This is a genomic window from Tamlana sp. I1, from assembly GCF_015355625.1.
GTDB lineage: Bacteria > Bacteroidota > Bacteroidia > Flavobacteriales > Flavobacteriaceae > Pseudotamlana.
On sequence record NZ_JACLAF010000009.1, the window covers coordinates 1 to 57,671 of the forward strand.

Genomic DNA, 57,671 nt, shown 5'->3' on the forward strand with positions numbered 1-57,671 from the left:
CTGAATTTTTTATAAAAAAACTAATAGAAAAGACAATATAAAAACGTTTTACAACACCGTATATAATTTATTGCTAGTTCTAGCCTACTTACGAAAATCCTCGCGGATTTTCTATTCGGTTTTTATTTGCTAAATTAGGTGCTTAAACCACGCAACAAACCATATACAAACACGTTAGCAGCAACCTAAAGAAACATTGAGATTGAAAGAAAAAACAGCCGAATATTACGTTTACGTCTATATTGATCCAAGAAATTTTGAGGAATTTTACTACGGTAAAGGAAAAGGAAACCGAAAAGATGCTCATCTGAAAGACAACTCGGATTCCGAAAAATCAAAACGGATTAAAGTAATCCAAAAAGCTGGTTTGAGACCGATAATAAAAGTGATTGCCAAAGAACTGACCGAAAGAGAGGCTTTTTTGATAGAAAAAACATTAATTTAGAAATTAGGAAAAAACTTGACCAATCAATCGTCAGGACATTTTGCTGAGAAATTTCGACCTCATGACACTATGCATCTTGATTTAGCTCATTTTGATTTTAAAAATGGACTTTATTACGTAAATGTCGGAGAAGGCGACCATAGACATTGGGACGATTGTAGAAAATATGGGTTTTTATCAGCAGGTCAAGACAGAAAATACAGCGACCCAATCCGAACATTAATGCAAGGTGACATTGTTGCTGCATATTTAAAAGGAAAAGGTTATGTTGGAATTGGACGAGTAAAAGAACAAGCAGTTAGAGTAAATGATTTTAAAATTGACGGAAAATTATTAAACACGCTTGATTTAAAAACTTTGGATATTTATAACAATTGTGACAACTAGAACTCGGAATTTCCAGTAAGAATTGAGTGGATTAAAAGTGTTGACAGAAAATACGGAAAATGGAAATCTAACAACGGACTTTTTTCCTCTCAATTAATCAAGGCTTCTTTGCAAGGTCAACCGAAAACAATAGAATATTTAGAACAAGAATTTGACATTAATTTTAACGAAATAATGTTGGCGGAATAAAGGAAAAGGCAGCTGCTAACAAGGTGTATAATTAATGGCTAGTTCGAGCTTACTTACGAATATTCCTGCGGAATATTCTATTCGGTTTTTATTTGTTAACTTCCATGCTAAATCACGCCACTAATCATACACGAGACCGTTGGCAACAAGCTGAAAAATGAACTTCCTAAACAAAAATCTAACAGAAAATTGGATAATCAAGCTATTCAAACTGACTGACCAAATTTCAGCAGAAACGTTTGAAATGGAATCTAATATTCTTTTGTGTATTGACCGAATTGAACAATTAACTGAACTTAAAGCAAAAGCTTTTGATATTAATTATCAATCATTTTATAAAACCAAAAGCGGATTCGAAAAAGTATTAAAATCTAATAAAGAAGTGGTTTATTGCTTTGTCGATTTCGATTCTGAAAATACAAAGACATATTTTTCTATCAGCAATCAAATGCTGAGTTTAAATGAAAAACCTGAAAAAGGAACAATTGACTTTTGTCTTCAAATAAGCACAAAATATTGTGATAAAGATTCAATTTTAGAATTGAATAGAGTTTTAATAAACGAATTAGATTTTGATTATGGATATACAACAAAATTAGACTCGAATTATGACTCTGGGACTGAAAGAAAAATTAAGAAAGGGTTATTTTCAACTTCAGTCAAAATTTTTGAAAAAGACCACATTTGGACTTCAACTAAAATCAATATTTTAAACGGAACAATAAAGAATTTATATCCAATAAACTATTTGAATAAATCACATTTATCAAATTCAGAACAAAAGAAAATTATATCAGAATTTGGAAATTTAAGTGAAGTCAATAATCGGATCTACAATTGGAATTTAACTGATTTAGAAATAGAGAAACTAAAAAAGACAAAACGAACTGAATTGAAATTAGTTGAATAAATAAAAGCCTGTTGCCAACAACGTGTATAATTCATGGCTAGTTCAAGCTTACTTACGAATATTCCTGCGGAATATTCTATTCGTTTTTATTTACTAAATTTGGTGCAGAATCACGCCACAAATCATACACGAAACCGTTGTGCTTCATTGCTGAGCTCACTCAGACGCGGAAAAAATGAATCCAAATATTATAAAAATTTTGACATTAAAATATCACAAAACAGCTTCTGACTTTTAGCAAGTTTGCGGATATTTTTAACAAGTTATATTGTTTATAGATTCAATTGAGAAATATTGAGGATTTTTCACTTTTGAGATTTATGGAAACGAAAAATGATGTTGCGGAAATAAAAGAAAGCTCAATTAAAACACAATTTTTCGGATTTTATTCAAAGTTTTCAAATGAAATATTATTTGACAAATATTGCGGACTTAAAAAGAAAGTAGAAGCGTGAAAAGGGGAGTGGGATTATAGCGAAACGCAAAAAGATAATTTGTGCATTTTAATATTATCAGATCTTAAATTTGAAATTTTCGGAAATTAATAATAGCTGAATATTGCGGATAAAAAAGCAACGAAAGCACAACAATGTGTATAATTAATGGCTAGTTCAAGCTTACTTACGAATATTCCTGCGGAATATTCTATTCGGTTTTTATTTATTAAATTCGTTGCTGAATCACGCCACAAATCATACACGAGACCGTTGCCATTAATTTAAAAAAAAATTCGTAAACCAGAAAAAAATTGAACAATAGAGAGGAAATTCTATTTCATATAAAACACTATCAAAGTCAATTAAACGAGGCTTATAGCTTATTAGATTTAATAGAAAAAGGAGGACTAAAAGGAAATACTCAAACCGCAGAAAATAGTATTGCGGAAATAAAAAAACATCTTAAAATTGTGTGTTTTTTTACTTCTTGTTTTTTAGATATTGCATCATCTTTAAGAGGTCTTATAGATTGTGAAACGAATTGGGAAAGAAAATTTTATCTGAAAAGTGGATTTGTAGTTATTTACGAATCGATAAAGACTTTTGGAAAACATCAAAAAAAGATAAGATATCTAATTAATTCAGATTTCCCTGAGTTAGAATCTGAATACTTAACAATAAATAAAAACTTACGAAAGTTAAAAAAAGAGCATAAATACGAAAATCTAATTTCTACTTTCCGAAATAAAGCTGGAGCTCATTATGATGAAGACTTTATAATATATTTTGAAAATTTAAAGAACATTGATAAACCTATAAGTGTGAAAACTATTTCAGATTTTTCGAACTTCCTAATGAAATTAATTATTTTTTGGAGTGATTTAATTGATGTTTTTAAGGCAAAAACCGAAAAAGAAATGAATATAACACCAAGAAAAAACTAATGGCAACACCGTATATAATTTATTGCTAGTTCTAGCCTACTTACGAAAATTTTCGCGGATTTTCTATTCGGTTTTTATTTGCTATATTTAGTGCTTAAACCACGCAACAAACCATATACAAACACGTTCTACGCAATTTGCCAAATCAATATTATTTGATGCTTCATTTAGAGTTTTTCGATTTTTAAGATTAATAAAACTGATTTTAAAAACAACTGATTTTCATAAAATTACGCGGAATTTATCACTCAAACGGATTTTCAAAACGTGCGGAAAATGTTGAATTTAAGGATTTGTCAAAATTCATTTTTTTACATCGAAAATTGAGCTTCACGAAAAGTTTTAGCTTAAAAACAGAACCGTTAAATGTTGCGGAAAAATTGCTTTAAAAAGTTTTCCAAAATTCAGTTTTTGACGATAACCATTTTTGAAATCCAAAGTTTTGGTTGAATAACTTTATGTCATAACGTTGCGGACGAATATTGCGGATTGAAAAGCAGATATTATTAAAAATTTAAGATAAACATCATTATTAATTACAACTGAAATTTAAATAATAAATAAAACTGCGTAGAACAACGTGTATAATTCATGGCTTGTTTTAGTTTGCTTACGAAAACCCTTGCGGATTTTCTATTCCGTTTTTATTAACTAAATTTGGTGCAGAATCACGCCACAAATCATACACGAAACCGTTGTAAAACATTTGAAGAAAGTACTGGACATATTATTAGTTATTCTCGGAATTGGGAGTTTAATATTAATCGGAGTTATGATTTTTATAGGAACTGCTATGGGCAAGAAAGCTGATAATTATGGCTCATCTGAAAAACCAGTTTTAATAAATGAATCAATTTGTTCTGTAAATGAGAATAATGTTGGAAAACAAATCTATGATTTAAACGAAGCAACTTGTTTTATCGCATTAAAACTGAACAAAAAAGCATCTGACTTGAATTTAATTCGTGACGCATTAATTGCGGAAGAAAACTATATGAATAATATTGGACTGATTTCCGAGAATCCGAATTCTGAAAACGAAACTGAACCAAATGTTGAATTAGATGTTAATGAACTTGCGGAATATGCTCTGAATCAAGAAAAAGTTGACTTAACAAAAGAAAACTTACTCGAAATCTATGATACCGAAATTGAATATTTAAAATTTATTGGAGTTGTAGATGAATAAAAAACGTTTTACAACAATGTATAACCGCAATTACGGCGGATTCGACTACGTCCGAATCCATTCGGAATTGCGAGCGTCAGTACTTAACCGAAAATTAACGCATATAAACCCGTAACTGACGGTTATACGAGACCGTTGCCAGTAATATTGACCCGTCCTGAATAAAGGCTACATAATTTTAAACATTATGTATAAAAACGACAAAGTAATCAGACGGTATTCAGAACCCTTTAAACTGAAAATTTTAGACGAACTTACTACTGGAAAACTAAACAAGTATCAATTAGGTAAGGCATACGGTATTGCCCCTACAACCATTAATGAATGGGTTAAAAAGTATAACCGTAAAGACCTTATGAACACAAGAGTAACTGTGAAAACTAAAGATGAAATTACACGTATTAAAGAGCTTCAAAAGGAAATTGAACAGCTTAAAAAACTACTTTTAAAAAAGGATATGGACGCCCTTGTGGATGAATCATACCTTGAGGTAGCTGCGGAACAGCTGGGCTACAAATCCATCCTTGAATTAAAAAAAAAGCTAAATATCAAGCCTTAATTAAAGCTAGAGATAAGTCTGAGGGATTTGCATCTTTAGACACCATTACAGAATCTTTCGGGGTTAAACGCGATGCCTACTACAAATTCAAACGTAGAGAGGAAAAGCGTTTACAGATTGAACAAAAGGTTGTCGAAATAGTAAAGCAAAGACGCAAATCCCTTCCTAGAGAAGGCGTTAGGAAACTTTTAAAATCATTAGACCTAGAGTTTACTAATGCTAACTTAAAAATAGGTAGAGACACTTTATTTAACATCCTTAGAAAACACAATATGCTCACACTTAGAAAAAAATACAGTACTAGAACCACCAATTCATTGCACAGATTCTACAAGTACAAAAACATCATTAAAGACCTAGAAGTTACAGAACCTAATCAAGTCTGGATAAGTGATATCACATACATCAGAACCATAAAAGGCTTCTGTTATTTAGCCCTTATAACGGATATGTATTCTCGTAAAATCGTTGGTTATGACCTCAGTGACAGCCTGGAGTTAAATGGCTGCGTAAGAGCACTTAATAAAGCGCTATACCAAGCTAAAAACGTTAAAGGACTCATACATCACTCAGACAGAGGAATTCAGTATTGCAGTAATGTGTACACACAAATACTTAAAAGAAAAAAAATAGGCATTAGCATGACTGAAGAAAATCATTGTTACGAAAACGCTATGGCTGAACGCGTTAACGGCATACTCAAAAATGAGTTTTATCTTGATCAAACCTTTGATAGTATGGCGCATGCTAAGAGAGCAACAAAAAATGCAATTAATTTATATAACGAAATAAGATTACACTTATCTTTAGACTTCAAAACACCTAATATGGTTTATAATTTAGCTGCTTAAATTCATTTTTTAACTGTAGCCATATTTTAGGACGAGACATATCCCACTGACACTTTTAACATTTTTTTGACATTTTGACAGTCAATAATAATTGGCATCTTTATTGGAAAAATGAATTCGAATCTGATTATAACATATTGAATATCAGAATTAATTTAATTTCATCAATAGCCTTAAGCCTTGAAGAAATATATAACTAAACTAAATGGCGACATCAGTAAATTCAGCTTTCAGCACCTTCAATAAAGATTATGTGAATTTATTGAAGGACAGAACAGATAAGGCAAGAGCCAGTAGAAATTGGTTATATGGGCAATTAAACGGACTTGAAAATAAAGACGACCTAAATTTCCCTTATAAATATGATGGTTGGCACATTAATTATGGCTCTTTTGAAAGAAGAACAAAAATCCGCGAATTAGACGATGTTGATTTAATGTTCTGTTTGGGTGCCAATGGAGCATATTATTCTAAATATGGAAATGAATACACCATTCATACACCAAATGCTGGTTACAGATTAAAATATTTATCCGATTCCGATGTTTTGAATTCAAGAAGAGTTGTCAATAAATTCAAAAATTCACTATCTACTATTGAACAATACAAGTCAGCCGAAATTAATAGTCGTGGAGAAGCAGCAACACTAAATTTATCATCTTACGAATGGGTGTTCGATATTGTTCCTTGCTTCAAAACAGATACTGACATTTATTTAATTCCTGATGGTAATGGCAATTGGAAACCAACTGACCCAAGAATTGACCAAAATAGAATTACAACTGCTAATCAAGACAATAAAACCCTTGTTTTACAACTTGTTAGAACATTGAAATATTGGAATAGGAGAAACTCAACCCATACTATCTCATCTTATCTTTTTGAAAATATTGTAATAAATTTTGTGAATTCAAGAGCAGAATTAAACGATTATAATGACATTAATGTAAGAGATTTTTTTTACTATTTAATTTCTGCAATCCTAAATTCTGTTTATGACCCAAAAGGATTTCAAGGAGATATGAACACATATTCATTTGCAGAAAAAGAAGCGATTTCAAGAAAAGCAGATTGGGCATATGAAAAAGCAAAACAGGCTGTCTATGCTGAAATAACAGAGAAAGACCAAAAAAAATCAATTAATCTTTGGGGAGAAATTTTCGGAGCAAACTTCCCAACATATGGCTAATAAAGGAAAAAAAATATTAAAAAAGCAAAACAAGGATATTCATATTAATGAATTGCTTGCTCAAAAAAGGGTCTATTCAATAGCCAAGAATTATCAAGGTTTATTAATTTTTATTTCAGTACCACTTCCAATTATTATTTCTTTGGTAATTAAAACAAATCCAACCTTCATTGATGAAGCAAGCTATATATTTGTTTTGTACACAATTATCGCAGCAGTTGGAGAAAAGATTTTAGAAAGTACTATTGATAGATTAAAAAAAATTGCAGCATCGATAAAGGAAACTTTTGATACTAAAGTGCTTGACATCCCAGTAAATGAGACATTAAATTTAGTTCTTATAGACAGAGAGATTATTAGACGATATTCTTTAAAGCATAAAGAAAATCAAAAGATTGTTGAAAAAGTTACTAATTGGTATTCTTTAGCTATAAAAAAAGTTGATACTAACGTTGCAAGTTTACTTTGTCAACGTACGAATATTACATATGACTTTTCAGTACGCAAACGCTATAAATATTTAGTTTACTTAATTAGCTCAATAACTTTTACTATTCTTTTAGTAATCGCTCTTATGAACGATTTAAGTTTACAAGGTTTTCTTATTGAGGTTATACTGCCATCAATTCCAGTTTTTATGTTTGCTTACAAAGAAATCAATTCAAATACAGAATCAATTGATAACCTAAATCATTTGAGAAACCTGATTGAATCGACATTATCAAAAACTAATATTAATGATAATATTGCTAAAGAACACTTGAGAAATATTCAAGATAGAATATATAATAACAGACTTTTAAGCCCTATGATTCCTGATTTTATTTATAATTCTTTAAGACCAAAACTTGAGGATGAAATGAATTATTCAATGGAAGAAAGGGTAAAAATACTGCGTACAACATAGTATATAAAACATAGCTTTTACAGGCTTTCCGAGAGGTTTTTGTGTATTTGTAAAAACCGCCAAATTTTTTAATTTGGCTTTTAGTAAATTAAAGATAAAAAGAAAATTAAAAAAATTTGGCTCGTGTATAATCCGAAACGATATCGTCTTTTTAAACGCTACGTTTCATATACAGGGACGTTGTAAGTAATTTAAGAAAAACGTAATCAATGAAACTTTTTAGTTGGAAAAAGAAACCTGAACCACCAAAAACTGATATGAATATCAATGTGTTTTTTAAAGCTTTCATATTGGATACTTTAAAAGAACTACCGACTGAAAAAAGCGAATTGATTAGAAATATTAATCTTGATAATGTTTTTTCGACTGACTTTAATGACTGGAAAAAAACAATAAAAAAAGTACTGAATTTATCAGATACCATTGAAATTGCAATTAAGGACTTATGGTTGCGGAATTCTGAAATCGCAAAAAATGACGGAACTGAATTAAATGCTGACCAATTTGCTGATTTATTCATTGAGAACTATTACGTGGAAAATAGCAAAGTGGATATTTGGGAAAGCGAATTCGATTTGAATAACGTAAAAAAAAGGATAGCAAAATCAAATCTTGCGGAATGAAAAAACTACAATAAAATGGCAGACGGAAGTTTATCACAGTTTAAAGCAACATTAGCAAGAAAAATAGAACGAAACCAAAAAAGGCAAGCAAGGAATGACAGAAATTTGTCAAGCTATAAAAGTTCTGATTCAAAACCTGAATATAATTTCCCAAAACTATCAGAAACTGAATTGGAGAAAGTAAAAAATGACATTCGAAAAAAAGCAAAATCGGAAAGAAAAAAGGAACTGATAACTATTGCAATCATCTTTATAATTTTGACTTTGATAATTTTATATCTAATTTGAATTTGAATAAAAAACTACTTACAACAACGGTAATCGTTGCACAAGCCCCAAATAAATAGTAGCACTATAATTAAAAACCGTCTTTAAAGGCGGTTTTTTTTTATACACTTAAAATTTTAGCTATTTTAAAAGGGCTAAAAAGGGTGTTTATAACTTTATATAAGGTGTTTTTGATACAAAAATAAAGAGCAAGTGCTCCAGCAACACTTTTAGTGCGTTTTTCTATAAATTTCATATATTTTTTGAGATTGTAAGCAATAGCAGAAAGTTGCATGCATTTATTAGCCTGTTTTATACCAATGGTATTTACCTTGTTTAAGCCCATAAACTGTGTCAGGGTTCCAAATACGGGTTCGACGGTGCTTTGCCGTTTTCCTTTCATATAACGCCCTTGACTACTATTTACTCGGGTTATATTACGCTGGTATTCTTCTCGATAATAGGTAACAGTAAACTTCTTTTCCTGTGCTGATTTACCTAGACATGCTGTGCGAATGGGACAATCTAAACACAACTGTTTTGAACCACGATATTCCTTCTTTTTCGTGTGATTCTTTTTTTCAATAAACACCTTCTTAAATGGGATTATCTTTCCTTGAGAGCAGGTATAATAATCCTCTTTTTCGTGATAGGTAAATCCATCAGGACCTCCTTTATAAGTTCCATGCGCGGGTATAAAACTTTTTAAACCTATAGCTTCTAGAAAAGCATAATTCTCTCCGCTACTATAACCCGTGTCGGCGACACAATTTTCCCAAACGAGTTCTGATTTCCAAAGCCGTTGTTTTACACGTCTCACGATATCGGGAAGATGTTGACTGTCTTTACCATCTGCATGGTATGCTTTTATATCGCTTATCACATGGTTTGCGGTATCTACTGTAAGCTGACTATGATAATTTAGTTTTCTTGCCTTACCTGGTTTTACACTAATACGCGCATCGGGATCGGTTGGACTGTAATGGGTTTTATTACTGGTGTAGCGACTGCCTTTAGCACCTGCTCCTGGACGAGCATCTTGATCCTTTGCCCATTTCGTATTACGGCTTGTAATTCATTGTTAGAAGCCGATAAGGTTTGTTGATCTTTGTCTGCTTTATTTTCTTTAGATTGTCTTAAAGGTTTATTCTTGTCTCGATTGCTAATGTTACGAACTTGGCGAAGGTGATTCTCTAAATCTTCTTCAGGAACTTTAAGTTCTAATGTATCCATGGAAGCATTGGCTTTTACAGGTGCAGAATCGATAGTTTGAGTATAACCTGCGACCATACCTACCGACACACATAGTTCAAAAACTTTGGTAAAAACAGATTCAAAAATGGCTTCTGGAAATAATTGCCGTGTACGGCTAATGGTAGAATGCCATGGCAATTCTTCGTCGATGTCATACCCTAAAAAATACAAGATATCTAAGCGCATACTACAATGGGCAATAAGTTTACGATCGCTTGTAATATTCTCTAAATAGCCCACCAAACAAAACTTAAAAAAAACGATAGGATCGATACTCTTTTGACCGCTCGACCCATAGAAATTCTGAGTTGTTTTGTATAGAAAATTAAGGTCTATAGCTGTGTGAAGACGACGATAGAAATTGGCTTCTGGCACCCGGTCGCTAAGCCTAAAATGATTGAATAGCTTCTCTTGATAAGTCTTTTTTCCCTGCATATATAAAGATAAGAAATCACGCTTTTTTATACAACCTCATTAAAGCTTTTTTCTTAACTTGTGCAACAGGCACAATGTATAACCGCAATTACGGCGGATTCGACTACATCCGAATCCACGCGGAATTGCTAACGCTTGTGTTTAACCGAAAATAATCGCTAATTTAACCCGTAACTGACGTAAAGATGTTGAATTAGATGAGGCCAAAATTCCTCGCTAACTATAGTTTTAATCTTGATTAGAAGTATAAATATTTATTCTGAAACCAAAAAAAGCAATAGAAACGAAAAACCTTATGTTGATAGGAGTGGGCATTTAATAGGAAACCCTTTAGATAATGGAAAAAGCCTATCTTATGGGTCTTCTATATCAACCAATACTCAGAATTATGCGACTTCTATGACAATGAATATATTCAATGATAAAGGGGTTAATATTTATAGTCAAGAGCATACGTCCTTTTGGAACACTCAAGATGCATATAAAATTACTTTAAAATATTTAGCTAAAAGAATTCCTTTATACAAGAAATAATTAAAGGTTATTGAAAAATTAGAGTAGAATTAAGATTGCAGAACAAATAAAAACCGTCTTACGTAATTTTAATCTGTCCTAAATAGATGTAATATAGCTCTTCATAAATAAAAAACATTTAGATCTTACAATTGCAATAGGCTTCAGGAAAAGAAAAGCCAATTAAAGTTTAGTGTTAATGGTTTCAACTTCTAATTTTTTGCTGTACATTTGTTATTCAATTTAGGTTTTGCATAGTATATGAGTCAGAAAGTTTTACTTAACGAAAAAGAGGTAAACATCATTCTTCACCGTTTGGCTTGTCAACTTATTGAAAAACATAACGATTTTTCTAACACCGTACTTATTGGTTTACAGCCACGTGGTGTATTTTTAGCTGATAGATTGGCTAAAATTTTGACAGACGATTACAAGGTTAAAAACATAAAATTAGGTCATTTAGACATCACTTTTTTTAGGGATGATTTTAGAAGAGGTGAGAAGCCCTTAGAAGCGAATACCACAAAAATTAATTTTTTAGTTGAAGATAAAAATATCGTTTTTGTCGATGATGTTTTATATACAGGAAGAAGCATTCGAGCAGCTTTAACAGCCATTCAATCCTTTGGAAGGCCTAACGAAATAGAACTCTTAACCCTTATAGACAGACGTTTTAGCAGGCATTTACCTATTCAACCAGATTATAGAGGGCGTCAGGTTGATGTGATTAACAATGAAAAAGTAAAAGTAAACTGGAAGGAACATGATCATGAAGATGCTGTTTACTTAATTGAAAAATAATATAAACAACAAAGGTTTTAGTTAATGTTGACTGCCTTAAGTCATTTTTAACTTTTAGCTTTTAACTTTTAACTAGTATAATGAGCGAATTAAGTGTCAATCACTTATTAGGAATTAAATATCTTAACAAACAAGATATCCAACTTATTTTTGAAACAGCCGATCATTTTAAAGAAGTGATTAACAGACCTATTAAAAAGGTGCCTTCTTTACGTGATATTACCATTGCCAATTTATTTTTTGAAAATTCTACAAGAACAAAATTATCTTTCGAGCTTGCCGAAAAACGTTTATCGGCCGATGTGATTAATTTTTCTTCAGGACAATCTTCGGTTAAAAAAGGTGAAACTTTAATAGATACAGTAAATAACATTTTGTCTATGAAAGTAGATATGGTGGTTATGCGTCATCCCAATCCTGGAGCCGGCGTATTTCTTTCCAAACACGTTAATGCAAGCATTGTAAATGCAGGAGACGGTGCTCATGAACATCCTACTCAAGCCTTATTAGATTCTTATTCAATACGTGAAAAATTAGGTGATGTTAAAGGAAAAAAAGTGGTTATTGTTGGTGATATTTTACACAGTCGTGTAGCGCTTTCAAACATATTTGCTTTACAATTACAAGGCGCTCAAGTTATGGTTTGTGGACCAAAAACATTAATTCCAAAATACATTGACAAACTTGGAGTAAAAGTTGAAACAAATTTACGTAAAGCCTTGAATTGGTGCGATGTAGCAAATATGCTCCGTGTTCAAAACGAACGAATGGATATTAGTTATTTTCCATCTACAAGAGAATATACCCAGCAATACGGCGTTGATAAAAACTTACTCGATTCTTTAGATAAAGAAATTACAATTATGCACCCTGGACCAATAAATAGAGGAGTAGAGATTACCAGTGATGTGGCCGACTCTAAACAGTCTATTATACTAGATCAGGTTCAGAATGGCGTTGCCGTTAGAATGGCCGTTATATATTTATTAGCATCAAAAATAAAACAGTAGATTATGATTTTAGACCAAAACGGAAATACTTCAATAATCACGCAAGAAAAAGCTACGATTATAGAATTAGTTAAAAAAATACAAGCGCTATACCCGAAATTTAAAAACAACAATATTATTGTTGCCTTAAATACATTAGGAGCTTTTGGTAAAGCAGATATTGTTGAGTTTTTAGAACTTTCAAAAACCCACAGAGGCACAAAACAATCCTTTGTAGTGGTTACTAATAAAATTGATTTAGATGTTGTTCCCGAAGAAATCGTTGTGGTTCCAACACTTCAAGAGGCATACGACCTAATTGAAATGGAAGATATGGAACGCGATTTAGGATTTTAAACATTTACATAACGTATTTGTCGTTTGAGTTTTATTTAAATCTCCTTAACGTTATGGCATGATACAAATTAACAGGGATTAAATGAAATTATCAATTTTAGGCTGTTATAGTGCAACACCACGAACTTTAAACAACACCACTTCACAAGTATTAGAAATAAATAACCACATGTTTTTAATCGATTGTGGTGAAGGTACACAGGTTGAGTTGCGCAAACATAAAATTAAATTCAATAGAATAAAGCATATTTTTATATCGCATTTACACGGCGATCATTTTTTTGGTTTGGTGGGGCTTATTTCAACATTTAGATTGCTTACCCGCGAAACTGATTTACACATTTATGGTCCCAAAGGCATTAAAGAGATTGTGGTGCTTCAAATGAAATTAGCCGATTCATGGACAAATTATAATCTGTATTTTCATGAATTAACCTCTAGCGAATCGGAATTAATTTTTGAAGACGATAAAGTAGAAGTACATACTATTCCATTAAATCATAGAATTTATACCAATGGCTATCTTTTTAAAGAAAAAGAAGGCGATAGGAAATTGAATGTTTATGCTGCTGAAGAAGCAAATATAAATGTGGCCTATTACCGTAAATTAACTCAAGGTTTCGATGTAGAAAATGAAGACGGTATTCTTATAAAAAACGAAAGTGTAACAAAAGCAGGACCTAAACCTAAAAGTTATGCCTTTTGTAGCGATACCATGTATAAAGAGGATATTGTACCTTTAATTAAACACGTAGATGTGTTATATCATGAATCTACTTTTTTAGATAAACATGCAAATTTAGCAACCAAAACCAAGCATTCTACAGCAAAACAAGCTGCTCATATAGCCCAACAAGCCCAGGTTGGTACATTAATTCTTGGGCATTATTCAACGCGATACGACAACATTCAAGTTTTTAAAAATGAAGCAAAAACTGTTTTCGAAAATGTTGAATTAGCGAAAGACGGAAAAACCTTCGAGTTTTAAAGAGCTATTTTTAAGTTGTTAACCCAATCAATAGCTTCTTCCAAAGAATAACAGGTATGCATATTTAAGGCTGTTGCAAATCGCTTTTCTAATTGCGCATTTAATTCAGTCATGTGGTTATAATAAACAATAGCAGTTCCGATTAATTGATTGCTATTGTTACTAATATTAGCCCAATCTTGAGGATCGACAGAATAAGAATTTACACGATTGGAAATATATCCAACTTTAGAGTCAAGACCATAATGGGCAATAATCTCTTTAGCGGCCATACCAATTTTTTGCCAATCGAAATGTACACCTGTGTGTATTTCGGCTATGATGAAGTTTTCACATAAAAAAAAATCGCCAAAAGGCATTTCAAGTTTATGATAGCTAAACGATTCGCTTAGAGGGGAATTTTCGAATTTCATAATAGTTACTTAGGGACTGCAAATTTAGTTATGTTTCGCTCAATATTTTAGTTAAAAAATATATTTTTTTGTTAATTTTAACTTATGGAAAAAGATTTAAGCAATTATAGGAAGTCCTACGAAAAAGGCGAGTTACTTTTAAGTCAAGTCCCAGAAAATCCTATTGAATTGTTTCAAAAATGGTTTCATGAAGTGGATACTTATTTTACACAGGATGAAACTAATGCGATGACGGTATCAACCTTAGGGCTAGATGGTTATCCTAAAAACCGTGTTGTGCTTCTAAAAAAATACACCTATGAAGGCTTTATATTTTACACCAATTATAATAGTGAAAAAGGTAAAGCTATAGAAGCGAACCCAAATGTTTGTCTTTCCTTTTTTTGGAATGGAGCAGAGCGCCAAGTTATAATAAAAGGTAAAGTTGAAAAGATTGCTGCTAATTTAAGCGATGGCTATTTTGAATCTCGACCAAGAGGTAGCCAAATAGGGGCGTTAGTGTCCAACCAAAGTGATGTGGTTAAAAACAGACAATTTCTTGAAGATAAACTTAAAGAGCTTGAAAATGTTTATGAAGGTAAAGAAATTATAAGACCTCAACATTGGGGCGGTTATATTGTTAAACCCGTTGAAATTGAATTTTGGCAAGGCCGACCTAATCGATTACATGACCGAATTCGCTATAAACTTCAAGAAGATTTCGATTGGAAAATCGACCGACTATCTCCTTAATTTATCGTTAAACGGATTAAATTTGTAGTTTTTACTTACCGTTTATCGATTAAAAACATAAAACACCGATAAAAAACACAAATTTAACATGAAATAACTTGGAACTTTAGGAAAGACTACTATTTTAGTAAAACTAAATTTACTAATCCATGAAGTTGCTTCCCAAATCGCTATTCATGGCGTTGTTAGTTTCTTTTTTATTATTTTCCTGTTCTACGGATAGTATTGAAAATGAATCAGATGCCATTGAAATTAATATAGTTCCTACTGAAACAAAAGTCATAGAAATTGAAGTCCTAGATTTAATTAATGCCCATAGAGCTTCTTTGGGATTAAATACTTTAGAAGTCATGGATTTAATAAAATCGGTTGCTTATACACATACTGATTATATGGTTGGAAACAATGTGGTATCTCACGATCATTTTTTTACACGTAGCAATTATTTAAAATCCTATGCCGGTGCTCAAAAAGTATCAGAAAATGTGGCTTATGGTTTTAGTACCGCTGAAGGTGTTGTAAATGCTTGGTTAAATAGTGAAGGACATAAAGCAAATCTTGAAGGTGATTTTACAAATTTCGATTTGTCTGCTGAAAAAAATGACCAAGGACGTTGGTTTTTCACAAATATCTTCATTAAAAAATAAATCTAATAGAAACTGTAAACCATCAAAAGTAACTTACAATTGATGGTTTTTTTATGCTTTTACTTTTTCACTATCAAACTAAAATTGGTGCGTCTATTTATTTGGTGTTCTTTTTCTGTACAATTTACACTTCCATCACATTGATTTAGTAAATTTTGTTCTCCAAATCCTTTGTGTTCTATGATTCTGTTAGCATCTATCCCTTTTGATATTAAACACTTATAACTCGCTGCAGCTCTTTTTTCAGATAAGAGTTGGTTGTAATTTGAAGCTCCTCTTGAATCACAATAGGAGGCAATTTTAATTTTAGCTTCAGGATATTTGTTCAGCATTAAATCAACAATTTCTGTTAATTCATGTGAATATTGTTCAGAAATCTTAGCACTATTAAGTTTGAAATATATTGGTGTCAACTCAATGGTGCTAACGTTTTTAGCTTCCGCTGAACTATCCATAGGTTGTAATGAAAAATCTGCAACGATATCATCGATTGTCTCGTCAATATCTTTTGAATTTATAGGGGTAGAGGAGCTGATGTATCCGTTTTTCGTAACAGTAACAATATATTCAGAATCTCTGTTGACGTTTATATTATAATGTCCTTCAGAATCTGAAGAAAAAGATGCAATTTCTTCACCTTGAGTATTCTTTAATGTTAAAAGTGCATCAGAGATAACAGTGTTGTCTATTTCATTATAAATTGTGCCTTGAAGAGTTACTTTTTTTATGCGACTAAAAGCGTAAATATCATCGCTACCTACACCATTTGTTCTATTTGAAGCAAAATAACCTGTCACGCCGTCCTTATTCATAAAAAATGAAAAATCATCGTTGCCAGAATTTATAGACTCTCCCAAATTTATAACGTTTGTAATTGTTTTATCCTGGTTTGAAACTGTTGAAAAAATATCTAAAATCCCGAAGCCTTCATGACCATTTGAAGAAAAATACAAAACCCCTTTATTATTGACAAAAGGAAAATTGTCTTCCTTTTTAGTATTTACTTTATCACCCAGGTTTATAGGCGCTCCAAAGGATCCTTCTTCATAGATATCAACATAATAAATATCAGATTCCCCATGTCCACCAGGTCTGTCCGATGAAAAATACAACTTAGAATCATCTTCATTTAAAGCGGGATGCGTGTTAGAAAAAGAGTTATTATTAAAAGGAAGTTCCTCAATATTTTTCCACTTATTTTTAATTAAAGATGCTTTATAAATTTTAAGATTGGAAATACCACTTTCGTCTTTGCCTAAACTGTTTTTAATAAAATCTGTTCGAGAAAAGTACATGGTTTTTCCATCTTTACTCAGTGTTAATGGACCATCATGAAAAAAAGAGTTAACATCACCTTTTATTTTATATTTATAATTTATGTTTAAACTGTCAAAGTTGTTTTTATCGATAACATAAATATCTAAAAATGGTTGGTTGCTAGGGGGATTCAAATGTTTTACCATAACACCTTTATCTCTAGAAGACGTGAAATAAATTTTACCATTGTATTCGTAAGCGCCAAAGTCACTAAATTTAGAGTTAAATGCAACTGGTTTTATTTGAAATTCTTGCTTTGTGCTAAAACCGTTGTTATGACCTTTAAAACTGTCTTTTTCTGAAAAGCTATTTTACCCCATAATACACAAACTAGCGAGTAATGTGGCACCTACTGTGATATAGTTTTTTAATGTCATGGGTTTTAATTTGAATAAACTTTTAAAATGAAGCTGTCTGAAAAGTTAATTAAATAAATTTATCAAGTTTACTTTTCAGACAGCCTCTTATTATTATTATTATTCCATTTTAACAACAATAAATTGAGTACGTCTGTTTAATTGATGATCTGCTTCTTCGCAATCTTCACCACTTTCACATCCGTTGGTTAATCTGCGTTCACCAAAGCCTTCATGCGCTGTAATTCTTGCAGGATCAATACCTTTTGATATTAAATAATCGTAAGTGGAATTTGCTCTGTCAATTGATAGTTTGTCGTTATAACTTAAGGCACCACGCGAATCGGTATGTGACTCAATTCTAATAATCATTTCAGGGTAATCATTAGTCATTAAATCCACAATTTTGTCTAATTCTAAAGCCGCATCTTCTCTAATATTATGCTTGTTGAAATCGAAATAAATGGTATTAAGTTCCGCAAGTTTTACAACATTATGTACCGGGTTTAGCAATAAGTTTGCTTTAATATTAACAAGTTCTGTTTGAATGTTTTTAGAGGTGAAATTGCGATAATCAATAATATATTTATCTTGACTGGCTACAATTTTATAATCGTTATTTCTGTCGATATTTATTTGATAATAACCGTTTTCATCGGTTTCCATAAAGGCAATTTCTTTACCGTTTGAATCAAACAAAGTAATTTTAGCATTAGGAATAGGGTTGGAGTTAATCGCATCTGAAACGACACCCTCTACATGCAGAACAGGTTCTCTATGAAAAGCATAAATATCATCACTACCACGACCACCACGTCTGTTAGATGCAAAATATCCTGTAATACCATTTGGGTTCATGGTAAAAGCAAAATCATCGGCATTTGAATTTACAGGAATCCCTAAATTAATAACATCGGCAATCGAGCCTTCTTCTTCACCTTTAATAGCGGCAAAAATATCCATTAAGCCCAAGCCAACATGACCATCGGAAGAGAAGAATAATACATCTTCTTTGTTGATAAACGGAAAGCCTTCAGCGTTTTCTGTATTAACAACATTTCCTAAGTTTTGAACATTAGTTAAACTTCCATCAGGGTTAATATCTACCACCCAAATATCTGAACCTCCATAAGTTCCTGGCCTGTCTGAAGTGAAATACAATTTAGTGTCATCGTTATTTAATGCAGCGTGTTGTGTTGAGTAATCATCACTATTAATTGATAAATCTTCAATATTAGTCCATAAACCATCAACCAAATGCGCTCTGTATAATTTCATGTTGGTCATCCCTTTATTATCTTTTCTTTCAACACCTTCAGTAAAGTTATTTCTAGAAAAGTACATGGTTTTACCATCTTTTGTAATGGTTACAGGGCCATCATGATAAATGGAATTAACATCTCCTGGAACTTTTGCAGAATAATCAACATTTTTTCTGGTTCCAGCATCGGCAACATAAACATCTAGAAAAGGTTGTTCGTTCCATCCATAAAGTCGTTTTGTAGCCACACCTTCATCTCTAGAAGAAGCGAAATAAACTTTCCCGTTAAACTCAAATGCACCAAAGTCGCTGTATTTTGAGTTAAACCTAACTTTATCTAAAAAGTATTGCTGTTTCGCACCAAATACACTGCTTATAAAGTTAGCTTCTTTAGTAAAATCGTTCTTATTTACTACACCGCCAGAGTCTTTATAACGTTGAAGCCATTGTTCGGATTCTTTATATTTTTTCATGCCTCGAAGCGATTGCGCGTATTTATAATAATACTCAATCGGAACATTTTTTTGTTCTACAACGCTTTTATAATACCTAGAAGCATTTCTAGGATCTCTTAAAAGCGCATAACAATCGGCCAATTTTCGAGTTGCATAATCTTTATTATAATTGTTCTTAATCAGGTCTTGATAAACTTTTGATGCTTTTACAAAAGAAAATTTATTGAATAAGGTATCCGCGCGTTTCTGTTTTCCTTGTTGAGCAAACACTGAAAAACTAATTGTTAAAGCGATAAAAACTAAGATGTAACTTTTATTTTTCATAAAAATAAGTGTTAGAAATAACGAGGTGATTTTAATTTAGTACTCATGAATTTAAATTCGTACATGAGTAAAAGTTCGTGTGTTCCTGTTGTGTATCGAGCAATTTCAGATATGGGTTTTTCATAAGCATATCCAATTCGTAATTGTCTTGATATTTGAAAATCTACAATTCCACCTATGGCTGCAGTTTCTCTATTAATTCTGTAGGAACCACCTATCCAAAACTTTTCGTTATATAAAAAATTTGCTGTTAAATCATATGAAACTGGCGCACCATTAGTGGCCTTAATTAAAAAGGCTGGCTTAAATTTAAATCTCTCACTTAAATCAAGTACCACACCACCAGTAAAATAGTAACTAATGCGCTCTAAAGCCTCATAACCATTTTCAGTATGTGAATCGTTATTTAAAATTCTAGGTGTTGATAAACCAAAGTAAAACCTATCGGTACTCCAATAAACACCTGCTCCTATATTTGGCGCCCATCGGTCTTCGGTACCATAAATAAGCGGGTCGTTGGGGTTATCGCCATCTAATCGGAAACTAGAATCGAAACTAAATTGAGTAAAACCAGCGGTAATACCAAAGGCTAGATTACCATTACGGCCTGTTGGAATAGAATATGAAAAATCGCCATACACATAGGTGAAATTCTGAGGCCCTAAATCGTCTTTAATGAATGATAAACCCAATCCAATTCTGTCATTTCTTAGAGGTGAATGAATAGAAAGTGTTTGTGTAATTGGTCCACCTTTAAATCCTACCCATTGGCTTCTGTGTAACCCAACAATACTTAAAGCATCTCGACTTCCTGCATAGGCAGGGTTAATAGAGATTGTATTGTACATATATTGTGTGAATTGCGGTGCTTGTTGTGCAAATCCGTATGCGCAACTTAACAACGCTATGGCTAATATGTTATGTTTAAAAAATTTCATAGGTTAGGTTTTATTTGGTTCCTATATAAACAGGGCCAGTCAATGGACTTAATCCGCTATTTTTTAAGTTAATGATGTAATAGTATGTTCCTGTTGGTAATTTACCCTTAGATCCTATAGATGAACTAGGAGCAGAGCCATCCCAGTCTCCTTTTGCTCCAGAAGTTTCTATACTACCAAGCGTATAATTGTTTGATTCGTAAACTAGTGCACCCCATCTGTTAAACACTTTAACCTCAGCAACAAACCCACATAAATCAATGCCTTTAATATCAAAAGTGTCGTTGTAACCATCACCGTTAGGTGTAATAGCTGTTGAAATTTGAATATCATTTTCACCACATGGAAGTACAATACAGTCTGCATGAAGGTTCATAACAATTTCTGAAACACTTATACAGCCATTATTTGTTGTAGTGTATCTGAATCGGTAATTAATCCCTCCGCTTCCAGGAAGGAATTCTTCACTCATTTTAATAATAGTTGGATCGAAAAGATTTCCGTTAAGTGTTGCAGCAGAAGTACCTTCAACAATTTCCCAGGTGCCTTTAGTGTTAAGGTCTTCTGAGATTAATGCTTGCAGATCTACAATACCATCTTGAAAACAAGTATCTGGTGCAACAATTTCTGTATATATTTCATCTAATGTCACATTAAGTGTTTGGGTATAGGTTTCTGAGTTATTACATTCATCGGTAACCAACCAAGTTCTTATAATTTCATAATCAACAAAATTGTTTTCATCAAAGGAATTGGTTTCATTAAAATCAACTGTAATATTTGAAGAGCAGTTATCAGCAAAGGTCATATTAGGTGCCTCAGGAATATCTGTACAACTTACATCTAAAACCGTTTCAAATGAAGTTGAAGGTACAGGAGCAGTTGTGTCTTCAACGGTAATTAATTGCGTATGAGTAGCTGTTAATCCACACTCATCTACAGCAGTCCAAGTTCTAGTAATGGTATAATTGTTAATACAAGTTCCGTTTGTTCTAACATCTACACTTGTAACTTTTGCATCTCCACAATTATCTGTAGCCGTTATAATTGCTGGAACCGGAATATTATCACATTCTACTGTAACGTCTCTTGGTAGTGTTTCAACAAACTGAGGTGCGGTGGTATCTTGTACCGTAATTATTTGTGTATGTGTTGTAGTTAATCCACACTCATCTACAGCTGTCCAAGTTCTAGTTAGAGTATAGTTATTAGCACAGTTTCCATTAGTTCTGGTGTCGTTAACGGAAACAGTAGCCGATCCACAGATATCTGTAGCAGTTAATGTTTCAGCGGTAGGTACAGCATCACATTCAACAATTAGAGTCGTAGCAGGTAGGCTATCTACAAAGGTAGGCGCAGTGGTATCCTGTACGGTAATGGTTTGAACATGCGTATTGGTTATTCCGCAATCGTCGGTCGCAGTATAAGTACGTTTTAAAATGTAATTTGAAGGACAGTTGCCATCAATTCTTAATTCATCAACAGTAACTGTAGCAGATCCACAATTATCAGAAGCGGTTAATGTTTCAGCAGCTGGAATTCCATCACATTCAACTACAACATCAGCAGGTAAACTAGTTTGATCAAATACAGGTGCTGTGGTGTCTGAAGTTGAAATGATTTGATTTGCTGAAACAGTATTTCCACAACTATCTGTAGCTGTCCAAGTACGTGTTATACTATAAGTTCCAGAACAAGCACCATCGGTTCTTACATCGTTAAAAGTTATCACCGGATTAGGATCGCAATTATCGGTAGCCGTTGCTGTACCAAATGAAATCGGACTTAAATCATCACTACATTGCGCAGAAACATTTACCGGAAGATCCAAAACAGGAGGAGCTGTATCTTCAACAGTAATAGTTTGGGCAATTGACGTTGCATTATTGCAATCATCAGTAAAGGTCCAGGTTCTTGTTATTAGAACTTTACAAGGATTGCTATTATCGACACTATCTACACCTAGAGCAGTTATAGTTCCGCTGCAATTGTCATTTGCTGTTAAATTGCTTGGTGCAGGCACATCACTTAAACATTGGTAAGCAACATCGGCAGGAGTGCTTGGCGCATTTGGCGCTAAAGTATCTTCTATTGTGAAAGTAGCTGTTGTTTCGGTATAATTGCCACAAGAATCGGTTGCAGTAAAAGTGACTGTAGCCGAACCTGTTTCTCCACAATCATCTGAAAGTGATGTGTAATTATTTGACCATACTATTACCGAACAATCTTCAGTAACTGTGGCACCAGCATTAGAGGTTAACCAAGCATTCAAGTCAGCAATATTTCCAGAACCATCACATTCTACAGTTAAACTAGTAGCTTGTTTTGTAATAGTTGGTGCAATATCATCTTTTATGTGAAAAAGAGCAGATGTTACGCTTGTGTTACCACATTCATCTTCAGCTGTAAAATTAACCCTAATTCCTTTTTCTAGTTTACATTTTACTCGGTTATCACCATCGTAATCATTGCTCCATTTTATTGAACTACAACTATCTGTTGCTGTTGCTCCTGCATTTGAATTTAACCAATCGGTTAATTGTTTTTGCGTGTCTCCTGATCCACAGATAATTTCTATATCTGCGATGTTTGTATTGTCTATAATAGGAGCGGTGGTGTCTTCAATAGTGAAAGTAGCCTCTTTAGTGATTTTATTTCCACATTCATCTTCAAGAGTAAAAGTAACGGTTTCTGTTCCTGTAGAACCACAAAGATCAGACAGACCATTGCTGTTGTGAGTTACCGTTGCCGTTCCGCAATTGTCTGTTCCGCTAAATGAACTTAACCATGCGTTAAAAGCAGTAGTTGGATTTGAAGCATCACATTCTACAGTAGCATCAGTTGGTTCAACCGTCCATGTAGGATTTGTTTTGTCTTCGATTGTGAAAGTAGCATCTTTAGTGATTTTATTTCCACATTCATCTTCAAGTGTGAAAGTAACGGTTTCTGTTCCTGTAGAACCACAAAGATCAGACAGACCGTTGCTGTTGTGAGTTACCGTTGCCGTTCCGCAAGTATCTGTTCCGCTAAAAGAACTTAACCATGCGTTAAAAGCAGTAGTTGTATCTGAAGCATCACATTCTACAATAGCATCAGTTGGTTCAACCGTCCACGTAGGTTTTGTTTTGTCTTCGATTGTGAAAGTAGCATCTTTATTGATTTTATTTCCACATTCATCTTCAAGCGTGAAAGTAACGGTTTCTGTTCCTGTAGAGCCACAAAGATCAGACAGACCGTTGCTGTTGTGAGTTACAGTTGCGGTGCCACAAGTATCTGTACCGCTAAAAGAACTTAACCATGCGTTAAAAGCAGTAGTAGGATCTGAAGCATCACATTCTACAGTAGCATCAGCTGGTTCAACCGTCCATGTAGGATTTGTTTTGTCTTCAATTGTGAAAGTAGCATCTTTAGTGATTTTATTTCCACATTCATCTTCGAGCGTGAAAGTAACGGCTTCAGTTCCTGTAGAACCACAAAGATCAGACAGACCGTTGCTGTTGTGAGTTACCGTTGCTGTTCCGCAAGTATCTGTACCACTAAATGAACCTAACCATGCGTTAAATGCAGTAGTTGAGTTTGAAGCATCACATTCTACAGTGGCATCAGTTGGTTCAACCGTCCATGTAGGATTTGTTTTGTCTTCGATTGTGAAAGTCGCAGTGGTGTTTTCAGAATTTCCACAAGCATCCGTTGCGGTAAATGTAACAGAAACAGAACCTGTCTCAGCACAACCATCAGAAATTGACGCATAATTGTTGGTCCATTTAATTGTAGAACATTCATCGGTTGCTTGAGCACCACCGTTGGTTGTTAACCAATTATTTAGTTCGTTAGTATTTCCAGAACCATCACATGCTACTGTTTTGTTTGCTGCTGCTGTTGTAATATTAGGAGGAGTAACATCTTGAATGGTATAAGTTGCTGTAATATCAGTTTTGTTTCCACAGCTATCAGTAGCAGTAAATATAACAGAAATAGGTTGTGCAGCTAAACATTGTGTACTTGTATCTCCACCATAATTGTTAGTCCAAGTTATCGTACTACAATTATCTGTTGCAGTAGCTCCTGCATGTGAAGCCAACCAATTGGTTAATTTGCTTGGGTCGTCTTTACCACAATCAATCACAATATTACTTAAACTAGAATTATCAATTACTGGTTTAGTTTGATCTTTTCCTGTATGTGTAATTGTTTGATTTTCTAGTTTGTTATCACAATCATCTACAACTTCGTATGTATAAATAAGTGTCCATGCACAATCATCACCTGTTAAGGCTGTATTTGTAAGGTTTACTGTTACTGGGTTTGTACAACTATCGGTATAATTTGAAGCTATAGTGTTAGCCACAAAAGGGTAATTTGTTTGAGCATCATTATAACAAACATCGGCATCTACAACTCCTGTTGGTGCAGTTCCTGAAGGGGGAGTAGTATCATCTATAGTTATGGTATGAGCACTAGACGACGTGTTATCGCAGTTATCAATTACCGTATAAGTTCTTGTTACAATTATAGGGCAGGTTCCAGATTCGGTATCTTTATAACTAATATTTTTAATTCCTTTACCTCCTGTATTATCCGAAGCAGTTCCGGTTCCATCAAAAGCGGCTTGTAATTGCGCTAAGGTGATGTCCACAGCTGTTGTGCTGCATGCTAAATGTCCAGCAGCGGCAAGCGCATCGGTTCCGCAGCCTTCAATGGTTTCGTTAGCAGGACTTGTTATAGTTGGAGCTGTTTCATCATCACCATCTACAGTAAATGAATCGGAAATAGTACAACCATTAGCATCGGTTACAGTAACAGTATAAGTTCCTTTTCCAATATTTGATAAATCCTCCGTGGTTGCGGAATTACTCCACATAAAAGAATAAGGTGTAGCACCTCCTGTTACGGTTATATCTATACTAGCCGTAGTATCGGCAGAGCAAGTTATACCTGTAGCAATACCTGATAAGCCAAGATTAGTTAAGATAACTGGATTTGTTGCATTGGTTTTTTCACAACTTGTAAGTCCGCTTTTTACTTTTAAGGAATAAGAGCCTTCTGGTAAATTTGAAAATGTAGTTGAAGATTGATAGGTTACGCCATTATCAATTGAATATTCATATTCTCCAGCGTTGCTTGAAACAGGTTCTGTAATTTCAAGTGTAAAATTATCTGCACTATTACAAGTAATGGCGTATTTCGGTTCTGGTGGGAGTGCAACATAATTTAGCTTTACAGTGCCTTCTTCACAGACTTTATCATTTGGATGAACAAGGCATAATTTATATGTAAAGTTAACTTCGCCCATAAAGCCATTGGTAGGGTAATAAGTATAGGTGCCATCAGGGTGAAATTCAAATGGTTGGGCTCCAGCTACATCTGGTCCTGATATTAATTCATATTTAGTTTTTGCAGGAGCACTGTTTTGCTCTTTTAAATCGCCATTATATATATTACCTAAACATTCTATAGGCTGTTGGTCTACTGCATATTTTTGAATCAGAAAGAACTTTCCATCACCATGATCTGCTGTTGCTCCCACAAATTCAATTCTTGTTATTAAGGAGCCTGTCTCAGCCAATTCGTCTAAGTAATATAATGCAATAGCAATAGATTGTCCATTATCATTACATCGATCAGATTTCCAGTAGTCTGTTTCATCAACAGGAGCAATAATGTTTGAATCGCAACTTTCATAGTCTTGTCTATTAGGAAGATTCCTTACAAAAGTGCTGCCAAGTTTTACTTCAGTGCCTCCATTTGTTCCTTTAGGGTATCCATAAACCTCAATATAAAAACAGTTATTTCCGCCTCTTTCTGTTACCCCCAATAAACCACCTGCGTTTGATGGGATAGCTGGGTCGTAATGTATAGATTGTCTTTGAGCAATGGTACTAGTCGAGGAAGTTGAGTTATAGTCATTACAAATATCATCACCATTACGATTAGCTGTGAAATAGTGGTTTAAGTTTTTATCCTGAAACGCTTCTAGTGCTCTTGCATTCCAAAGGGGGCGATTAAGAGATGTGTTAATTACTCTGGTGTTATTTTTTCGGATTTTATTATCATTATCACCAGGAACTCCAAGTACATCTAAACTATAACCGGTAGGAACAACAAAAGAATTATACACAGTACCGTTAACAGTAATGGATTGAATGGTGGCAGCAATATCATCATTTGCACCTTGTGTGTCAGACCATCCAAAAGTAACACCTGATCGAATTGATGGTGCATTTGTTTGTGCGAAAATAAGCGTAGGAAACATTACAAAAAAGGCGATAATTAACGCTTTTTTTATAGTTAAGACCGAAATACAATTGTAATTATTTTTCATATTGTACCTAATAAAATTATAATATATATTCACGGTTTAATGCTATGTAATCATTTCTAAATTTTACTAATAGAAATAACTATTTAAGATTAAACGGTATAATTGTTTTTTGTTAACGAGAGAGGGAAGACACTGTATGCCAATGTTGTAATTTTTGTTTTTGGTTCGGTTTGGGGTCATACACTTATGTTTTGTAGGTGTAACAAATGAAGTTATATGCTAGATGATGTTCAAAAAAAAATGTTAAATCACTTAAATATTCGTTTAAGAGTTTGTTAAAAACAGTTAATCGGTAGAATAAGTTTTTTAACGTTTAGTGATTTTGTATTAAGCATATTCATGTGTTTTTAATACTTTTATTAATAATTTTGCTGTGATTTTAGGAGAAATCAAAAAAAACAATAATCTTAAGAAATGGATGATTTGATGGTTTTTTAAAAAATTAATAATGAAGAATTTAAAATTAGTACGACACGCAAAATCATCATGGGAATTTGATGTGATTGATCATGAAAGACCTCTTAATGAAAGGGGCTTTAGTGATGCCCATCTTGTTTCAAACCACTTAATAGGTTCAAAACTAGAAATTGATAAATTAGCGTCAAGTGATGCTATAAGAGCAAAATCTACTGCTGAAATTTTTATAGAAAACCTTCAAATAAATTCTAATCTAGTGAGCTTTAATTATGATTTGTATGACTTCGCTGGATATAATTTAATCGATTTTATTAAATCATGTGATGACATTGTAAATAATCTCATGATTTTTGGACATAACCATGCCATTACAGATTTTGTAAATACTTACGGAGATTTATTTATAGATAATGTGCCAACTTGCGGTTTTGTAGAGATTGAATTTAATACGAATCAATGGAATAAAATTGAAAAAGGTCGCACTATTAGAACCGTTTTTCCAAAAGAATTAAAATAAAACCTGCATGATATTTGGCTAAGTTACATTCTTAAATTGTTATCAATTAGCGCGTATTTTTAATAATTACGCAATGTTTTCCTAAGCCATATTTAAGTGAAATGCAATATATTTGTTAATGAAATAATTAAAAACTGCTGAATGACCAAATTAGCCCCTTCAATAAATAATAGTTATATAAATAGAGAAATAAGTTGGCTACAATTTAATGCAAGAGTTTTACAAGAAGCAGCAGATGAAGCTGTCCCTCTAATTGAAAGGTTACGTTTTTTAGGTATATTTTCTAATAATCTAGATGAGTTTTTTAAAGTGCGTTACGCTACTGTAAAACGTATTGTTGAAGCAGGTAAAGGCGCTAAAAGCGAACTAGGAGGTATTAGGGCTAAAGAATTGCTGGAAATTATTACGCAAATTGTAATTACTCAGCAAAGTGAGAGTTTAGATATTTTACAAACCATAGGAAAAAAACTCAAGGAAGAGAATATCTATATTATCAACGAGACTCAAATTGACGGCGCTCAACATGAATTTATAAAAGAATACTTCTTAAAAGTAGTTAGTCCTGCTTTGGTAACCATTATTCTAAATGATGAAGTTGTGTTACCAAACTTAAAAGATAGTGGTGCTTATTTGGCAGTTAGAATGCTAATGCCTGGCGATAAAAAACAATTTGCTTTAATAGAAATACCAAAATCTGTTAACCGATTTGTGGTGCTTCCAAAGCAAGGTGATAAGTTTTATATAATTGCTGTAGACGATTTGTTACGTCACTGTTTGAGTGATATTTTTAATATTTTCGATTATAAGAGTATTTCGGCTCATATGATTAAGATTACTCGAGATGGTGAATTAGATTTTGAAAGTGATTTAAGCAAAAGTTTTATTGATAAAATTTCCGATAGTGTCAAGCATCGTGAAGTTGGTGAACCTGTTCGATTTGTTTACGATAAAACCATTCATAAAGATACTTTGCAATTCCTAATGTCTAAAATGGGCATTGATGAAACTGATAGTGTTATTCCTGGAGGGCGTTACCATAACAGGCGTGATTATATGGGCTTCCCGAGCTTAGGCAGAACCGATTTATTATACGACAAAATAGAACCGCTTCCTATAAAAGGCTTAAGCTTACAAACCAGTATTTTTAAAGCTATTGCTAAAAAGGACTATTTACTGCACGCTCCATATCAAACCTTTTCTTATGTGGTGAAATTTTTAAGAGAAGCAGCTTTAGATCCTAAAGTAAAAACCATAAAAATTACCATTTATCGTCTAGCGGAAATTTCACATATAGCAAGTTCACTAATTAATGCTGCAATTAACGGGAAATCAGTAACGGTTTCTATTGAATTACGAGCACGATTTGACGAGCAAGCTAATATCAATTACGCCAAGCAAATGGAAGAAGTTGGTGTCAATCTTATTTTTGGAGTTGCAGGACTTAAAGTGCATAGCAAAATGTGTGTTATCGAGCGTGAAGAAGCTAAAAAAATAAACCGATACGGGTTTATAAGCACAGGGAATTTTAACGAATCTACAGCTAAAATTTATACAGATTACACGCTATTCACAGCAAATCAAAAGATTTTAAAAGATGTCGATAAAATTTTCAGTTTCTTCGAAACCAATTATAAAATAAATAAATACAAGCACCTTATTGTTTCACCTCATTATACCAAAAAAGAAGTTTTCAAGCTTATAGATAAAGAGATTGAAAATGTTCGTCTTGGTAAAGAAGGTCTTATTCGTCTTAAAATGAATAGTATTTCTAGTTATGATATGGTAGATAAACTGTATGAAGCTAGTAGAGCCGGGGTGAAAATTCAAATGATTGTTAGAGGTTTATGCTGTTTAATTCCTGGTATTCCAGGAATGAGTGAAAATATTGAAGTGATTAGCGTAGTAGATAAGTTTTTAGAACATTCTAGAATTTATATATTTGGGAATAATGGTAATCCGAAATTATACATTTCGTCTGCCGATTGGATGACAAGAAACATTGAAAATAGAGTAGAGGTAAGTTGTCCTATTTATGATGAAGACATTAAACAAGAAATTATTGATACGTTTAATATTTGTTGGAGTGATAATGTGAAAGCTCGCATATTAAACGATTCTCAAGAAAATGAATATCGTGTAAATAACAATGAGAAAATTAGATCTCAATATGCTATTTATGATTATTATCTTAAAAAATTAGAAAACTAATATGCTTTCAATAAAAAAATATGCTGCCATCGATATTGGTTCAAACGCTGTTCGATTACTTATTTCTAATATTATTGAACAAAAGGGGCGTCCTGTACAGTTTAAGAAAAACTCTTTAGTAAGGGTGCCTATTCGTTTAGGAGCAGATGTTTTTGTAAAGAATAAGATTTCTAAAGAAAATACCCAGCGTATTTTAGATACCATGTTGGCCTTTAAATTATTGATGCAATCTCATAAAGTTGTAAAATATAAAGCTTGTGCAACTTCTGCGATGCGAGAATCGGCTAACGGAAAAAAAATCGTAGATTTAGTTTTCGAGCAATCTGGAATAAGCATCGATGTTATTGAAGGTGAAGAGGAAGCAGCAATAATTGCAGCAACAGATTTAAACAAATATATCGACCCTAACAAAACCTACCTTTATGTTGATGTAGGTGGTGGAAGTACGGAATTTACCGTAATCGATCAAGGAAAATCGGTAGCTTCTAGATCTTTTAAAATAGGAACCGTAAGATTGCTTAACGATATGGTTAAAAATGAAGCCTGGCAAGAATTACGCGAGTGGATTTCTTCAAATGCTTTAGGATACGATAAAATATCAGTAATTGGCTCTGGTGGAAATATTAATAAAATTTTTAAGATTTCAGGGAAAGCCATGGGAAAACCGTTAACTTATTTTTACATGAGTTCGTATTACAACATGCTTCAAACTTATTCTTACGAAGAACGTATTACAGAATTAGATTTAAACCAAGATAGAGCCGATGTAATCATTCCTGCTATGAGAATCTATTTATCTGCTATGAAATGGAGTGGTGCCAAAAACATATATGTTCCAAAAATCGGACTAGCAGATGGTATCATTAAAAGTATATACTACGATACGGTTTCAAGCAATACACAGTAAAATTCTGCACTTCACCTTTTATTGTTGTATGGGTTTATATTTATAATATATATTCGCTTTAATAATATTTCGATACCCCAACTATCGCTTAAATACTACTAAAGCATGAAATTACTTTACATTCAGAATTCCTCTTTTCTCTCAATAAAATATTTTAAAGTATTATAAAACGACCATCTTGTATCAATCTATATACAAACACATTAAACCTATACCATTATGAAACATCTATTTATACTTCCTGTTTTGTTTTTACTAACTTTTAAAGGGTTTTCACAGGACACCATACAAAATAATCAGCATTATGTAAAACCAGACATTAAATTTGGTGTTAGAGGCGGTTTTAATATTTCAAATTTAGATTTTGAAGGTGATGTTCCGTATCAAAATGACCATAGGCTTGGGGTTTATATTGGTTTTTTAGCCAATATAGGATTGTCTAAAGGTATTGCTGTTGCTCCAGAATTGCAGTTTTCAGCTGAAGGTGCAAGTGTTGAAGAATTACAATTTGATTATATTCAAATGCCAATCTTGTTCAGATTCAGATTAATGAATAAGCTACATGCTGGTTTAGGACCACAAATAGGTCTTAAAGTTGATAAAGTTGGCGATAATGCTGTAAATATGGCCTACTCAGGGGTTGTGGGTGTTGATTATGAAATTAATTATGCCATTTTTGTAGACATGAGGTATACTTACGGATTAAGAAATGTATTTGAAGAAAATTCAGGATTTAATGCTAAAAACAGAAACCTTCAAATAGGTGTTGGCTATAAATTCTAACCGTGTATCGTTTCTGAAGTACCTAAATCTCGCATAATTTCAGCTTCATATTCAAGTAGGGCTTGCCATTTGGTGTCTACTTCTTTTTTGTCGCCATACTGTCTCGCAAAACCTAAAAACATAGTATAATGATTGGCTTCGCTAACCATTAGGTTTCTGTAAAATGTTGCTAATTCCTTATCTTCTAATTCTTCAGAGAGCAGCCTGAAACGTTCGCAACTACGTGCTTCAATTAAAGCGGCATACAATAAACGGTGTACTAACTGCGTCGTTCTGCTTCCGCCTTTAGGGAAAAATTTAACCAGTTGTAGCACATAATCATCACGACGGTCGCGCCCTAGAACCCAACCACGTTCAATAATTTTATCATGAACCATTTTAAAATGACTGATCTCTTCTTTTACTAAAGCAGTCATTTCTTGAACTAAATCGGTATATTCTGGAAAACTTACAATTAAAGAAATAGCTGTACTTGTTGCCTTTTGCTCACAAAAAGCATGATCGGTTAAAATTTCTTCAATGTTTTTTTCTACGATATTTACCCAACGTGGGTCTGTTGGTAATTTTAGTCCGAGCATATTTTATATTTTTTCAGATAAACAAAAAGGGTTAAACATCTAAATCGAACGTTTTTCTTAAAATATCAATATTAGGGTTCTTCTCTTTTAGTTTTTCAAATTTTTCTATGGATGTGTATGCGTATTGCTTTTCCATAACTTCATTTATGGTTATGTCTAAGCTAATATCATAATTGCTAAGTGATTGTCTAATAAAGTTTAAAAGTTCGTATTGTTGGCGCTCAACTTCAACTTTATTTGTAGCATTTGGAAACACTAAATGCGCCACTGTTCCCTTTACTTTAGGGGTATCTATAGATAAAATAGAGGCTAAATTATGTTTACCATCACTTCTTAACTTAGCAATATAAGTATTCCAAACTTTTATAAAAGCTTCTTCGGTAAAGGCTTCTGTTGGTAAGTTTTCCTCATCAACAACCACTTCCATTTGTTTAATTTGGTGTTCTTTCTTCGCCCGAATACTGCTAAGTGAAAGTCCTGAAGCCCGCTTGGTATCTTGTTTTAAAACAATTTTAGGGGATTGGTTGTTTTGAAAGTTAGTAGCTGGCTTTTTCGCTACAGCATTTTCTGAAACCGCTTGCTTTTCTGTTTCAGCTTCAATTTGTTTAGGAACCTGAACAGGAATAGGAGTGATGCCCTTCTTTTTAAAGTAAGAGGCAGGAATTATGTAATGTTTGCTATTTTTTTTTTCTCCATCGAAAGTGATAGAGGCAAGCTGCATAAGGCATAATTCAACGAGAAGTCGCTGATTTTTACTGGTTTTGTATTTGAGATCGCAGTCGTTTGCAAGATTTATACCTTGCATTAAAAATTCCTGTGATGCTTTTTTAGCCTGTTCGAGATATTTAGCTTTTGTTTGATCGCCAACTTCTAAAAGCTCAATAGTTTCAGAGTTTTTACTGACTAATAAATCTCTAAAATGTGATGCTAAGCCTGCTATATAATGATGGCCATCAAAACCTTTTGAAAGCGTTTCATTAAATTGAAGCAATAAATCTGGGATTTTATTTTCTAAAATTAAATCGGTGCTTGTAAAATACGTTTCGTAATCCAGCACATTTAAATTTTCGGTAACGGCTTGTCGCGTTAAGTTTTTTCCTGAAAAACTCACCACTCGGTCAAAAATTGAGAGCGCATCACGCATGGCGCCATCTGCTTTTTGAGCGATTATATGCAATGCATCATCATCGGCAGTAATGCCTTGTTCTTCAGCAATATATTTTAAATATTCTTTGGCATCTTTAACGGTAATTCGTTTAAAATCGAATATTTGACAACGCGATAAAATGGTTGGAATAATTTTATGTTTTTCAGTTGTCGCTAAAATAAAAATACAGTGTTTTGGCGGTTCCTCTAAAGTTTTAAGAAAAGCGTTAAAAGCCGCTTGCGAGAGCATGTGTACCTCGTCAATAATATAAACCTTGTATTTTCCAACTTGTGGCGGAATACGAACTTGATCGGTTAAGCTTCTAATATCGTCTACCGAGTTGTTTGATGCGGCATCCAATTCGAAAACATTAAACGCAAAATCTTCATCGCCTGTTTCCTTGCCGTCACTATTTATCATTTTAGCAAGAATACGAGCGCAAGTAGTTTTACCAACGCCTCGTGGCCCCGTAAATAATAGGGCTTGTGCTAAATGATTGTTTTCAATAGCATTTAATAAAGTATTTGTAATAGCTTGCTGACCAACAACGTCTTTAAACGTTTGTGGTCTGTATTTTCGTGCCGATACTACAAAATGTTCCATTGAAAAAACTTAGATAACAAAGTTAAAAATTCAATTTAGAAATTAGAATTTTGAACCCATAAATTAAGATGAGTTATTAACAAATATAAACTGTAAAATGGTTTCATGAACTTTGATTTGAGTTTTACTAGTAGAAGCATAAATTGAAAGCAGGATGTCAATAAATGAGCAGATATATAAATTGAATTGGTAAACACCTGCGCTAGGGTTTGTAGTGGCATCCTTTTTTTGCTGCCGCCTACGGCAAAAAAAGATATAACGGAAAGCCCGACCTTTTGGAAGCGCCCAAAAAATTAATGATTTGAATTAGGAAATTGGATTTAGAGTGTTGTATTTTTGCAGCAAGTAGATTGCCTTATCGCTGTTCATGTAAATGAATGGAGGAAAGTCCGAACACCATAGTGCAACATAGTGGCTAATAACCACCAGTCGTGAGATTAGGAAAAGTGCAACAGAAAGTATGTACAGGTCATGCTGTAGTGAAACCAGGTAAACTCTATGTGGTGCAATGCCATGTAAACTAGCGCTTGAAGGCGGCACGTTTGATGCTAGAGGGTAGGCAGCTAAAGTGTATTGGTAACAATGCACGCAGATAAATGATAAGGTATTCCCGTTCTTTTTCAGGAGATCCTGAAACGAGTTCAGGAAGAACAGAATTCGGATTATAGATTTACTTAAGCATCAATAAACCCTTCTTTAATTAAGTTTAAAGAAGGGTTTATCATTTAATAACTAGTGACTAACCTAATAATTATTTCGTATAAATGGGCATTATATTGTGATTAATGCATGTATGTAAACAACTGAAATACCAAAAATAGATATGAAAAGTAACACCTGAAATGACTCAAGAGTTAGGTGTTTAAAATGATAGAATTTAGGACTATCTTAAGGAAGAATACTAAGGTACTGAAAAAAAGCAGATTAGTATACAAAAACTATTCAATTTCGAAAAAACTGAACATATTACCGCCGTAACTTTTAGAATATGCGTAATTATTTACATTTGATAGGTCGGTGTGTTTGGAATGCTCTACGATAAGTATACCGCCTTCTAGTAAAAGGTTGTTTTTGAAAATTAAATCTGGAATTTTCGTGAATTGTTCTACAGTGAAATCGTAAGGTGGATCTGCAAAAATAAGATTAGCCTGTAGTGATGTAGATTCTAAAAACTTAAAAACATCACTTTTAATGGTTTGAATGGGCATATCGAATTCTTCGGCCGTTTTGTTTATAAATTTAATACAGCCAAAATCCTGATCGACGCAGGTAATGTCTTCGGTGCCTCGTGAAGCAAATTCGTAACTGATATTTCCTGTACCAGCAAACAAATCGATAACCGAAATATCATCGAAATAATATAAGTTATTTATAATGTTGAATAAGGATTCCTTAGCCATATCTGTGGTTGGACGCACAGGTAGGTTTTTTGGTGCAATAATTTTTCTGCTCTTGTATAATCCTGATATTATGCGCATTATAAATTGTTTATTAAAGTAAAGTTTGAATGGTTGGTTTTAGGCTTGCTTTCAAATTTAAAAGCATCTTGTCGGCTACCAAAAGTAATGTTTCGAATATATTTATAAGCGATTTCATATAAGTCGTCACCTTTAATAATATCGCCTAAAAACACTAAGTTAAGAGTTTCAGGGTTTAAATTCAGTTGTTCGGCAGTAAATAATATGTAATAAATAAAGTCTTCTTTGGTGTGGTATGTGAAGGTGTTATATAATTTTAATTTGGAATTTTCAGTAACAACAATTTCAAAATGATCTTGACTTACATTGATATAAACCTTATTGGTTTCACTGTTTTTTTCAATACGTAAAATGTGTTCAATTAAAACGGTAGAAACATGTTTAAAAGTAAAGGCACCAAACTTATCGTAAATAAAATTATTAATGTTTATGTAGGGCACGTAAACATTTACACTTTCGTTTGTAAAAATGGTATCGAAAGTAATATAATCGGACTTTAATATTTTGGTATTGAATTTTAAATAGTCGGCTAGACAATCTTCATTAAAAAAAGCCTGAGGAACGAGTGTAGATAACTCGTTATCGTGAATAACAGATACTTTAGTGAAATCTTTCGATAATTCCTTTTTAGTATCGAAAAGCGCCTTTAAACGGTCTAATAACTGTAAAGGATTTAGTTTTTTTTCGAAGGTAATAGCGTGTAAATGTATAACCGAATTAAAATTACGATTTAGTACACAAAAAGAAAGTCCACTCAAACTTAGTTGAATGGACAATTCTAGATTTTGTAGTTTGTTTAAACTATTCGTTTGCGCCATATGTTTTTGGCCAGTTTCCGTTTGTTTTAACTTCATCCATAGAACCTACTTTTAAAGCGTCTCCATTAACACCATCAACAGAAACTACTTGGTTTTCTTGAACAAGTAAATCATTGTCTTGGTCGAATAAAATAACGTTCTTTTTAACAGAAGATTCGAAAACAGGAATTTGAATTTTATTTTGCTCGATGAAACCTGCTTTTAATTCAAATTTTGAACCAGGTTTTCCAACAGGAACATTCATCATTGTTTTGTATCTGTTAGACGATTTAAATAATGAGTCTTTTACAGGAACAAATCCTAAAGTATCAATTACATAAATGTCTTTAAAAGTATCTACACCATATAATTTAGATTGCTCTACATCTAAAATAGTAGAATCTCTTCGTTGTGTAATGGTGTATTTAGCGGTGTCGATAAATTGGATTAATTTATCAAAGTTATCTGTAAATTTTCCTGTAACTTGTCTGTGTGCAAGTTCTGCATCTCTAATATCTTTTAAGCTTTCAATTACTTGAACATAACGCTTGTTTTTTACTTTGTTAAATTTAATTGGCTCATATACAGAATTGTAAGTTTGGTAGCCGAAGAATCCTATAGCGATCCACAATAAAATTGTTAAAAAAGGTTTAAGTTTAGAAGAATTAGATTTGTCAACCAACTTAATCAAGCCAACTGCAACTAGTATCACAGCGACTGTGATAAGAATAAATTTCAACATAGTGTGTTCTTTAATTAAAAGTTTATTTAATTGTAGATTAGCAAATCTACAATTTTTTTTTAACCGTAAAAACAAAGAGAGTAAAAATCATTTCTATCTTTGAAAAAATAATTCCCTACAAGCGCCCTTACATGAATGCTTCCCAATTTTATCTCCTTATAAAACAGCAGTTTCCATTTACACCAACCCTTAAACAAAATATTGTATTACAGCAATTATCCGAATTTATTTTAAGTCCGTCGCCAAATTTGCTCTATTTGCTAAAAGGCTATGCCGGAACGGGAAAAACAACTATTGTAGGTTCTATTGTAACAAACTTGTGGAAAGCCAAGAAAAGCGCTGTATTACTAGCGCCAACGGGTAGAGCAGCGAAGGTTATTTCTAATTATTCAGGCAAAGAAGCCTTCACCATTCATAAAAAAATATATTTTCCAAAAAAAGAAAAGGGTGGTGGCGTAAAATTTGTTTTACAACCAAATAAGCATAAAAACACCATTTTTATTGTTGATGAAGCATCTATGATTCCAGATACGCCTGCAGAGTCTAAATTCTCTGAGATGGGTTCTTTATTAGACGATTTAATGCAATACGTGTATTCTGGTCACCAATGTAAACTCCTTTTAATAGGAGATACAGCGCAATTACCGCCTGTAAAATTGGATATTAGTCCAGCTTTAGATGAAAATACGCTAAGTCTTAACTATAATAAGGAAGTGACTCGAATGGAATTGGATGAAGTGGTGCGACAAGATCAAGATTCTGGAATATTAGCCAATGCCACTGTACTGCGTGAAACGCTATCTAGTTCTTTTTTCGATGCTTTTAAATTTGATTTAGCACCATATAAAGACATTGTTCGTTTGGTTGATGGTTACGAGATTATGGATGCTATAAACGATTCGTATAGTGCATTAGGTAACGAAGAAACCGCTATTATTGTTCGTAGTAATAAGCGTGCTAATTTGTATAATCAGCAAATTAGAAGTCGTATTTTGTTTAATGAAAATGAATTGTCTGCTGGCGATTATTTGATGGTCGTTAAGAATAATTATTTTTGGGTAAAACCAACCACAGAAGCTGGATTTATTGCTAATGGCGACATTATAGAAGTTTTAGAAATCTTTAGATTGGAAGAACTTTACGGATTTCGTTTTGCAGAAGTTAAAGTTAGAATGGTTGATTATCCTAAAATGACACCTTTTGAAACCGTTCTACTTCTAGATACTATTGATGCTGAAACCCCTTCATTAACTTATGAAGATTCAAACAGACTATATCAAGAAGTGATGAAGGATTTCGAAACAGAAACCAGCAAGTATAAAAAGTTTTTAAAAGTAAAAGGCAACAAACATTTTAATGCTTTACAGGTTAAATTTTCTTATGCTATAACCTGTCATAAATCCCAAGGTGGCCAATGGGATACTGTTTTTGTAGAGCAGCCTTATTTACCAAATGGTATTGACAAAGATTATTTAAGATGGCTTTATACCGCGGTAACAAGAGCCAAAGAAAAATTATATCTTATTGGTTTTAAAGATGAATTTTTCGAGGAATAACTTCTACATCAGAATTAAATGAGCGAAAGCTTAAAAAAGCATAAAAATTAAGTATTTTTGAATTTAAATAGGATTTCAAAATAACACTATAAATTTAAACGTGTGAAAATAATTTCAATGATTCCGGCGCGTTATGCGGCATCACGTTTCCCAGGAAAACTTATGCAAGATCTTGGGGGCAAAACAGTAATTCTGCGTACTTACGAAGCTACTGTAGCTACCAATTTGTTTGATGATGTTATTGTGGTTACCGATAGCACAATTATTTACAATGAAATTGTAGATAACGGCGGAAAAGCCATGATGAGCAAAAAAGAACACGATTGTGGTAGCGACAGAATTGCCGAAGCCGTAGAATTTATGGATGTCGATATTGTTATTAATGTTCAAGGCGACGAGCCTTTTACCGATAAAGAATCTTTGAAAAAACTTATTGAGGTTTTTAAAGATGATGCAGATAAAAGCATCGATTTGGCTTCTTTAATGGTACATATTACTAATGAAGAAGAAATTAACAACCCTAATACTGTAAAGGTAATTGTTGATAATTTCAATTTTGCACTTTATTTTTCTAGAAGTCCGATTCCTTATTTAAGAGATAAAAATTCTGGAGCTAAACACTTTAAACATAAAGGCGTTTATGCTTTTAGAAAAGAGGCTATTTTAGATTTTTACAAACTACCTATGTTGCCTCTAGAAGCTTCTGAAAAGATTGAATGCATTCGCTATTTAGAGTACGGAAAGCGTATTAAAATGGTTGAAACCGATGTTGAAGGTGTAGAAATTGATACGCCTGAAGATTTAGAACGCGCTAAAAAAATATGGTAGATTATAAAGACATTAAAGTAATAGGTTTTGATGCCGATGATACTTTATGGGTTAACGAAACCTATTTTCGCGAAGCCGAATTGGAGTTTTCAAAACTGTTGTCTAAATACGAAACCCCTAATAAAATTGACCAAGAGCTTTTTAAAATGGAAATTGGCAATTTACCTTTATACGGTTATGGCGTAAAGGCTTTTGCTTTATCTATGGTTGAATGTGCGTTGGAATTATCTAATAAAAATGTGTCACCAAAAACTATCGAAGCTATTTTAAATATAGCCAAAGACATGCTTAACAAACCTGTTGAGTTATTAGATGGTGTTGAAGATGTTTTAAAAGCTTTATCAACTAAATACCGCTTAATTCTTGCTACAAAAGGCGATTTATTGGATCAAGAACGAAAATTGGAGAAATCTGGTTTAACGCCATATTTTCATCATATAGAAGTTTTAAGTGATAAAAAGGAGTCTAACTACACTAAATTATTAAAACATTTAGATGTAAAACCTTCCGAGTTTTTAATGATTGGAAATTCGTTAAAATCGGATGTATTACCCTTGGTTAACATCAATGCCAAAGCCATACATGTGCCATTTCATACCACATGGGCTCACGAAGAGGTAGATGAAAAAGAAACGAATGGCAAAAGTTATAAAACCATAGGGTCGTTAATTGAAATTTTAAACATTTTAAAGTAGCCCCTAGTTTTGGTTACTAAAACAAATTTTAAGTTAAAATACTAACAAATAGCTTTATAAGTATATACGTTAAAGTGTTTTTTACTGAAAGTGTTTTCTGGTAAATAAGAGCCATATTTAGGTAATAAATGAAGCTTTAAAATTTAAAATAATAGTATTTTTGATAATTCTAAAAAGAAATGTGTTAAATGAGTTATAAGAACTTTCCAATGGTGCCAAGAGTAATTTTTGGCAGAGGTAGTTTTAATCAATTAAATGAAGTTTTAGCCCCAAAACGCTTAGGTCTTAATGCACCTTTTATTTTTTTGGTAGACGATGTTTTCAAAAATAATCCATGGTTAACATCTAGAATTTCATTGTATTATGATGATAGAATTATATTCATTTCATCTAAAGAAGAACCTAAAACTTCGCAGGTTGATGCCTTGGTTGAAGAAATCATTTTAAACACAAAAGAACGTCCGTCTGGTATTATTGGTATTGGAGGAGGAACTTTGTTGGATTTAGCAAAAGCAGTAGCCATCATGCTTACCAATGAAGGTGAAGCTAAAGATTATCAAGGTTGGGATTTGGTTAAAAACCCAGCGATTTATCATGTTGGGATTCCTACCATTTCTGGAACAGGAGCAGAAGTTTCTAGAACAACGGTATTAACGGGCCCCGATAAAAAACTTGGCATAAACTCAGATTTTACACCTTTCGATCAAGTTATATTAGATTCCGAATTAACCAAAGATGTGCCAAAAGAGCAGTGGTTTTACACAGGCATGGATTGTTATATTCATTGCGTAGAATCTTTAAAAGGCTCTTATCTTAATGCGTTTAGTCAGAGTTATGGTGAAAAGTCTTTTGATTTATGCAAAGAAATATTCTTAGAACACAGTAATCCTATAACAGATACTGAAGCTCAAGAAAAACTAATGATGGCATCGTGGCACGGCGGTATGAGTATTGCTTACTCTCAAGTTGGTGTAGCTCACGCCATGAGTTACGGTTTATCCTATTTATTAGGAACAAAACACGGTATAGGAAACTGTATTGTTTTCGATCAATTAGAAGATTATTATCCAGAAGGCGTAGCATTGTTTAAACAAATGAAAGCGCAGCATGGTATTGAATTGCCACAAGGTATTTGTGCACATTTAAATGATGAAGAATTTGATATTATGATTGATGTCTCTTTAGGCCTTGAACCACTTTGGGAGAATGCCATTGGTAAAAATTGGAAAAAAGTAATTACAAGAGCTAAATTAAAGGAACTTTATCAAAAAATGTAATATGCAGTGGTTGGCTAAGCTAATTTATTTTAAAATATTAGGTTGGCGAATTGTTGGCAATACAACCTTTTCACGGGATACCGTTAAAAAAGCGATTATTATAGCTGCACCACACACCAGTTGGCACGATTTCTATATAGGCGTTTTGCTTCGAGCTGTTGTAAATATGAAGAGCAATTTTATTGGAAAAAAAGAATTGTTTGTCTTTCCTATAGGATGGTTTTTAAAGGCTATTGGTGGCCGACCAATAAACCGTCAGGAAAACGAAAATAAGGTAGATGCTATTGCTAAATTATTTGATAATGAAGAAGAATTTAGAATTGCTTTAGCTCCTGAAGGTACAAGAAAAAAAGTAGAAAACTGGCGGACAGGTTTTTACTACATAGCGAAAAAAGCCAATGTGCCCATTATCATGTTTACTTTAGATTTTGAAAATAAACAAAACAAAATTTCAGAACCTTTTTATCCAACCGATAATATTGAAGAAGATTTTAAAGTATTTTATCGGTTTTTTGATAACGTTAAGGGGAAAATTCCTGAGTATTCTTGATTTTGGTATAAAAAATGCTTAACTTTAAATAAGCACATGAAACATAAAGTAAACAATTCGTTGTTCCTAAAAAGAAACATGTCCGGCTTAACAAAAAGCTATTTCAAACGCTGAAGTGGCTTTTTTTTATTTCAAATATTTCTCCTTAGATCAAAACGGTATAAGTTTAAGAACCTCGTTAACGTAAAAAAGCCATACTCAGAAGAGTATGGCTTGAAATTTTAATAAAAAAACAAATTATTTTATTTCCTTAGAAGCATTATCTATTAATGTTCTTAAATGTTGTTTATGCGCTTTTGAAGCTAAATCCCCAGATGGTGAAGCCCAGTTTTTAATGCTATTTAAGTTATATAACACCATAGATTTAGCGTTATTCGAATATTTACTGGCTTGCTTTCCTGTAAGGATGTCAATAAGCATATTTGTGTATTCTAACTGTAGGTTTTGTCTAAAAGAATTTACGTTACCAGAGATATCAGATTTAAAAATAGCCTTATTCAAATCGCTCATTACCTCTGATAAAGTATAAGTATTTCCGTATAATTCAGAATCAGAAATACGCTGTAATGTATTTGGATGTAAAAGATGATTTAATACATTTTTTTGGTACGTTAATATTTGTGTATGAATTTTAGGGTCTTCAGGCGTTCTAAAATTAAAGCCGCGACGTTGCATGGCTAAGTAATTGTATAAATCTGCTGGAGCATTAAATGCGTCTGGAGCAAACACATAATCGTTTAAAGCTTTCATGGCTCTTTTTTGATCGTTGTAACTAACAGGAGTGTAAGGTTGAGTTCCGCCTTCTTGTCCTGCCATAGCACGATCTACGTAAACACCTCCAATATATCTTGAAATTATACCTGCAGCACCAGATTTTTGGTCGCTTAATAAATAATAAACGCGTCTAAGCTCTTGATAAGATTCGTCATTTTTTACAAAATTACTTTTTGCAGTAAGCATTAAGTTTTCACACAATTCAATGCGGTCAATAGAATAACTTATAGCATCATTAGATTGGTCGTTAATCATCACTCTCGGGTCAATCGCCTTTCCAGGAGAACGCATATCATCGGCATCATTTCCAAAGATAAGTTCTGGTTTTGTCGATTCATTTAATAAATCGTAACGTTCTTTTCCTGTTTTAAAAGGTGTGTAGCCATATTGAATAGCCCAAATATCGTATGGTCCAACGGCAACATCAGCATACTGCCCTTGTTTGCTACGGTCTTTAGTAATATTAAGCGTGGCATAATCCATAACAGAGCCTGTTAAACATTTACCTTTTATAAATTCGGCATCGGCAAGTTGTTCAGGAGAAAATAATTGACTTGCTTTCATGTTATGATTTAAGCCTAAAGTATGTCCGATTTCATGCATAATTAGCGCTAACATCGATTCTTTTTTTACCCTTTCCAACTCCATATCTGAAGCTCCAGTTGCTGAAGCTACCGCGTTAGCAAACATGATATCGTTGTGCATTGCGTCAGAAAAAGAACAGGATTGAAATTCATCCTCATTATGTTCATGGTCATTTCCGTTATAAGGTTTTTGTGCTGTAGCCAAATTGTAAACCTTATCATAAAACACACGGTTTGTAAAATGAACAAATTCAAGCATGATGTCGGCACCCAAAATTTGTCCCGTTTTAGGGTTTACAAAGCTAGGGCCGTAGCCTCCAAAAGGTGGTTTTGGAGAAGAGGTCCATCGTAAAACGTTATAACGAATATCACCAGCATCCCAATCGGCATCATCGGGTTGTACTTTTACAACCATAGCATTTTTAAAACCTGCTTTTTCAAAAGCCACATTCCATTGTAAAACACCTTGCTTTATGGTTTCTCGCCACTCTAAAGGCGTCGAGTTTTCAATCCACCAAACAATAGGTTCTTCAGGTTCAGATATAGCTGCTTCAGGATTTTTCTTTTTTAAATGCCATCTGTGCACTAAATCTCTGTATGGCGTAGAGTTTGTTGCTGTCTGGTCGTCTACTAGTGTTGTAAAGTAACCTACTCGAGGGTCATCAAATCGCGGTAAATAATCATTTTCTGGCATAGCGATTAAACTGTGATAAACTTTAATGCTAACATTTCTACCATCTGCAACAGCGTTAGAACCTCTATTTAAAACCGATGGCGATGAATACACATATTCTACAGCTAAATCGGTGTTCTCTGGGTAATTTTTAATCGCATTAATTTTACTTTTACCTTTGTTTAAACTACCAAGTTTAAAATCGGTTGGAGATGCGCCAGGGCGGGTAGGGGATTTGATTTGCTCTAGGGTTTCTCCTAAAAACAAATCGTCTGCATTTATTAAATATTGGCCGTTATCTTTATCATAACTCTCAATTTTAATGCTTGCCATATTACCGTGGCTTGTGTTAGCGCCTTCAGACTTTGCTAACGGACTTTCAGGATCGAAATAGAAGGCAGTATTTTGAGTTACAAACTCAATTTTATCAAAATATTTATTGATTTTAAAAACTTTAGAGCCTTTGTAAGCACCTCTATTTATTCTTCCTGCATCCATAACACCATCAACAATTTGGCTGAAATAGATATATTCCTTACCAATTTGGTCTTCAGAAATTAACATTTTTATAGACCCCGTAATGGAATCTTGATAAATGGTAAATAATCCTTCTTTTTTGTGACTCGATTTGGTTAATTCGGCAATGGATTTTTTTTTGTCTTTTTTTTCTGAAGCTTTTGTAGAGGCTTCGGTATCTTCTTTTTTCTTTTTCTTGTTTTTCCGTTGTGCCTCAGAAGGTTGTGTGGATAAAACAAAGATGGATAAACACAATAGGCAAATAAGCCTGAAAGAATTTTTGGCTGATTTCATAGATTGAATACGATTATTTTAGGATTGAAATCCTAGTTATTTGAATTAGTCGCTATAAAAATACTTAGAATTAAGTCTATATGTATTTAAAAAAAGTTAAAAAGCGTTAATTCCTTAGAGATTTAGCAAGGTCACGATATTTCTGTATCTTTATTGCATATGATTAAAGACACCAAAATTGCCGTCTTAATTGATGGCGACAATATTCCGGCAAAGTATATTTCTGAAATGATGGAAGAAATTGCCAAATACGGAACCCCGACAATTAAAAGAATTTACGGCGATTGGACCAAGCCTTATTTAGCGAAATGGAAAACGATTTTGCTTGAAAACGCTATTACGCCCATACAACAATACGGTTATACCACAGGAAAAAATGCGACCGATTCGGCGATGATTATTGATGCTATGGATATTTTATATTCTGAAAAAGTGAATGGCTTTTGTTTGGTATCTTCCGATAGTGATTTTACAAAATTAGCCACGCGTTTGCGTGAAGCAGGTTTGGTGGTTTATGGCATGGGCGAAAAGAAAACGCCAAACCCGTTTATTGTGGCCTGCGATAAGTTTATTTACTTAGAAATTCTGAAAAAAGATTCTGAAAAACTAACCGATGGCACCAAAAAAACAAAGCAGAATTTATACAATATTACTCCAAAAGTGATTCAATTGTTGAAGCATTCGGTTCAAGATGCAGCCGACGATGATGGTTGGGCTTTTTTAGGCGATGTAGGTTCGTTAATAATTAAAAAGCAACCTAATTTTGATTCTCGTAATTTTGGTTTTGAAAAATTAACGCCGCTTTTTAAATCTTTAGATCAATTTGAATTGGAACAACGCGATCAAACAAATGGTCGTTTTAAATTAATTTTTGTGAAGAATAAGAGTTAGATTTTTAATTGCTATAAATTTGAGTTTGAGTATATATTCGCGGTTTTCACATTTTTTTTAAATGTTTAATTTAAAAATAGTTTAATTTTGAAGCGTGAAAAATAGTATTAGAATCTGGAACGTTATTTTATTAACTGCAATCTATTGCTTTACAATAGGTCTTGCAGCAAAGTCTATTGTTCCTTCTAACAACAGCAGTTCTAGAACAACTATTCAAGAAAAGCATTTTTCAACAACGCTTTTTTGTGACACTTCACAGTTTGAATATTCAATAAATGAAGTAAACAATTTACCTACCGCAGATTTTGATAAATTATTTAAAGTCTTTTTTGTTGGTACCAAAATCACAGAGCAATTTTTAAAAACAGCATATTCTCAATATGTTATCTTATCTAGAAATCTTCTGATTAAACATCGAAAATCAGACGTTATCTTTCCTTTCCATTATTTTTGGTAATTCCTTTTTACTAGTCATTTCTATTAAAAGAAATGACTTTTAACACGTTAAGCATTGTTCTTCAATAATGCACCAATAATATTATACAAATTTTAAAAAAGTAAAAATGGATTTAGGAAATACCATCGTTAGTTCTATTCTAGTAGCTATGTGTGCTGCACCAATTATTACAATAGGAGTGGGTAGAAAAAAAAGATATTTAAAAATAATAAGATCATTAACTAATAACGCAAAACAAGAAAATTGTGTGATTAATAAACATGAAACTTGTGGCGGTATAGCAATAGGAATTGATACAAACAAAAAGCAGCTTTTCTTCTTTAAACAATTAAAAGGAGCTGTAATTGAGCAAAGTATAAACCTTGTGGAATATGAAACCTGTAGGGATAAAAAAATAACATTTAGAAATAAAAGTAATAATCAAAATGTTATTGAAAAACTAGAATTAATTTTAATTCCTATTGATAAAAACAAGAGAGAAATTGCATTAGAAATTTATAATGCTGATGTAGATATTCAACTTGATGGCGAGATTATTTTATTAGATAGATGGACTCAAATTATAAATGATTGTATAACACAATAATATAAGAATAATAGTAAAACAAAAGCCCTGTATTATAGTATGCAGGGCTTTGTTTTATGAGTTATATGAAGTAGGAGCGGAGTAAATTCTAGATTTCACCTAAAATTTTATCCATTACCCAACTGGTATGAAGCGCTGTTTCTCCTGTTGAAGGGTGTGTTTTATCATGATTGTCAAAATAATTTTTCATGTTTTCAACATGAGGAAATTGAATGTGTTTAGGATTTTCTATAAACAAGCTTTCGTTTTTCGATTCGCTTTTTAATACAATAGGATTATCGTGAAACACCGAAAATTTTATGGTGCCTTTAGATCCATAAATTGTTACTTTATCTAAATGATCGTGACATCCAAAATTCCAAGTTCCAGAGCCTGTTATACCATTTTCATGCAACCAGGAAGCTGTTACAGCATCTTTTGCGGTATATAATCCTTGCTGATTTAAGCTAATACCCTGTGCTTCTTTAATATTCCCTAGAAAGAAGGTAAATAAATCCAATTCATGGCTGGCTAAATCATCAAAATATCCAGCAGGAGCTATGTTTACATCGGTACGCCAATTGTATGTTTTCGATAAATCGGTTTCGCTGGCAGGTTTGCTAAGTAACGCACTTATATGTCTTATGTCACCAATTAAATCAGCATCAAGCCATTCCTTTATTTTTAAAAATCTAGGCAGTGATCTACGATAATATGCCACAAATAAAGGTAGTTTTTTAGCTTTGAAAGCTTCATAAACAACCAAACTATCAGCATAACTAGGCGAAAGCGGTTTTTCTATACAACATGGTTTGCCTGCTTCTGCAACTTTTAAAGCGTAATATTTATGAGTATCTGGAGGTGTTGCAATATAAACGGCATCAATATTTGGGTCGTTTATAAGTTGATCGGCATCGCTGTAAAAGGTTTCTATGTTATGGCGTTTAGCGTAGTCTTTTGCCTTATCGGCGTCTCTGCGCATTACTGCTGCAATATTAAAACCTTTAGTTAGTTTGTATGCAGGGCCACTTTTAACTTCGGTAACATTGCCACAGCCAATAATTCCCCAATTTATATTTTTATTTAATGCTTTCATGATGTTACTTTTGATATTTGGAGTTGACAAAGGTGGATGGTTTTATTAATCTGAACTTGTTTTCAAGTTTTTATAAATGATTTTAGACATGCTATGATGAAAATGCTTAAATCATTCTTCAAACCAAAAAGAGAGCCGTTAAGCTCTCTTTATAATTGTTAATCTGTACTTTCTTCCATGGTGTGATACACATTCTGAACGTCGTCATCATCATCTAGTTTTTCAAGTAATTTTTCAACATCGGCAGCTTGCTCTGGAGTAAGTTGCTTTGTTACTTGTGGGATACGTTCAAACCCAGACGATAATATTTCAATATCGCGGCTTTCTAATTCTGCTTGAATGGCACCAAAACTTTCAAAAGGGGCATAAATTAAAATCCCATCATCATCAGCAAAAACTTCTTCAGCACCAAAATCAATAAACTCTAACTCTAATTCTTCAGGATCTAAACCTTCAGCATTAATTCTAAAGTTACAAGTATGGTCGAACATGAATACTACCGAACCAGAAGTTCCTAAACTACCGTCACATTTATTAAAATAACTTCTAACGTTAGCTACGGTACGCGTGTTATTATCGGTTGCTGTTTCTACTAAAACGGCAATACCATGAGGTGCATAACCTTCAAAAACAACTTCTTTATAATCGCCTTGACTTTTATCACTTGCTTTTTTAATAGCGCGTTCTACGTTGTCTTTTGGCATGTTTACGGCTTTCGCATTTTGTATAACAGCACGTAAACGTGAGTTACTTGCAGGGTCTGGACCACCTTCTTTTACAGCCATTACAATATCTTTACCAATACGCGTAAAGGCTTTACTCATGGCAGACCAACGCTTCATTTTTCTTGCTTTTCTAAATTCAAAAGCTCTTCCCATAATTTGAAGTTTTATTTCGTTATTCCCTCGAATCGCGATAGTTGTCGAGAGGGAATCTATTTTTATTTTTATTCCTGCGAAGACAAGAATTTTTTCATCTAAATTTTACTCACGCAAATTTAAAAATATACTAACCAATTACAAATTAATCTTCTTCGGGTTCTACAATATATTCTATGGCTTGCGCTAATTCAAAATCCTTTTCGGTAACTCCGTTTGCGCTATGTGTAGACAAAGAAATGGTAAGCACATTATAAACATTGGTCCAATTTGGATGATGATTTAAAGCTTCACATTCAAAAGCAATTCGGCTCATGGCACTGAAACAATCTTTAAAATTTTCAAATTCAAATTCGCCGTGAATGGCATTGTCGTAATATTCCCAATCTGGAAAACGAAGTAGTTTTTTCTCTATATCTTGTTCTGAAAGTTTACTCATAATAGTCTGAATTTATATTGTTTTACAATTTAAGGAATTGAAATTTTAATTATGAAAAACTATAATTTTAATTCTGTTAAAATATCGTCACTTTCAAGCTGAAGGTGTTTGGGGAGTTTATTAAATTTTGGTAAAACCGCTAAATACCTTTCATCATTTGTGGTGTAAACCAGTTTAAAAATAGGTTTTTCCTTCAAATGGTACGAGGCTACTATGTCTTTAATAAAATCGTCGTGATGTACTAAATCTTGGCTTCCTAAATGAAAAATGCCCGATTTATTGCGGTTTATTATGTAGTGAATTTGTTGTGTGACTTTAAAATCGTTAGTCACATTCATGATTAAATTTGGGAAGATTTCAACAGGTTCCTTTGCTTTTATAAGATTTAAAATCTCCTGAATTCTTGGTGATTGCGCTCCAAAAACCATAGGTAATCTAATAATAACAACATGCTTTTTTGGTAAACGTAGTAGCAAGTTTTCAATTTTTATTTTGAAATGTCCAAAAATGCTAGTGCTATAGGTTTTGTCAAACTCATAACTCGGAAATTTACTATAGGCATCAAAAACATTGGCGGATGATAAAAACAGTAATTTGATTTTATTTTGAAGCACATATTCTGCTAGATGCTGATGTAGTAAAACCTGTTTAGAAAAATCACCCCGAAGGGCTGAAACAATAATAGTTGGTTTTACAATATCAAGGATTTCGTAAATATCATCTTCTTCAAAATTGTACTGAAAAAAATGTTTATTCTTTTCTAAGGCCGAATTATTTCTGTTAAAAGTTCCAAAGGTTCTAAAATAGGAGCAGAGTTCCTTGTAAATAGCGCCTCCCAAAAAACCACTCGCACCAAGAATTAATACCGTATGTTTACTTTCGTTCACCTTCCCCTTCATTTAAAAACCAATAAAATACGTTTACCCTTTATAAAACGGTAATTTAATAACGGTTGCAGGCACCGCGTTTTTTCTAATTTGAATATTTATTTTACTATTTACATCTGAAAAAATGGTTGGTACATATCCTAAACCAATGCCTTTTCCTAAACTTGGCGACATGGTGCCAGAAGTAACTACTCCAATTTTTTGACCGTTATGATCTACAATATCATAACCTTGACGAGGTATACCGCGTTCATCTAATTCAAAGGCGATAAGTTTACGTTTTGGACCGTGTTCTTTTTCAGATTTTAAAGCTTCAGAATTGGTAAAATCTTTAGTGAATTTTGTAATCCAACCTAAACCAGCTTCAATGGGCGATGTAGTGTCATCTATATCATTTCCATATAAACAATATCCCATTTCTAAGCGTAAAGTATCTCTTGCTGCAAGTCCAATGGGCTTGATGCCATAATCTGCTCCGGCTTCAAAAACTTTATCCCAAATTTGTTTTACTTCACTGTTTTTACAATATATTTCGAAGCCTCCACTACCTGTATAACCTGTTGCTGAAATAATAACATGGTCTATACCTGCAAAATCACCAACAATAAAATTATAGAATTTTATAGCCGATAAGTCATGACTGGTAATACTTTGCATGGCTTCAATAGCTTTGGGTCCTTGAATAGCTAATAGCGAGTAATCGTTGCTTAAATTTCGCATAGTGGCGCCAACATCATTTTTAGATGAAATCCAGTTCCAATCCTTTTCTATGTTACTAGCATTTACCACTAATAAGTACGTGTCTTCTTTAATTTTATAGATGATTAAATCATCAACAATTCCGCCATCTTCATTAGGTAAACAACTGTATTGCGCCTTACCAATTGTTAATTTTGAAGCATCATTGCTAGAAACTTTTTGAATCAAGTCTAATGCATGCTCACCTTCAATTAAAAACTCACCCATATGCGACACATCAAAAACGCCAACAGTATTTCTAACTGTTTCATGTTCACTATTTACCCCTTCATATTGAACAGGCATGTTAAATCCTGCAAAAGGAACTAATTTTGCACCAAGGGCAATGTGTGTTTCGGTTAAGGCTGTGTTTTTCATAAAAAATCGATGTTTTTATTCCTATAAAGCGGAAATACGTTACTTTTTTTCAAAAACAAAAGTATTGAAATTTATCTGGTTTACTGTGGGCGTTAGTTGTTAAATAGCGTTAAATAAAAGATTTGACTTTTTAATTATGACTAAGAAAATAAATGTAATTTGTAAGAAATCACGTTGTAATTTCACGAATTATTACATTTAAACAGGTTGAAAATGCATAAATTAATTTTATGTGTGAAATTTTTAGCAAAAACAAAAAGCCATTATTTGAAATGAAGTTATAATAATACTTACATTTGATGTCTCTTAAACTCTCAATGGCACAATCACTTAGGACTCTTAATTTTAAAGATTTAATACGCAAAACTTCTTTTAAGTTGGCGATGAATATTTATATAGCAGCAATTCTATTTAATCTTTATTATATCTATATAAGTATTCAAAACAGTTTAACTGCCTCATGCTATTTAATTTTACTACCCCTTATAGGCTTCAGTGTAAGCGTGTATGCTTTTGTAGTGAAGCGTAATTACATTGTAGGACCATATATTGTTTTCGTATTGTTAGGAAGTGCTACTCTAGGTTTAACTTATTTAGAAGGCATTATGTCTGGCTATTATTGGTTTCAATTTGGACTACTTTTTTGTTTGCCTTATGTTATTCGTCGGGAGGTCTATTTTAAAAAACACACCAATAACCTTTATGCTATTATCTTAACGTTTTTGCTGCTTACTTTTTTAGTTTCTCCTATGTATTCTGAGTATTATCCAGATTTAACTAAGGAGCAAATTCATTTTAGATTTATGTTGAATTCCGCAGTGAATTTTGGAGTCATGATGGTAATTTCTCTGCAAGCCTTAGGTTATAATAAATCTGTTATAAATAAGATTTCCTTCGATAAAGAAAATGCAGAAAGTGAAAAAGATAGACGCACCATGGTGTTATCTAATTTAGGACATGAACTGCGTACTCAAATAAATAGCATAAATGGTGTAACTCAGCTTATTCTAGATAACGAATCTGAGGAAGCAAACAACAAAAAATACTTTGAAATCTTAGACCATTGTAATAACAATATGTTGTTGTTGGTAAATGACATGTTAGACATTCATAAAATTGAATCTGGACTGTTTGAATTAGCTTATGAACCTAAACTTTTATATAAGTTTTTAACGAAAATCACCATACCTTTTATTAATAAAGCTGAAGAAAAGAATTTAGAATTACACTCTTATATCGATCCTAAACTGAAGGATTTAGTGGTTGATATTGATGATAAACGCTTGGCACAAGTAATTTATAACCTGATTTCAAATGCCATTAAATTTACCGATCAAGGAAGTATTACATTTTCTGCTCAAGTAATAAACAGCAATAACGATCAAGTTGAAATACAATTTATGGTGATAGATACAGGCATAGGTATAGCGCCTGAAAATCTACATAAAGTATTTGAAAGTTTTCAGCAAATTAAAAATGAAAAGAACCCTGTTTATGGAGGTACTGGTTTAGGTTTATCCATTTCTCAATCTATTATTAAGGCGATGGGTTCTGAAATTCAAGTAGAAAGTATTTTACATAAGGGAACGCGTTTTCAGTTTCCTTTAAGTTTAAAACGAGAGGCTTTAACCGCTATTAAAGAGAAAGTTGAAGCACCTATAAATGAAGCGTTTTTGTTGAAAATGAACATTTTACTAGTTGAAGATAACATGGTTAGTATGATGTATGCCAAGAAGTTATTAGAAAAACACGTGCTAAAAATTAATGAAGCTACAAATGGTATTGAAGCTATAGAGATTTTAAAAGAAAACAAAGATATCAACCTCGTGCTTTTAGATTTGGAAATGCCAAAAATGGATGGTTTTATGGCTATTGAACATATTAAAAAATTAAGACCAAATGTAAGTGTTGTTGCTTTTACAGCTAACATACCAAGCGCCGAATTTGTTGCAAAATTAGAAAGGCTTGGCTTTGATGATATACTCTCCAAACCATTTAGTAAGCAGGATCTTTTTGCTGTACTAAGAAACTATTCCAAAGAAGCTATTTCTTAAATAGTTTCTTTTAAGCTGTTTATATTTTTGTTTATTACTGATTTGTTTTCAGTTAATTTCATTTATTACTATTTATTATTTCTGAAATTAATCCGCTCATGTGGTTAAACAAACTCCTCATTGAATTGTAAGATTTTTATTAGTATTTTCATTGTAATTAATAAACATTACTTGTATATTTATAAAAACAAAACCATGAAAATGATTAATAATCAATCTTTTAATCTGAAATCTTCTGTTTTTCACAAAAACTTTATCTTAAGTCTATTTTTTTTATTTCTGAATTTTCAAGCATTTGCTCAAATTAATTATGAGTTTGCTAGCAACAAAAACTTTTCTTTGGGGTCTTATGGACGGGTAGGTGTTGATTGGTCCTTTGAAAATGGAGGTTCCATTGGTCGACGACTCAATTTGAATAATATGGGCAGTATAGGTGGGCGTTTAGAAGAACAGGATTATTTAGAATTGGCTCCAAATTTTGTTTTTAACCCTAAGAAAGGTGACGAAACCGTTATTCATGTACAAGTGCGTTTAGCGGCTTATTCTACGAGCTTAACGTCTTTTGGAAACACATCCACATCTAGTGTTGGTGGTTTATCCTTTGCATTACCTGAAATTTATGCTGAAGCAAGAAATATTCGAGGAAAAGAATTAAATATATGGATTGGATCGCGTTTATATCGTGGTGCCGATGTACATATTGCCGATCATTTTTATTTTAACGATCATTCTGGTCAAGGCGTTGGTGTGGAATATAAAAACTCCCGTTTATCTACAATTTTTGTTGCCTCTGTTGATACAACTTCGACGTTACCACCATATTTTTACTTAAATATTAAAACAGGTACACCAAGTGCTGCTTTACGACAACGGACTGTTTTTGTTGGTGAACACGATTTTTATTTAGATGAAAATAATACCATAACAGCCCTTGCAGAATACCATCATATGGAAAAAGGGCAAGATGGAACTCTACCAGACGAAGATGATGAGGATGTAGAAGAAGCTGTAAATTTCCCTTCCGATTACGGTTATGTATTGGGGTTTCGGTATAATTTGCAATTAAAAAAGATGCTACCTGGCTCGTTTAACGATTTCACCTTACGATACGGTGGCGGAATTGCTAATGGAGGCGATGGTGGGATTTCCAAAACATGGCTCACTTTTGGGGCGCCAGATGAAGAGACCTTGAGATACAATAAGGCTTATTCATTGGCATTGGTAAATCATACGGTTATGAATTTATCAACAAACTACACAATGAATGCCTACGTTATTTATACTAAAAGCAAGGGTGGTTCTTCATTAAATAATTTAGCTCCAACCTATTTTGAAAAAGAGGTTTATAATAGAAAAGAAGACTTTACTGTAGGTACGCGTCATGAATTTTACATCACCGATTTTTTTCATTTGTTAGGTGAGTTGCATTATTCGCAGCGTAAAGATGGTACAAACCCTATAGCGAGTATGACTAAAATTAGTGTTGCTCCTGTGTATGTGCCAACAGGTTTAAGAGATATTTGGGCACGACCACATTTAAGGTTTGTGGCTTCATTGGCGAGATATAACGATTTTGCAAAAGAAACCCTATACTCGCCATATTTGCAATTTACAGGCGAAGAACAATGGGGCTATTATTTCGGATTTAAAGCCGAATGGTGGCTTTGGAAATAAAAAAATCCTGTCTGATATTTATGTTTTTCAGACAGGATTTTCAATACTTAGTATATTATTTTATTTCTCTAAAAGAAAGTTTTTCAAGTCGTTATAGTTGTTTATTTCAACAGATACTTTCTTATCATCCATAACCGCTTGAATTTGTTCTGGTAATGGTTGTTTTTCTTTAATCACTTCCTCAACAACATCTAAAAATTTGGTAGGATGAGCTGTTTCTAAAAATACACAGTGTGCATTTGGCTGATTTTTTAAGTGTGATTTACAGCCTAAATAACCAACAGCACCATGCGGATCGGCCACATAGTTGTATTTATTATAAATTTCTAACATGGCTTCTCTAGTTTCATCATCTGAAAAACTATAAGAAGACACATTGTTTTTTAAACTTTCGAAGTTATTCTTATATATTTCTTGAATACGAATAAAGTTACTTGGCGCACCAACATCCATAGCATTACTAATAGTTTGCACTGAAGGCTTTGGTTCGTATAATTCGGATTCTAAATAACGTGTAACCACATTATTTTCGTTGTTTGAGGCTACAAAATGTTTAATTGGTAAACCTAATTGTTGCGCCATCATGCCAGCACAAACATTACCAAAGTTACCGCTAGGTACAGAAAATACAATATCCTCAAACTCGTTATGTAATTGCTTGTAAGCAAACATAAAATAGAATAATTGTGGCAACCAACGCGCCACGTTTATAGAGTTCGCAGAAGTTAATTGCATTTTACTCGTTAAACTTTCATCTAAGAAAGCTTCTTTAACCATAGCCTGACAATCATCAAAAGTACCATTAACTTCTAATGCTTTTATATTTTGTCCAAGCGTTGTAAGTTGTTTTTCCTGTATGTCACTCACTTTTCCGCTAGGGTATAAGATCACAACATTAACACCTTTTACTCCAAGAAAACCATTGGCAACAGCACCCCCTGTATCTCCAGAAGTCGCCACCAATACAGTAACCTCATTAGTGTTATTTTGATTAAAATAACCTAAGCAACGCGCCATAAAACGCGCTCCAACATCTTTAAATGCCATAGTTGGTCCGTGAAAAAGCTCTAAAGTTGAAATATTATCGTTTAGTTTTACAACAGGAAAATCAAAAGACAATGTTTCTTCAACAATCGTTTTTAAAACATCCTCAGGAATTTCTGGTGAAACAAACTGTTTAATCGCTTCAAAAGCAATTTCTGTATTTGATAAATTATCAATATTTTCAAAAAACGATTTTGGTAATGGCGTAATACTTTCAGGAAAGTATAAGCCTTTATCTGGAGCCAAACCTTTTACAACAGCGTTTTCAAAAGTTGTATTCGGGGCTTTATGGTTTAGTGAGTAATAGTTCATTGTTAAAAAATTGACCGAAGACCGTTGAAGGTAGACGGAGGTTGATTATGTTTTATTTTTGACCGAAGACCGATGAAGGCAGACGGGTGGTTGATTTTGTTTTATTTTTGACAGATGATTTGTTTCGCTTCTAGTTTGAAAATTATATTTATATTTTTAAAATTTTTCAAAGATATTCATTATTTGAATATGAGTAAATCCTTCTTCCGCTTAACTTCTATCATTACTTTTTCTCTTTTACTTAATATTTTTTCTAAAAGCACTCATCATATTCATAAGATGATAAGACTCATCATATAACTCTAAAAAGTGTTCTTCTGAAATATAGTGTCGCCTTTTAGCTTTGAACAAACAAGTTACCACTTCAGCTAAAGAACGTATGGCATAACCGACAAACTTCTTTTGTTCAGGATTTGATTGACCAATAGAACCTTCTGAAATATTTAAAGCTATTGAATCTGAAGCCCTGCAAATTTGAGAAGACAAGTTGAATTTCTCTTTATCAGGAAACTCTACAGAAACCTTATCGATAACCTCTCCAAAATCCATGGCTTTTTGCCAAATGATAAGTTTTTCAAATTTGAATTTGTTCATATTGTGAAAATTAACCAGAGACCGATACTACTTTACAGGTTTAGTTATATGTGTTTATTTTTTTCTAAATTTATCAGCATTCTCCATTCTTCCGCCACCTGTCATCCGTCTTCTGTCTAACTACCCATAAGAGTAAGCTCTCCCGTCATCAATCTCCTGTCTTCTGTCCAACTCCCCATAAGAGTAAGCTCTCTCGTCACCTGTCATCCGTCTTCAGTCTATACTACCCATAAGATTAAGCCCAACTAGAGCACTATCTTCACACCCTTAGTATTTATCTTAGATACATGAATTTCAAAAGCAATATCTGTTTTTGCATACACATTTTCCATAGCTTCTTTAACTTTATTAGCCGTTTCCAAACCTTTATTCAATGAAAAAATTGAAGGACCAGAACCTGAAATACCACAACCTAATGCGCCGGCATTTAAAACAGCTGTTTTAACTTCGCTAAAATGCGGAATGAGTTTGCTTCTATGAGGTTCTACAATAACATCGTGTAGCGAATCTTTAATCAAGTCATAATCGCTTGTATGTAGTGCATGCACCAAACTTCCAACATTTGCCCATTGCGCAATGGCATCAGATAAAGCCACTTCTTTTGGTAAAATGGCTCTAGATTCAGAAGTTTTAATTTCTATCTGCGGATGAATAATCGTCGCATAAAGATCGTCTGGCGAAGGAATTTCTAGAATTTGTAACGGCGATACACTTTTTACTAATGTAAAGCCACCAAAAAGA

General features: G+C 33.0%; 53 protein-coding genes and 1 other RNA gene (1 of these 54 running past the window's edge). 33 read left to right on the forward strand and 21 right to left on the reverse strand.

Annotation, left to right across the window (positions count from 1 at the left end; genetic code table 11):
* Positions 1-202: 202 nt before the first annotated feature.
* The 11 genes from H6X70_RS16895 (at position 203) to H6X70_RS09325 (ending at position 8,918) form a co-directional block, all read left to right on the forward strand.
* On the forward strand, positions 203-445 hold the full coding sequence (locus H6X70_RS16895; RefSeq protein ID WP_228530318.1) for a GIY-YIG nuclease family protein: 243 nt from the start codon (positions 203-205) through the stop codon (positions 443-445).
* Positions 446-460: 15 nt separating this feature from the next.
* The gene (locus tag H6X70_RS16900) at positions 461-832 is read left to right on the forward strand and encodes a hypothetical protein (protein WP_228530319.1); all 372 of its coding nucleotides are present in this window, start codon (positions 461-463) and stop codon (positions 830-832) included.
* A gap of 346 nt (positions 833-1,178) precedes the next feature.
* Complete coding sequence (locus tag H6X70_RS09285; RefSeq protein WP_194767409.1) at positions 1,179-1,931, forward strand: hypothetical protein; 753 nt, start codon at positions 1,179-1,181, stop codon at positions 1,929-1,931.
* A gap of 748 nt (positions 1,932-2,679) precedes the next feature.
* Positions 2,680-3,312 carry a hypothetical protein gene (locus H6X70_RS09290; protein WP_194767410.1) on the forward strand — a complete coding sequence of 211 codons (633 nt, stop codon included), beginning with the start codon at positions 2,680-2,682 and terminating at the stop codon, positions 3,310-3,312.
* 706 nt (positions 3,313-4,018) lie between these two features.
* The gene (locus tag H6X70_RS09295) at positions 4,019-4,501 is read left to right on the forward strand and encodes a hypothetical protein (RefSeq protein WP_228530320.1); all 483 of its coding nucleotides are present in this window, start codon (positions 4,019-4,021) and stop codon (positions 4,499-4,501) included.
* A gap of 187 nt (positions 4,502-4,688) precedes the next feature.
* Complete coding sequence (locus H6X70_RS09300) at positions 4,689-5,060, forward strand: transposase (RefSeq protein WP_068605397.1); 372 nt, start codon at positions 4,689-4,691, stop codon at positions 5,058-5,060.
* Positions 5,060-5,911 carry an IS3 family transposase gene (locus H6X70_RS09305; protein WP_317171467.1) on the forward strand — a complete coding sequence of 284 codons (852 nt, stop codon included), beginning with the start codon at positions 5,060-5,062 and terminating at the stop codon, positions 5,909-5,911. The genes H6X70_RS09300 and H6X70_RS09305 overlap by 1 nt, the downstream gene beginning before the upstream one ends.
* A gap of 205 nt (positions 5,912-6,116) precedes the next feature.
* Positions 6,117-7,100: an SMODS domain-containing nucleotidyltransferase gene (locus H6X70_RS09310; protein ID WP_194767411.1), complete on the forward strand. Its 984-nt coding sequence runs from the start codon at positions 6,117-6,119 to the stop codon at positions 7,098-7,100.
* A complete protein-coding gene (locus H6X70_RS09315) occupies positions 7,093-8,007 on the forward strand; it encodes an S-4TM family putative pore-forming effector (protein WP_194767412.1) in 915 nt (304 codons plus the stop codon). The genes H6X70_RS09310 and H6X70_RS09315 overlap by 8 nt, the downstream gene beginning before the upstream one ends.
* A 209-nt stretch (positions 8,008-8,216) precedes the next feature.
* Entirely contained in the window at positions 8,217-8,630 is a 414-nt protein-coding gene (locus tag H6X70_RS09320; protein WP_194767413.1) for a hypothetical protein, read from the forward strand.
* Between the two features lie 15 nt (positions 8,631-8,645).
* Positions 8,646-8,918 carry a hypothetical protein gene (locus H6X70_RS09325; protein WP_194767414.1) on the forward strand — a complete coding sequence of 91 codons (273 nt, stop codon included), beginning with the start codon at positions 8,646-8,648 and terminating at the stop codon, positions 8,916-8,918.
* Between the two features lie 100 nt (positions 8,919-9,018).
* Here the strand turns inward: H6X70_RS09325 and H6X70_RS16905 are convergent, their stop codons facing one another.
* Both H6X70_RS16905 and H6X70_RS16910 read right to left on the reverse strand, forming a co-directional pair.
* Positions 9,019-9,852: a transposase gene (locus H6X70_RS16905; RefSeq protein WP_317171468.1), complete on the reverse strand. Its 834-nt coding sequence runs from the start codon at positions 9,850-9,852 to the stop codon at positions 9,019-9,021.
* On the reverse strand, positions 9,843-10,586 hold the full coding sequence (locus H6X70_RS16910) for a transposase (RefSeq protein WP_228530321.1): 744 nt from the start codon (positions 10,584-10,586) through the stop codon (positions 9,843-9,845). Before H6X70_RS16910 ends, H6X70_RS16905 begins: the two co-directional genes overlap by 10 nt.
* Before the next feature lie 234 nt (positions 10,587-10,820).
* On the opposite strand from H6X70_RS16910, the gene H6X70_RS09335 reads away from it, so the two are divergent.
* From H6X70_RS09335 to H6X70_RS09355, 5 genes are all read left to right on the forward strand, one after another.
* Positions 10,821-11,120: a hypothetical protein gene (locus H6X70_RS09335; RefSeq protein WP_194767415.1), complete on the forward strand. Its 300-nt coding sequence runs from the start codon at positions 10,821-10,823 to the stop codon at positions 11,118-11,120.
* Positions 11,121-11,360: 240 nt separating this feature from the next.
* Complete coding sequence (gene pyrR, locus H6X70_RS09340; protein WP_194767416.1) at positions 11,361-11,900, forward strand: bifunctional pyr operon transcriptional regulator/uracil phosphoribosyltransferase PyrR; 540 nt, start codon at positions 11,361-11,363, stop codon at positions 11,898-11,900.
* A gap of 80 nt (positions 11,901-11,980) precedes the next feature.
* Positions 11,981-12,910 carry an aspartate carbamoyltransferase catalytic subunit gene (locus H6X70_RS09345; protein WP_194767417.1) on the forward strand — a complete coding sequence of 310 codons (930 nt, stop codon included), beginning with the start codon at positions 11,981-11,983 and terminating at the stop codon, positions 12,908-12,910.
* Between the two features lie 3 nt (positions 12,911-12,913).
* Positions 12,914-13,246 (forward strand): ribonuclease Z, encoded by a 333-nt coding sequence (locus tag H6X70_RS09350; RefSeq protein ID WP_194767418.1) that lies wholly within the window; start codon positions 12,914-12,916, stop codon positions 13,244-13,246.
* An 82-nt stretch (positions 13,247-13,328) separates the two neighbouring features.
* The gene (locus H6X70_RS09355; protein WP_194767419.1) at positions 13,329-14,234 is read left to right on the forward strand and encodes a ribonuclease Z; all 906 of its coding nucleotides are present in this window, start codon (positions 13,329-13,331) and stop codon (positions 14,232-14,234) included.
* On the opposite strand, the gene H6X70_RS09360 is transcribed toward H6X70_RS09355, so the two are convergent.
* Positions 14,231-14,647, reverse strand: coding sequence for a hypothetical protein (locus tag H6X70_RS09360; protein WP_194767420.1), 417 nt, complete (start codon positions 14,645-14,647; stop codon positions 14,231-14,233). The genes H6X70_RS09355 and H6X70_RS09360 overlap by 4 nt on opposite strands.
* A gap of 84 nt (positions 14,648-14,731) precedes the next feature.
* Between H6X70_RS09360 and pdxH the strand changes: the two genes are divergently transcribed.
* Both pdxH and H6X70_RS09370 read left to right on the forward strand, forming a co-directional pair.
* Positions 14,732-15,379, forward strand: a complete 648-nt coding sequence (gene pdxH, locus H6X70_RS09365; protein ID WP_194767421.1) for a pyridoxamine 5'-phosphate oxidase — start codon at positions 14,732-14,734, stop codon at positions 15,377-15,379.
* A 176-nt stretch (positions 15,380-15,555) separates the two neighbouring features.
* On the forward strand, positions 15,556-16,026 hold the full coding sequence (locus H6X70_RS09370; protein WP_228530322.1) for a CAP domain-containing protein: 471 nt from the start codon (positions 15,556-15,558) through the stop codon (positions 16,024-16,026).
* Between the two features lie 59 nt (positions 16,027-16,085).
* On the opposite strand, the gene H6X70_RS09375 is transcribed toward H6X70_RS09370, so the two are convergent.
* From H6X70_RS09375 to H6X70_RS09390, 4 genes are all read right to left on the reverse strand, one after another.
* The gene (locus tag H6X70_RS09375) at positions 16,086-17,477 is read right to left on the reverse strand and encodes an OmpA family protein (protein WP_194767423.1); all 1,392 of its coding nucleotides are present in this window, start codon (positions 17,475-17,477) and stop codon (positions 16,086-16,088) included.
* Between the two features lie 342 nt (positions 17,478-17,819).
* Complete coding sequence (locus H6X70_RS09380; RefSeq protein WP_194767424.1) at positions 17,820-19,739, reverse strand: OmpA family protein; 1,920 nt, start codon at positions 19,737-19,739, stop codon at positions 17,820-17,822.
* A gap of 11 nt (positions 19,740-19,750) precedes the next feature.
* The gene (locus H6X70_RS09385; protein WP_194767425.1) at positions 19,751-20,677 is read right to left on the reverse strand and encodes a type IX secretion system membrane protein PorP/SprF; all 927 of its coding nucleotides are present in this window, start codon (positions 20,675-20,677) and stop codon (positions 19,751-19,753) included.
* A gap of 10 nt (positions 20,678-20,687) precedes the next feature.
* The gene (locus H6X70_RS09390) at positions 20,688-26,999 is read right to left on the reverse strand and encodes a gliding motility-associated C-terminal domain-containing protein (protein WP_194767426.1); all 6,312 of its coding nucleotides are present in this window, start codon (positions 26,997-26,999) and stop codon (positions 20,688-20,690) included.
* Positions 27,000-27,447: 448 nt separating this feature from the next.
* On the opposite strand from H6X70_RS09390, the gene H6X70_RS09395 reads away from it, so the two are divergent.
* From H6X70_RS09395 to H6X70_RS09410, 4 genes are all read left to right on the forward strand, one after another.
* On the forward strand, positions 27,448-27,933 hold the full coding sequence (locus H6X70_RS09395) for a SixA phosphatase family protein (RefSeq protein WP_194767427.1): 486 nt from the start codon (positions 27,448-27,450) through the stop codon (positions 27,931-27,933).
* 141 nt (positions 27,934-28,074) lie between these two features.
* Positions 28,075-30,141 carry a polyphosphate kinase 1 gene (gene ppk1, locus H6X70_RS09400; RefSeq protein ID WP_194767428.1) on the forward strand — a complete coding sequence of 689 codons (2,067 nt, stop codon included), beginning with the start codon at positions 28,075-28,077 and terminating at the stop codon, positions 30,139-30,141.
* 1 nt (position 30,142) lies between these two features.
* Positions 30,143-31,048 (forward strand): Ppx/GppA phosphatase family protein, encoded by a 906-nt coding sequence (locus H6X70_RS09405; protein WP_194767429.1) that lies wholly within the window; start codon positions 30,143-30,145, stop codon positions 31,046-31,048.
* Positions 31,049-31,267: 219 nt separating this feature from the next.
* A complete protein-coding gene (locus H6X70_RS09410) occupies positions 31,268-31,831 on the forward strand; it encodes a porin family protein (RefSeq protein WP_194767430.1) in 564 nt (187 codons plus the stop codon).
* Here the strand turns inward: H6X70_RS09410 and H6X70_RS09415 are convergent.
* Positions 31,828-32,409, reverse strand: a complete 582-nt coding sequence (locus H6X70_RS09415) for a tRNA-(ms[2]io[6]A)-hydroxylase (RefSeq protein ID WP_194767431.1) — start codon at positions 32,407-32,409, stop codon at positions 31,828-31,830. The two genes, H6X70_RS09410 and H6X70_RS09415, sit on opposite strands and share 4 nt — an antisense overlap.
* A 31-nt stretch (positions 32,410-32,440) precedes the next feature.
* Positions 32,441-34,159, reverse strand: coding sequence for a DNA polymerase III subunit gamma/tau (dnaX, locus tag H6X70_RS09420; RefSeq protein ID WP_194767432.1), 1,719 nt, complete (start codon positions 34,157-34,159; stop codon positions 32,441-32,443).
* Positions 34,160-34,501: 342 nt separating this feature from the next.
* Between dnaX and rnpB the strand changes: the two genes are divergently transcribed.
* An RNA gene (rnpB, locus tag H6X70_RS09425) (RNase P RNA component class A) lies at positions 34,502-34,840 on the forward strand.
* Between the two features lie 257 nt (positions 34,841-35,097).
* Here rnpB and H6X70_RS09430 read toward each other — a convergent pair.
* Genes H6X70_RS09430 through H6X70_RS09440 form a run of 3 tightly spaced genes read right to left on the reverse strand, consistent with a single transcriptional unit; the run spans position 35,098 to position 37,176 of the window.
* Entirely contained in the window at positions 35,098-35,637 is a 540-nt protein-coding gene (locus tag H6X70_RS09430; protein WP_194767433.1) for an RsmD family RNA methyltransferase, read from the reverse strand.
* Complete coding sequence (locus H6X70_RS09435) at positions 35,637-36,491, reverse strand: DUF3822 family protein (RefSeq protein WP_228530323.1); 855 nt, start codon at positions 36,489-36,491, stop codon at positions 35,637-35,639. Before H6X70_RS09435 ends, H6X70_RS09430 begins: the two co-directional genes overlap by 1 nt.
* A complete protein-coding gene (locus H6X70_RS09440; protein ID WP_194767434.1) occupies positions 36,439-37,176 on the reverse strand; it encodes a hypothetical protein in 738 nt (245 codons plus the stop codon). Before H6X70_RS09440 ends, H6X70_RS09435 begins: the two co-directional genes overlap by 53 nt.
* A 131-nt stretch (positions 37,177-37,307) precedes the next feature.
* Between H6X70_RS09440 and H6X70_RS09445 the strand changes: the two genes are divergently transcribed.
* The 5 genes from H6X70_RS09445 to H6X70_RS09465 all read left to right on the forward strand — a co-directional run bounded on the left by H6X70_RS09445 (position 37,308) and on the right by H6X70_RS09465 (position 42,082).
* Positions 37,308-38,732 (forward strand): ATP-dependent RecD-like DNA helicase, encoded by a 1,425-nt coding sequence (locus H6X70_RS09445; RefSeq protein ID WP_194767435.1) that lies wholly within the window; start codon positions 37,308-37,310, stop codon positions 38,730-38,732.
* Positions 38,733-38,849: 117 nt separating this feature from the next.
* A complete protein-coding gene (kdsB, locus tag H6X70_RS09450) occupies positions 38,850-39,560 on the forward strand; it encodes a 3-deoxy-manno-octulosonate cytidylyltransferase (protein WP_194767582.1) in 711 nt (236 codons plus the stop codon).
* A complete protein-coding gene (locus H6X70_RS09455; RefSeq protein ID WP_194767436.1) occupies positions 39,554-40,255 on the forward strand; it encodes an HAD family hydrolase in 702 nt (233 codons plus the stop codon). Before kdsB ends, H6X70_RS09455 begins: the two co-directional genes overlap by 7 nt.
* A 188-nt stretch (positions 40,256-40,443) precedes the next feature.
* Positions 40,444-41,532, forward strand: a complete 1,089-nt coding sequence (locus tag H6X70_RS09460) for an iron-containing alcohol dehydrogenase family protein (RefSeq protein ID WP_194767437.1) — start codon at positions 40,444-40,446, stop codon at positions 41,530-41,532.
* 1 nt (position 41,533) lies between these two features.
* On the forward strand, positions 41,534-42,082 hold the full coding sequence (locus H6X70_RS09465) for a 1-acyl-sn-glycerol-3-phosphate acyltransferase (protein ID WP_194767438.1): 549 nt from the start codon (positions 41,534-41,536) through the stop codon (positions 42,080-42,082).
* 237 nt (positions 42,083-42,319) lie between these two features.
* On the opposite strand, the gene H6X70_RS09470 is transcribed toward H6X70_RS09465, so the two are convergent.
* The gene (locus H6X70_RS09470) at positions 42,320-44,923 is read right to left on the reverse strand and encodes a zinc-dependent metalloprotease (protein ID WP_194767439.1); all 2,604 of its coding nucleotides are present in this window, start codon (positions 44,921-44,923) and stop codon (positions 42,320-42,322) included.
* A 159-nt stretch (positions 44,924-45,082) separates the two neighbouring features.
* On the opposite strand from H6X70_RS09470, the gene H6X70_RS09475 reads away from it, so the two are divergent.
* The 3 genes from H6X70_RS09475 to H6X70_RS09485 all read left to right on the forward strand — a co-directional run bounded on the left by H6X70_RS09475 (position 45,083) and on the right by H6X70_RS09485 (position 46,857).
* Positions 45,083-45,814, forward strand: coding sequence for an NYN domain-containing protein (locus H6X70_RS09475; protein WP_194767440.1), 732 nt, complete (start codon positions 45,083-45,085; stop codon positions 45,812-45,814).
* A gap of 94 nt (positions 45,815-45,908) precedes the next feature.
* Complete coding sequence (locus tag H6X70_RS09480) at positions 45,909-46,271, forward strand: hypothetical protein (protein ID WP_194767441.1); 363 nt, start codon at positions 45,909-45,911, stop codon at positions 46,269-46,271.
* Between the two features lie 106 nt (positions 46,272-46,377).
* The gene (locus H6X70_RS09485) at positions 46,378-46,857 is read left to right on the forward strand and encodes a hypothetical protein (protein WP_194767442.1); all 480 of its coding nucleotides are present in this window, start codon (positions 46,378-46,380) and stop codon (positions 46,855-46,857) included.
* 88 nt (positions 46,858-46,945) lie between these two features.
* Here the strand turns inward: H6X70_RS09485 and H6X70_RS09490 are convergent, their stop codons facing one another.
* From H6X70_RS09490 to gcvT, 5 genes are all read right to left on the reverse strand, one after another.
* Positions 46,946-47,932 carry a Gfo/Idh/MocA family protein gene (locus H6X70_RS09490; RefSeq protein ID WP_194767443.1) on the reverse strand — a complete coding sequence of 329 codons (987 nt, stop codon included), beginning with the start codon at positions 47,930-47,932 and terminating at the stop codon, positions 46,946-46,948.
* Between the two features lie 158 nt (positions 47,933-48,090).
* The gene (locus H6X70_RS09495; protein ID WP_194767444.1) at positions 48,091-48,810 is read right to left on the reverse strand and encodes a YebC/PmpR family DNA-binding transcriptional regulator; all 720 of its coding nucleotides are present in this window, start codon (positions 48,808-48,810) and stop codon (positions 48,091-48,093) included.
* 145 nt (positions 48,811-48,955) lie between these two features.
* Complete coding sequence (locus tag H6X70_RS09500) at positions 48,956-49,249, reverse strand: 4a-hydroxytetrahydrobiopterin dehydratase (RefSeq protein ID WP_194767445.1); 294 nt, start codon at positions 49,247-49,249, stop codon at positions 48,956-48,958.
* Positions 49,250-49,308: 59 nt separating this feature from the next.
* The gene (locus tag H6X70_RS09505; protein WP_194767446.1) at positions 49,309-50,148 is read right to left on the reverse strand and encodes a sugar nucleotide-binding protein; all 840 of its coding nucleotides are present in this window, start codon (positions 50,146-50,148) and stop codon (positions 49,309-49,311) included.
* A gap of 21 nt (positions 50,149-50,169) precedes the next feature.
* The gene (gcvT, locus tag H6X70_RS09510; RefSeq protein WP_194767447.1) at positions 50,170-51,252 is read right to left on the reverse strand and encodes a glycine cleavage system aminomethyltransferase GcvT; all 1,083 of its coding nucleotides are present in this window, start codon (positions 51,250-51,252) and stop codon (positions 50,170-50,172) included.
* 317 nt (positions 51,253-51,569) lie between these two features.
* Between gcvT and H6X70_RS09515 the strand changes: the two genes are divergently transcribed.
* Positions 51,570-53,306 (forward strand): hybrid sensor histidine kinase/response regulator, encoded by a 1,737-nt coding sequence (locus tag H6X70_RS09515; protein WP_194767448.1) that lies wholly within the window; start codon positions 51,570-51,572, stop codon positions 53,304-53,306.
* Between the two features lie 201 nt (positions 53,307-53,507).
* The gene (locus H6X70_RS09520) at positions 53,508-54,980 is read left to right on the forward strand and encodes a carbohydrate porin (protein ID WP_194767449.1); all 1,473 of its coding nucleotides are present in this window, start codon (positions 53,508-53,510) and stop codon (positions 54,978-54,980) included.
* Positions 54,981-55,040: 60 nt separating this feature from the next.
* Here H6X70_RS09520 and thrC read toward each other — a convergent pair whose 3' ends face one another.
* From thrC to H6X70_RS09535, 3 genes are all read right to left on the reverse strand, one after another.
* Positions 55,041-56,336: a threonine synthase gene (thrC, locus tag H6X70_RS09525; protein ID WP_194767450.1), complete on the reverse strand. Its 1,296-nt coding sequence runs from the start codon at positions 56,334-56,336 to the stop codon at positions 55,041-55,043.
* 237 nt (positions 56,337-56,573) lie between these two features.
* Positions 56,574-56,930 carry a four helix bundle protein gene (locus H6X70_RS09530; RefSeq protein WP_194767451.1) on the reverse strand — a complete coding sequence of 119 codons (357 nt, stop codon included), beginning with the start codon at positions 56,928-56,930 and terminating at the stop codon, positions 56,574-56,576.
* 245 nt (positions 56,931-57,175) lie between these two features.
* Positions 57,176-57,671, reverse strand: the 3' portion of a protein-coding gene (locus H6X70_RS09535; RefSeq protein WP_194767583.1) for a homoserine kinase. It continues 428 nt past the right edge of the window; only the last 496 of its 924 coding nucleotides appear in the window; its start codon lies beyond the right edge, outside the window — the gene reads right to left on this strand; it ends in the stop codon at positions 57,176-57,178.

What these genes read in the sequence shown, in the direction of transcription:
- H6X70_RS09285 (WP_194767409.1), top strand. Translation starts at nt 1,179, where the DNA reads ATGAACTTCCTAAACAAAAATCTAACAGAAAATTGGATAATCAAGCTA.
- H6X70_RS09300 (WP_068605397.1), top strand. Translation starts at nt 4,689, where the DNA reads ATGTATAAAAACGACAAAGTAATCAGACGGTATTCAGAACCCTTTAAA.
- H6X70_RS09310 (WP_194767411.1), top strand. Translation starts at nt 6,117, where the DNA reads ATGGCGACATCAGTAAATTCAGCTTTCAGCACCTTCAATAAAGATTAT.
- H6X70_RS09315 (WP_194767412.1), top strand. Translation starts at nt 7,093, where the DNA reads ATGGCTAATAAAGGAAAAAAAATATTAAAAAAGCAAAACAAGGATATT.
- H6X70_RS09320 (WP_194767413.1), top strand. Translation starts at nt 8,217, where the DNA reads ATGAAACTTTTTAGTTGGAAAAAGAAACCTGAACCACCAAAAACTGAT.
- H6X70_RS09325 (WP_194767414.1), top strand. Translation starts at nt 8,646, where the DNA reads ATGGCAGACGGAAGTTTATCACAGTTTAAAGCAACATTAGCAAGAAAA.
- H6X70_RS16910 (WP_228530321.1), bottom strand. Translation starts at nt 10,586, where the DNA reads ATGCAGGGAAAAAAGACTTATCAAGAGAAGCTATTCAATCATTTTAGG.
- pyrR (WP_194767416.1), top strand. Translation starts at nt 11,361, where the DNA reads ATGAGTCAGAAAGTTTTACTTAACGAAAAAGAGGTAAACATCATTCTT.
- H6X70_RS09345 (WP_194767417.1), top strand. Translation starts at nt 11,981, where the DNA reads ATGAGCGAATTAAGTGTCAATCACTTATTAGGAATTAAATATCTTAAC.
- H6X70_RS09350 (WP_194767418.1), top strand. Translation starts at nt 12,914, where the DNA reads ATGATTTTAGACCAAAACGGAAATACTTCAATAATCACGCAAGAAAAA.
- H6X70_RS09355 (WP_194767419.1), top strand. Translation starts at nt 13,329, where the DNA reads ATGAAATTATCAATTTTAGGCTGTTATAGTGCAACACCACGAACTTTA.
- H6X70_RS09360 (WP_194767420.1), bottom strand. Translation starts at nt 14,647, where the DNA reads ATGAAATTCGAAAATTCCCCTCTAAGCGAATCGTTTAGCTATCATAAA.
- pdxH (WP_194767421.1), top strand. Translation starts at nt 14,732, where the DNA reads ATGGAAAAAGATTTAAGCAATTATAGGAAGTCCTACGAAAAAGGCGAG.
- H6X70_RS09370 (WP_228530322.1), top strand. Translation starts at nt 15,556, where the DNA reads ATGGCGTTGTTAGTTTCTTTTTTATTATTTTCCTGTTCTACGGATAGT.
- H6X70_RS09380 (WP_194767424.1), bottom strand. Translation starts at nt 19,739, where the DNA reads ATGAAAAATAAAAGTTACATCTTAGTTTTTATCGCTTTAACAATTAGT.
- H6X70_RS09385 (WP_194767425.1), bottom strand. Translation starts at nt 20,677, where the DNA reads ATGAAATTTTTTAAACATAACATATTAGCCATAGCGTTGTTAAGTTGC.
- H6X70_RS09390 (WP_194767426.1), bottom strand. Translation starts at nt 26,999, where the DNA reads ATGAAAAATAATTACAATTGTATTTCGGTCTTAACTATAAAAAAAGCG.
- H6X70_RS09395 (WP_194767427.1), top strand. Translation starts at nt 27,448, where the DNA reads ATGAAGAATTTAAAATTAGTACGACACGCAAAATCATCATGGGAATTT.
- ppk1 (WP_194767428.1), top strand. Translation starts at nt 28,075, where the DNA reads ATGACCAAATTAGCCCCTTCAATAAATAATAGTTATATAAATAGAGAA.
- H6X70_RS09405 (WP_194767429.1), top strand. Translation starts at nt 30,143, where the DNA reads ATGCTTTCAATAAAAAAATATGCTGCCATCGATATTGGTTCAAACGCT.
- H6X70_RS09410 (WP_194767430.1), top strand. Translation starts at nt 31,268, where the DNA reads ATGAAACATCTATTTATACTTCCTGTTTTGTTTTTACTAACTTTTAAA.
- H6X70_RS09415 (WP_194767431.1), bottom strand. Translation starts at nt 32,409, where the DNA reads ATGCTCGGACTAAAATTACCAACAGACCCACGTTGGGTAAATATCGTA.
- dnaX (WP_194767432.1), bottom strand. Translation starts at nt 34,159, where the DNA reads ATGGAACATTTTGTAGTATCGGCACGAAAATACAGACCACAAACGTTT.
- H6X70_RS09430 (WP_194767433.1), bottom strand. Translation starts at nt 35,637, where the DNA reads ATGCGCATAATATCAGGATTATACAAGAGCAGAAAAATTATTGCACCA.
- H6X70_RS09435 (WP_228530323.1), bottom strand. Translation starts at nt 36,491, where the DNA reads ATGAAGTTAAAACAAACGGAAACTGGCCAAAAACATATGGCGCAAACG.
- H6X70_RS09440 (WP_194767434.1), bottom strand. Translation starts at nt 37,176, where the DNA reads ATGTTGAAATTTATTCTTATCACAGTCGCTGTGATACTAGTTGCAGTT.
- H6X70_RS09445 (WP_194767435.1), top strand. Translation starts at nt 37,308, where the DNA reads ATGAATGCTTCCCAATTTTATCTCCTTATAAAACAGCAGTTTCCATTT.
- kdsB (WP_194767582.1), top strand. Translation starts at nt 38,850, where the DNA reads ATGATTCCGGCGCGTTATGCGGCATCACGTTTCCCAGGAAAACTTATG.
- H6X70_RS09455 (WP_194767436.1), top strand. Translation starts at nt 39,554, where the DNA reads ATGGTAGATTATAAAGACATTAAAGTAATAGGTTTTGATGCCGATGAT.
- H6X70_RS09460 (WP_194767437.1), top strand. Translation starts at nt 40,444, where the DNA reads ATGAGTTATAAGAACTTTCCAATGGTGCCAAGAGTAATTTTTGGCAGA.
- H6X70_RS09465 (WP_194767438.1), top strand. Translation starts at nt 41,534, where the DNA reads ATGCAGTGGTTGGCTAAGCTAATTTATTTTAAAATATTAGGTTGGCGA.
- H6X70_RS09470 (WP_194767439.1), bottom strand. Translation starts at nt 44,923, where the DNA reads ATGAAATCAGCCAAAAATTCTTTCAGGCTTATTTGCCTATTGTGTTTA.
- H6X70_RS09475 (WP_194767440.1), top strand. Translation starts at nt 45,083, where the DNA reads ATGATTAAAGACACCAAAATTGCCGTCTTAATTGATGGCGACAATATT.
- H6X70_RS09485 (WP_194767442.1), top strand. Translation starts at nt 46,378, where the DNA reads ATGGATTTAGGAAATACCATCGTTAGTTCTATTCTAGTAGCTATGTGT.
- H6X70_RS09490 (WP_194767443.1), bottom strand. Translation starts at nt 47,932, where the DNA reads ATGAAAGCATTAAATAAAAATATAAATTGGGGAATTATTGGCTGTGGC.
- H6X70_RS09495 (WP_194767444.1), bottom strand. Translation starts at nt 48,810, where the DNA reads ATGGGAAGAGCTTTTGAATTTAGAAAAGCAAGAAAAATGAAGCGTTGG.
- H6X70_RS09500 (WP_194767445.1), bottom strand. Translation starts at nt 49,249, where the DNA reads ATGAGTAAACTTTCAGAACAAGATATAGAGAAAAAACTACTTCGTTTT.
- H6X70_RS09505 (WP_194767446.1), bottom strand. Translation starts at nt 50,148, where the DNA reads ATGAAGGGGAAGGTGAACGAAAGTAAACATACGGTATTAATTCTTGGT.
- gcvT (WP_194767447.1), bottom strand. Translation starts at nt 51,252, where the DNA reads ATGAAAAACACAGCCTTAACCGAAACACACATTGCCCTTGGTGCAAAA.
- H6X70_RS09515 (WP_194767448.1), top strand. Translation starts at nt 51,570, where the DNA reads ATGGCACAATCACTTAGGACTCTTAATTTTAAAGATTTAATACGCAAA.
- H6X70_RS09520 (WP_194767449.1), top strand. Translation starts at nt 53,508, where the DNA reads ATGATTAATAATCAATCTTTTAATCTGAAATCTTCTGTTTTTCACAAA.
- thrC (WP_194767450.1), bottom strand. Translation starts at nt 56,336, where the DNA reads ATGAACTATTACTCACTAAACCATAAAGCCCCGAATACAACTTTTGAA.
- H6X70_RS09530 (WP_194767451.1), bottom strand. Translation starts at nt 56,930, where the DNA reads ATGAACAAATTCAAATTTGAAAAACTTATCATTTGGCAAAAAGCCATG.